The 57671-nt window shown below is 73.6% G+C and carries 46 protein-coding genes (1 of these 46 running past the window's edge); 12 read left to right on the top strand and 34 right to left on the bottom strand.

Features of this window, described 5'->3' with window-relative positions; translation table 11 throughout:
* Positions 1-548, bottom strand: the 5' portion of a protein-coding gene (locus E7Z53_RS09650) for a malate dehydrogenase (protein WP_115162576.1). 505 nt of this gene lie to the left of the window's left edge; 548 of the gene's 1053 nt are visible here — the first part of the coding sequence; the start codon lies at positions 546-548; the stop codon falls past the left edge of the window.
* A 94-nt stretch (positions 549-642) separates the two neighbouring features.
* Entirely contained in the window at positions 643-2751 is a 2109-nt protein-coding gene (locus tag E7Z53_RS09645; RefSeq protein WP_017834165.1) for a DNA gyrase/topoisomerase IV subunit B, read from the bottom strand.
* 266 nt (positions 2752-3017) lie between these two features.
* Between E7Z53_RS09645 and E7Z53_RS09640 the strand changes: the two genes are divergently transcribed.
* Complete coding sequence (locus E7Z53_RS09640; protein WP_017834164.1) at positions 3018-3218, top strand: DUF7455 domain-containing protein; 201 nt, start codon at positions 3018-3020, stop codon at positions 3216-3218.
* A gap of 159 nt (positions 3219-3377) precedes the next feature.
* Here E7Z53_RS09640 and E7Z53_RS09635 read toward each other — a convergent pair whose 3' ends face one another.
* From E7Z53_RS09635 to E7Z53_RS09620, 4 genes are all read right to left on the bottom strand, one after another.
* Positions 3378-4874 carry an RNA polymerase sigma factor gene (locus E7Z53_RS09635; RefSeq protein WP_031283343.1) on the bottom strand — a complete coding sequence of 499 codons (1497 nt, stop codon included), beginning with the start codon at positions 4872-4874 and terminating at the stop codon, positions 3378-3380.
* Between the two features lie 187 nt (positions 4875-5061).
* Positions 5062-6510 (bottom strand): DUF4192 family protein, encoded by a 1449-nt coding sequence (locus tag E7Z53_RS09630; RefSeq protein ID WP_109243802.1) that lies wholly within the window; start codon positions 6508-6510, stop codon positions 5062-5064.
* Positions 6511-6630: 120 nt separating this feature from the next.
* Positions 6631-7926 carry an MFS transporter gene (locus E7Z53_RS09625; RefSeq protein ID WP_017834160.1) on the bottom strand — a complete coding sequence of 432 codons (1296 nt, stop codon included), beginning with the start codon at positions 7924-7926 and terminating at the stop codon, positions 6631-6633.
* 93 nt (positions 7927-8019) lie between these two features.
* Entirely contained in the window at positions 8020-8937 is a 918-nt protein-coding gene (locus E7Z53_RS09620; protein WP_017834159.1) for a proteasome assembly chaperone family protein, read from the bottom strand.
* Between the two features lie 229 nt (positions 8938-9166).
* Here E7Z53_RS09620 and E7Z53_RS09615 point away from each other — a divergent pair, with 229 nt between their 5' ends.
* The 4 genes from E7Z53_RS09615 to E7Z53_RS09600 all read left to right on the top strand — a co-directional run bounded on the left by E7Z53_RS09615 (position 9167) and on the right by E7Z53_RS09600 (position 15145).
* Complete coding sequence (locus E7Z53_RS09615) at positions 9167-10720, top strand: leucyl aminopeptidase (RefSeq protein WP_176337673.1); 1554 nt, start codon at positions 9167-9169, stop codon at positions 10718-10720.
* A 143-nt stretch (positions 10721-10863) separates the two neighbouring features.
* Entirely contained in the window at positions 10864-12231 is a 1368-nt protein-coding gene (gene lpdA, locus E7Z53_RS09610) for a dihydrolipoyl dehydrogenase (RefSeq protein ID WP_017834157.1), read from the top strand.
* A gap of 109 nt (positions 12232-12340) precedes the next feature.
* The gene (gene sucB, locus E7Z53_RS09605; protein WP_176337672.1) at positions 12341-14665 is read left to right on the top strand and encodes a 2-oxoglutarate dehydrogenase, E2 component, dihydrolipoamide succinyltransferase; all 2325 of its coding nucleotides are present in this window, start codon (positions 12341-12343) and stop codon (positions 14663-14665) included.
* A gap of 132 nt (positions 14666-14797) precedes the next feature.
* Positions 14798-15145 carry a hypothetical protein gene (locus E7Z53_RS09600; RefSeq protein ID WP_176337671.1) on the top strand — a complete coding sequence of 116 codons (348 nt, stop codon included), beginning with the start codon at positions 14798-14800 and terminating at the stop codon, positions 15143-15145.
* A gap of 49 nt (positions 15146-15194) precedes the next feature.
* On the opposite strand, the gene E7Z53_RS09595 is transcribed toward E7Z53_RS09600, so the two are convergent.
* On the bottom strand, positions 15195-16835 hold the full coding sequence (locus E7Z53_RS09595; RefSeq protein ID WP_126350078.1) for a hypothetical protein: 1641 nt from the start codon (positions 16833-16835) through the stop codon (positions 15195-15197).
* Between the two features lie 95 nt (positions 16836-16930).
* On the opposite strand from E7Z53_RS09595, the gene lipB reads away from it, so the two are divergent.
* The 3 genes from lipB (at position 16931) to E7Z53_RS09580 (ending at position 19635) form a co-directional block, all read left to right on the top strand.
* Positions 16931-17632 carry a lipoyl(octanoyl) transferase LipB gene (gene lipB / locus E7Z53_RS09590; protein WP_176337670.1) on the top strand — a complete coding sequence of 234 codons (702 nt, stop codon included), beginning with the start codon at positions 16931-16933 and terminating at the stop codon, positions 17630-17632.
* 70 nt (positions 17633-17702) lie between these two features.
* On the top strand, positions 17703-18710 hold the full coding sequence (lipA, locus tag E7Z53_RS09585) for a lipoyl synthase (protein ID WP_176337669.1): 1008 nt from the start codon (positions 17703-17705) through the stop codon (positions 18708-18710).
* A gap of 127 nt (positions 18711-18837) precedes the next feature.
* The gene (locus E7Z53_RS09580; RefSeq protein ID WP_176337668.1) at positions 18838-19635 is read left to right on the top strand and encodes a DUF4191 domain-containing protein; all 798 of its coding nucleotides are present in this window, start codon (positions 18838-18840) and stop codon (positions 19633-19635) included.
* Between the two features lie 108 nt (positions 19636-19743).
* Here the strand turns inward: E7Z53_RS09580 and E7Z53_RS09575 are convergent, their stop codons facing one another.
* The gene (locus tag E7Z53_RS09575; protein ID WP_109268760.1) at positions 19744-20190 is read right to left on the bottom strand and encodes an RDD family protein; all 447 of its coding nucleotides are present in this window, start codon (positions 20188-20190) and stop codon (positions 19744-19746) included.
* Between the two features lie 196 nt (positions 20191-20386).
* On the opposite strand from E7Z53_RS09575, the gene glnA (E7Z53_RS09570) reads away from it, so the two are divergent.
* Positions 20387-21811 carry a type I glutamate--ammonia ligase gene (glnA, locus tag E7Z53_RS09570; RefSeq protein ID WP_017834149.1) on the top strand — a complete coding sequence of 475 codons (1425 nt, stop codon included), beginning with the start codon at positions 20387-20389 and terminating at the stop codon, positions 21809-21811.
* Between the two features lie 120 nt (positions 21812-21931).
* Here glnA (E7Z53_RS09570) and E7Z53_RS09565 read toward each other — a convergent pair whose 3' ends face one another.
* Together E7Z53_RS09565 and glnA (E7Z53_RS09560) are read right to left on the bottom strand one after the other, a co-directional pair.
* Positions 21932-24997 (bottom strand): bifunctional [glutamine synthetase] adenylyltransferase/[glutamine synthetase]-adenylyl-L-tyrosine phosphorylase, encoded by a 3066-nt coding sequence (locus E7Z53_RS09565; RefSeq protein WP_176337667.1) that lies wholly within the window; start codon positions 24995-24997, stop codon positions 21932-21934.
* Positions 24998-25015: 18 nt separating this feature from the next.
* Complete coding sequence (gene glnA / locus E7Z53_RS09560) at positions 25016-26356, bottom strand: type I glutamate--ammonia ligase (protein ID WP_017834147.1); 1341 nt, start codon at positions 26354-26356, stop codon at positions 25016-25018.
* 137 nt (positions 26357-26493) lie between these two features.
* Here glnA (E7Z53_RS09560) and panB point away from each other — a divergent pair, with 137 nt between their 5' ends.
* Entirely contained in the window at positions 26494-27330 is an 837-nt protein-coding gene (gene panB, locus E7Z53_RS09555) for a 3-methyl-2-oxobutanoate hydroxymethyltransferase (protein WP_176337666.1), read from the top strand.
* A 64-nt stretch (positions 27331-27394) separates the two neighbouring features.
* Here panB and E7Z53_RS09550 read toward each other — a convergent pair whose 3' ends face one another.
* Positions 27395-27571 carry an SPOR domain-containing protein gene (locus tag E7Z53_RS09550; protein ID WP_017834145.1) on the bottom strand — a complete coding sequence of 59 codons (177 nt, stop codon included), beginning with the start codon at positions 27569-27571 and terminating at the stop codon, positions 27395-27397.
* Positions 27572-27702: 131 nt separating this feature from the next.
* Here E7Z53_RS09550 and map point away from each other — a divergent pair, with 131 nt between their 5' ends.
* Together map and ppgK are read left to right on the top strand one after the other, a co-directional pair.
* Positions 27703-28602, top strand: coding sequence for a type I methionyl aminopeptidase (map, locus tag E7Z53_RS09545; protein ID WP_017834144.1), 900 nt, complete (start codon positions 27703-27705; stop codon positions 28600-28602).
* 58 nt (positions 28603-28660) lie between these two features.
* Positions 28661-29473 (top strand): polyphosphate--glucose phosphotransferase, encoded by an 813-nt coding sequence (gene ppgK, locus E7Z53_RS09540; RefSeq protein ID WP_017834143.1) that lies wholly within the window; start codon positions 28661-28663, stop codon positions 29471-29473.
* Between the two features lie 237 nt (positions 29474-29710).
* On the opposite strand, the gene nrdR is transcribed toward ppgK, so the two are convergent.
* The 23 genes from nrdR to mraZ form a co-directional block, all read right to left on the bottom strand.
* Positions 29711-30280 (bottom strand): transcriptional regulator NrdR, encoded by a 570-nt coding sequence (gene nrdR / locus E7Z53_RS09535; protein WP_081994156.1) that lies wholly within the window; start codon positions 30278-30280, stop codon positions 29711-29713.
* Between the two features lie 7 nt (positions 30281-30287).
* On the bottom strand, positions 30288-31643 hold the full coding sequence (hisD, locus tag E7Z53_RS09530; RefSeq protein WP_035924045.1) for a histidinol dehydrogenase: 1356 nt from the start codon (positions 31641-31643) through the stop codon (positions 30288-30290).
* Between the two features lie 58 nt (positions 31644-31701).
* Complete coding sequence (gene dnaE / locus E7Z53_RS09525; protein ID WP_017833675.1) at positions 31702-35250, bottom strand: DNA polymerase III subunit alpha; 3549 nt, start codon at positions 35248-35250, stop codon at positions 31702-31704.
* A 91-nt stretch (positions 35251-35341) separates the two neighbouring features.
* A complete protein-coding gene (locus E7Z53_RS09520) occupies positions 35342-36292 on the bottom strand; it encodes an RluA family pseudouridine synthase (protein ID WP_017833676.1) in 951 nt (316 codons plus the stop codon).
* Positions 36285-36875: a signal peptidase II gene (gene lspA / locus E7Z53_RS09515; protein ID WP_176337665.1), complete on the bottom strand. Its 591-nt coding sequence runs from the start codon at positions 36873-36875 to the stop codon at positions 36285-36287. Before lspA ends, E7Z53_RS09520 begins: the two co-directional genes overlap by 8 nt.
* A gap of 202 nt (positions 36876-37077) precedes the next feature.
* Positions 37078-37815, bottom strand: coding sequence for a DivIVA domain-containing protein (locus tag E7Z53_RS09510; RefSeq protein WP_176337664.1), 738 nt, complete (start codon positions 37813-37815; stop codon positions 37078-37080).
* Between the two features lie 153 nt (positions 37816-37968).
* Positions 37969-38259, bottom strand: a complete 291-nt coding sequence (locus E7Z53_RS09505) for a YggT family protein (protein WP_017833679.1) — start codon at positions 38257-38259, stop codon at positions 37969-37971.
* Between the two features lie 9 nt (positions 38260-38268).
* Positions 38269-38790, bottom strand: coding sequence for a cell division protein SepF (locus tag E7Z53_RS09500; RefSeq protein WP_017833680.1), 522 nt, complete (start codon positions 38788-38790; stop codon positions 38269-38271).
* Between the two features lie 128 nt (positions 38791-38918).
* Positions 38919-39698: a YggS family pyridoxal phosphate-dependent enzyme gene (locus E7Z53_RS09495; protein ID WP_176337663.1), complete on the bottom strand. Its 780-nt coding sequence runs from the start codon at positions 39696-39698 to the stop codon at positions 38919-38921.
* Positions 39695-40426 carry a polyphenol oxidase family protein gene (locus tag E7Z53_RS09490; RefSeq protein WP_035924050.1) on the bottom strand — a complete coding sequence of 244 codons (732 nt, stop codon included), beginning with the start codon at positions 40424-40426 and terminating at the stop codon, positions 39695-39697. The genes E7Z53_RS09495 and E7Z53_RS09490 overlap by 4 nt, the downstream gene beginning before the upstream one ends.
* A gap of 119 nt (positions 40427-40545) precedes the next feature.
* Positions 40546-41793, bottom strand: a complete 1248-nt coding sequence (ftsZ, locus tag E7Z53_RS09485; protein ID WP_109243793.1) for a cell division protein FtsZ — start codon at positions 41791-41793, stop codon at positions 40546-40548.
* 249 nt (positions 41794-42042) lie between these two features.
* Positions 42043-43209, bottom strand: a complete 1167-nt coding sequence (locus E7Z53_RS09480) for a cell division protein FtsQ/DivIB (protein WP_095651550.1) — start codon at positions 43207-43209, stop codon at positions 42043-42045.
* On the bottom strand, positions 43209-44612 hold the full coding sequence (gene murC / locus E7Z53_RS09475; protein WP_017833685.1) for a UDP-N-acetylmuramate--L-alanine ligase: 1404 nt from the start codon (positions 44610-44612) through the stop codon (positions 43209-43211). Before murC ends, E7Z53_RS09480 begins: the two co-directional genes overlap by 1 nt.
* Positions 44602-45729 (bottom strand): undecaprenyldiphospho-muramoylpentapeptide beta-N-acetylglucosaminyltransferase, encoded by a 1128-nt coding sequence (murG, locus tag E7Z53_RS09470; protein WP_176337662.1) that lies wholly within the window; start codon positions 45727-45729, stop codon positions 44602-44604. The genes murC and murG overlap by 11 nt, the downstream gene beginning before the upstream one ends.
* Entirely contained in the window at positions 45726-46961 is a 1236-nt protein-coding gene (ftsW, locus tag E7Z53_RS09465; RefSeq protein WP_017833687.1) for a putative lipid II flippase FtsW, read from the bottom strand. The genes murG and ftsW overlap by 4 nt, the downstream gene beginning before the upstream one ends.
* Complete coding sequence (gene murD, locus E7Z53_RS09460; RefSeq protein WP_052132735.1) at positions 46958-48484, bottom strand: UDP-N-acetylmuramoyl-L-alanine--D-glutamate ligase; 1527 nt, start codon at positions 48482-48484, stop codon at positions 46958-46960. The genes ftsW and murD overlap by 4 nt, the downstream gene beginning before the upstream one ends.
* The gene (gene mraY, locus E7Z53_RS09455) at positions 48481-49596 is read right to left on the bottom strand and encodes a phospho-N-acetylmuramoyl-pentapeptide-transferase (protein ID WP_017833689.1); all 1116 of its coding nucleotides are present in this window, start codon (positions 49594-49596) and stop codon (positions 48481-48483) included. The genes murD and mraY overlap by 4 nt, the downstream gene beginning before the upstream one ends.
* Positions 49593-51194 (bottom strand): UDP-N-acetylmuramoyl-tripeptide--D-alanyl-D-alanine ligase, encoded by a 1602-nt coding sequence (locus E7Z53_RS09450; protein ID WP_035924055.1) that lies wholly within the window; start codon positions 51192-51194, stop codon positions 49593-49595. Before E7Z53_RS09450 ends, mraY begins: the two co-directional genes overlap by 4 nt.
* A complete protein-coding gene (locus E7Z53_RS09445; protein ID WP_176337661.1) occupies positions 51191-52840 on the bottom strand; it encodes a UDP-N-acetylmuramoyl-L-alanyl-D-glutamate--2,6-diaminopimelate ligase in 1650 nt (549 codons plus the stop codon). The genes E7Z53_RS09450 and E7Z53_RS09445 overlap by 4 nt, the downstream gene beginning before the upstream one ends.
* 91 nt (positions 52841-52931) lie before the next feature.
* A complete protein-coding gene (locus tag E7Z53_RS09440) occupies positions 52932-54932 on the bottom strand; it encodes a peptidoglycan D,D-transpeptidase FtsI family protein (protein ID WP_109243789.1) in 2001 nt (666 codons plus the stop codon).
* A gap of 78 nt (positions 54933-55010) precedes the next feature.
* Positions 55011-55727 (bottom strand): hypothetical protein, encoded by a 717-nt coding sequence (locus tag E7Z53_RS09435; protein WP_241482804.1) that lies wholly within the window; start codon positions 55725-55727, stop codon positions 55011-55013.
* Positions 55724-56725, bottom strand: coding sequence for a 16S rRNA (cytosine(1402)-N(4))-methyltransferase RsmH (rsmH, locus tag E7Z53_RS09430; RefSeq protein WP_035924058.1), 1002 nt, complete (start codon positions 56723-56725; stop codon positions 55724-55726). The genes E7Z53_RS09435 and rsmH overlap by 4 nt, the downstream gene beginning before the upstream one ends.
* 229 nt (positions 56726-56954) lie before the next feature.
* The gene (gene mraZ, locus E7Z53_RS09425) at positions 56955-57386 is read right to left on the bottom strand and encodes a division/cell wall cluster transcriptional repressor MraZ (RefSeq protein WP_031283112.1); all 432 of its coding nucleotides are present in this window, start codon (positions 57384-57386) and stop codon (positions 56955-56957) included.
* Positions 57387-57671: the final 285 nt, after the last annotated feature.

Genomic DNA, 57671 nt, shown 5'->3' with positions numbered 1-57671 from the left:
GCGGCGAGCTGGGCCAGCGCGCGGTGGTGGTCGAGCCGGGTGAGGGCGGTGAAGCGCTCGCGCGGGACGTCCGGGGCGTGCGAGGCGGCGATGTAGGCGTTGGTGTTGGCGGGGTTGCCGACCACCACGGCCCGGAAGTCCTCGGCGGCGCCGCGGTTGACGGCCCGCCCCTGGACCGAGAAGATCCCGGCGTTGGCCTCGAGCAGGTCGGCCCGCTCCATGCCCTGGGACCGGGGGCGGGCCCCGATGAGCAGCCCCACCGAGGCGCCGTCGAACGCGGCGTCCGCGTCCTCGAAGACCTCCACGCCGTCGAGCAGCGGGAACGCCCCGTCCTGCAGCTCCAGGGCGGTGCCCTCCGCGGCCCGCCGCGCCTGCGGGAGCTCGAGCAGGTGCAGGCGGACGGGGGTGCCGGGGCCGAGGAGGTCGCCCGCCGCGGCCCGGAAGACGGTGGCGTAGCCGATCTGGCCCGCGGCACCGGTCACGGTGACGGTGACCGGCCGGGGCCGGCCGGGTGCGGGGGACGGGGTGTGCGGGCCAGTGGCGGTCATGCGGGGTCCTTCCTCGGGGACGGTCGCTCGTCCCTGCCCAGCGTAGCGGCCGCACCAGGGCACCGGCCCTCGGTGCGCCCGCCGTCCCGCGCGCTCAGGCGTCGATGCGCTCCTGGTCCAGGTGCGTGGCGCCCTCGATGATGAAGTCCTTGCGCGGGGCCACCTCGGAGCCCATGAGCAGGGAGAAGGCGTGCTCGGCGGCCTCGGCGTCCTCCACCCGGATCCGGCGCAGCATCCGGTGCCGGACGTCCATGGTCGTCTCCGCGAGCTGGTCCGCGTCCATCTCGCCCAGGCCCTTGTAGCGCTGGATGGGCTCCTTGTACCGCCGCCCCTCCGCCTCGAGCCGGGCGAGCAGGTCCGTGAGCTCGCGCTCGGAGTACGTGTAGACCATCTCGTTGGCCTTGCCGCCGGCGTTGACGATCTCCACCCGGTGCAGCGGGGGCACCGCCGCGTAGACCCGCCCGGCCTCCACGAGCGGGCGCATGTAGCGGTAGAACAGCGTGAGCAGCAGGGTGCGGATGTGCGCGCCGTCGACGTCGGCGTCCGTCATCATGATGACCTTGCCGTAGCGGGCGGCGGTGAGGTCGAAGGTGCGCCCCGAGCCGGCGCCGATGACCTGGATGAGCGCGGCGCACTCCGTGTTGGCGAGCATGTCCGTGATGGACGCCTTCTGCACGTTGAGGATCTTGCCGCGGATCGGCAGCAGCGCCTGGTAGTTGGAGGACCGGGCCAGCCGCGCCGTGCCGAGCGCGGAGTCGCCCTCCACGATGAACAGCTCGGAGCGCTCCACGTCGTTCGAGCGGCACTCGACGAGCTTGGCCGGCATCGAGGAGGTCTCCAGGGCGTTCTTGCGCCGCTGGGTCTCCTTGTGCACCCGCGCGGAGATGCGGGACTTCATCTCCGCCACGACCTTCTCGAGCAGCTGCCCGGCCTGCTGCTTGTCGTGACGGCCGGTGGCCGTGAGCTTGGCGGTCAGCTCCTTCTCGATCACCCGGCTCACGATCTGGCGCACGGCCGGGGTGCCCAGGACCTCCTTGGTCTGGCCCTCGAACTGCGGCTCGGCCAGCCGCACCGTGAGGACGGCCGTGAGCCCGGCCAGGACGTCGTCCTTCTCGATCTTGTCGCTGCCGGCCTTGAGCTTGCGGGCGTTGGCCTCGATCTGCTTCCGGAACGTCTTCAGCAGGGCCGCCTCGAAGCCGGCCTGGTGGGTGCCGCCCTTGGGGGTCGCGATGATGTTCACGAACGAGCGCAGGGACGTGTCGTAGCCGATGCCCCAGCGCAGGGCGACGTCGACCTCGCACGTGCGGTCCAGCTCCGTGAGCTTGGAGCGGCCGTTCTCGTCCAGGACCGGGACGTTCTCCTTGAACCGGCCCTCGCCCTGGAACCGCCACACGTCGGTGACCGAGCTGTCGGCGGCGAGGTACTCCACGAACTCGGAGATCCCGCCGTCGTGCTGGAACACCTCCTCGTGGGTCCCGAACTCCCCCGGCGTGCCGGGCAGGCCCCGCTGGTCGCGCACGGTGATGCGCAGCCCGGGGATCAGGAACGAGGTCTGGCGGGCGCGCTTGGCGAGCTCCTCGTAGCTGAACCGGGCGTCCGCCGTGAAGATCTGCTCGTCCGCCCAGTACCGGATCCGGGTGCCGGTGACGCCCCGCTTGGCCTTGCCGACGACGTCGAGCACCGACCCCTCCACGAACGGCTCGAACCGGGCGTGCGGGGAGGGCCGGCCCTGGTCCACGAAACGGCCGGGCTCGCCGTGCCGGAAGGACATCTGGTAGGTCCTCCCGCCGCGGTCCACCTGGACGTCCAGGCGGGCGGAGAGCGCGTTGACCACCGAGGCGCCCACGCCGTGCAGGCCGCCGGAGGCGCTGTAGGAGCCGCCGCCGAACTTCCCGCCCGCGTGCAGCTTGGTGAAGACGACCTCCACGCCGGTCAGCCCGGTGCGCGGCTCGAGGTCGATGGGGATGCCGCGGCCGTCGTCGTGGACCTCCACGGCGCCGTCGGCGTGCAGGACCACCGTGATCTGGTGGCCGAAGCCGGCGAGGGCCTCGTCCACGGAGTTGTCGATGATCTCCCACATGCAGTGCATCAGCCCGCGGGAGTCGGTGGAGCCGATGTACATGCCCGGCCGCTTCCGGACGGCCTCGAGGCCCTCGAGGACGGAGAGGTGGCGGGCGTTGTACTCGGAACGGGACGGTGTCACGGGGATACGACTCCTGGGGGACGGCGGGATTCCCCACCACTGTAGTCCCGGCGGCGGACACCGCAGGCCCGGGCGCGGGTCACGCGGACGCGACCCCGGCCGGCACCGTGACCTACGCCCGGGGCGAAAAACGGCCTCCGCCGGAATCGATTGTCCGAGGGTCGTGGTTGTATAGAGCAGTACCCCGACGCGTCCACGAGACCCCGGGTACCCGCACCGGCGGCCCCGTGCCCCGTGCAACGAGTACGACCCAGGAGGAGGATCCCGTGAACGCAACATTGGAGAGCCGAGAGCTCAATGCGACCGACCGCTGCGACGCGTGCGGCGCCCAGGCCTACGTCCGAGTGATCCTCGAGTCGACGGGCGGTGAGCTGCTGTTCTGCGCTCACCACGCGCGCAAGAACGAGCAGAAGCTGCGGCCGCTGGCGGCCACCTGGCAGGACGAGACCGAGCGCATCGGTTCCTGACCGGGCGACCGCCCAGGGCGGTCGACGCAGGAGGGCCCCGACACCTGGTGTCGGGGCCCTCCTGCGTGTCCGGTCCTCGCCCCGGTCACCGGAGCGGTGCGCGGGTCCCGGGCGTGGTCGCCCCGCGCCCGGAGGATCTCCGGGCGCGGGGACGGCCGGTCAGTCGAGGTAGTCGCGCAGCACCTGCGAGCGGGACGGGTGGCGCAGCTTGGACATCGTCTTGGACTCTATCTGCCGGATGCGCTCACGCGTCACGCCGTAGACCTTGCCGATCTCGTCGAGCGTCTTGGGCTGGCCGTCGGTCAGGCCGAAGCGCATCGCCACGACCCCCGCCTCCCGCTCGGAGAGGGTGTCCAGGACCGAGTGCAGCTGCTCCTGCAGGAGCGTGAAGCTCACGGCGTCCGCGGGGACCACGGCCTCGGAGTCCTCGATGAGGTCGCCGAACTCCGAGTCGCCGTCCTCCCCCAGCGGGGTGTGCAGCGAGATCGGCTCACGGCCGTACTTCTGCACCTCGACGACCTTCTCGGGCGTCATGTCGAGCTCGTTCGCCAGCTCCTCCGGGGTGGGCTCCCGGCCGAGGTCCTGCAGCATCTGGCGCTGGACGCGGGCGAGCTTGTTGATGACCTCGACCATGTGCACCGGGATGCGGATGGTGCGGGCCTGGTCGGCCATGGCACGGGTGATGGCCTGGCGGATCCACCAGGTGGCGTACGTGGAGAACTTGAAGCCCTTGGTGTAGTCGAACTTCTCGACCGCGCGGATCAGTCCGAGGTTGCCCTCCTGGATGAGGTCCAGGAACAGCATGCCGCGACCGGTGTAGCGCTTCGCGAGCGAGACGACCAGGCGCAGGTTGGCCTCGAGCAGGTGGTTCTTGGCGCGCTTGCCGTCGTGGATGACCCAGCGCAGCTCCTTGCGGGTCTGCGGGTCGAGGCTGTCCTTCCCGTCCGCGAGCTTGTGCTCCGCGTACAGGCCGGCCTCGATCCGCAGCGCCAGGTCCACCTCCTGCTCGGCGTTCAGCAGCGCGACCTTGCCGATCTGCTTGAGGTAGTCCTTGACCGGGTCGGCGGTGGCGCCGGCGGAGACGACCTGCTGGGCCGGGGCGTCGTCGTCGTCGTTGTTGGTGATGACGAAGCCGGAGGTCTTCTCGTCCTTGGGCGCTGGGACGGCCGGCGCGTCCTCGGGCGCGGCCTCCTCCTCCGCGTCGGCGTCCTCGTCCACGTCGGGCTCGATCACCCCGGCCTCGTCGGTCAGGGCGGTCTCGATGTCGGCGTCGTCGGTGACGACGACGTCCTCCTCGGGCTCCCCGGCGACGGCCAGGGCGTCCTTGTCCGCCGGGGCCGCGGCCTTCTTGCGGCCCGCGGCCTTCGGTGCGGCCGGGGGCTTGCTCGCGGCGGTCCTGGTCGCGGTCGACCGGCCGGCGGTGGACTTCGTCGAGGCGGCCGCGGTGGCGCTCTTGGGAGCGGTGGACTTCGCGGCGGTGGACTTCGCCGCCGTGGTCTTCTTCGCGGCCACGGTCTTCTTGGTCGCGGTCGACTTCGCAGCGGCGGTCTTCGCCCGCGGCGACGTGCCCGTGGTGCCGGACGGCGACCGAGCGTCCCCGGTGCCCGGGGTCTCGGCGGCGGTGTCCGTCGTCTTGTTGCTGGCGGCAGGTGACACTGAGAGCCTTTCGTTGAGCGGTCACGGCGTCCGCCCTCGGGGCAACACGCCTATGACCCTGTCAAGTCCGTGCGCCGGGCAGTGTCCGGCGCGGCGGGCTTGAAGGGTCCTGACAGCCGGAACCACCCGTGGGCGGGATTTGTTCCCGCTCGACCGGACGGACCCGAAAAAGCTCGTCGCACGGGGCTCAGGAGTGCCAGGCGGTGGCACGGTCCCGGGCCCAGAGCGGCACGGGCCGGGCGTCGGCGAGGCGGAGCACGCGCAGCGCGGGCGGGTGTCCGGGGAGCAGCGCCGTGGCCCGGCGCACGAAGTGCGCGGTGTGGGAGCCGCGCGCCCGGAACCGGTTGAGCTGCGCGAGCTCGACCAGCACGCCCGCGAGCACAGCCCGGCCCCGCGCCTCGTCGTCCGTCCGCGCCGCGTCGCCCGTCCCCGCGGAATCCTCGGCCGCTCCGCCGGCCGCCCCCGCACCGGGCTCCGGTCCGGGCCCCGGTCCCAGCCCCGTGGGCTCCAGGAGCCAGCCGAGCACCTGGAGCACCCGGTAGAGGGTGTCGAGCAGCGACCAGTGCGGGGTCTCCGCCCACTCGCCGGAGAGCACGCGGGAGAGCCGGACCAGCTCCCCCGCGTCCGGCACGGGCACCCGGGCGGCGGCCGGGCCGGACGCGGTGCCGCCGCGACCGGCCGCCGGTCGGCGGGGCAGCGGCGGGACGCCCGGAGGGAGGGGCGCCCGGGTCGGCCCGATCGGAACGCCCGGGGCGTCGGGTCCGTCCACCCGGTCGTCGACGTCGTCGCACAGCTCGGCCCACATCGCGGCGGCCGCGAGGACGCCGTCGAGGTCGTCCGTGGCGCAGGCGGCCAGGAGCAGGTCTGCGAGCACGGGGTCGGCCAGGCTCGCGGCCAGGAAGCCGAGCAGGTCGTCGTCGTGGTCCAGCACCGCGGGCACCGCATCCCCCGGCGCGCCCCGGACCGTGGCGAGCACGTCGGTCCAGACGGACAGTGCGGGCCCGAGGCGGTCCAGGTGGTGCCATGCGTCCGCACCGGCCCGTGCCCAGCGGACCGCGGCCTGCCCGGCGGCACGGGCGGTGCCGGCGGGCAGCGCCCCGTACTCCTGGTCCATGGCGAGCCGCGGGGCCGCCGCGTAGGAGCTGCCCGAGGCCACGAGCGCGGCGTTGACGGCGCTGTCCTCGATGTCCGCGACGTCCTGGACGTCGGCCGGGTCCTCGGCCGGCCACCAGCGGTCGCCGGCCACGATCCAGCGCGCCGCCACCGCCCGCCCCGCGCGTCGGGCGGCCTCGTCCACGACGGCGAGCACACCGTCCACCGCGGCGGGTGGCGCCGCGGCCCCGGACGGGTCCCCGGGCGGCGGCGACGTGTACACGATGACGAAGACCCGGTCGCTCAGGGTGTCGTGGGCGACGAGGTCGGCGAGCTCGGCGACGAAGGCCTCCCCGAGGCGTTCGTCGGACGGGCCGGCCGGGAGGTCGACGCGCACGCACGCCCCTGCCGTCCCGCCGCCGGCGGCGAACAGGACGAGGGAGTCGGCGGGCCAGTAGCCGAGCGTGTGCGGCACGACGGCCAGCAGGTCGGCCGCGCACCGGACGACGGGGACGAAGGGGTCTCGGATGGGGTGCTGTCTCATGCGCCCAGCCTGGGCACCGGCCGGTACAGGGGCACGCGCCGGGGCGCGGTCTGTGGACGGCCGGCGGGTCGGGGGCCCGGCGCCCGGCGCGGTGCAGTGCCGACGGGACCGGCCGGCCGGTCAGGCGGCGTCGTGCCCGTGCTGCCGGCGCACCCGCCGGACGGTGGCCAGCACGCCCGCGGCGCCCGCCGCAGCGACCAGGAACTGCGCCGCGATCGCGACCCGGAACGCGTCGGGAGCGTACAGCTCGTCGCGGAAACCCGCGGCGTGGAGCACGTCGAGCACGAAGCCGGTGACGAAGATGGCCAGCACCGAGGCCGTGAAGCCACCGACGTTGACGATGCCCGTGGCGGTGCCCGAGCGGCGGGCCGGGTTGAAGCTGCGGGTGATGTCGAAGGCGATCATGGAGGCCGGCATGCTGATCGCGATGACGCACACGGCGGCCAGCACCACCGGGACGGGGGCCGTCCCGGGCCAGACCAGCAGGACCGTCCACGCCGCGAAGATCACGGCGGTCACCCCCAGCGACAGCCGCACCCGGCGGTGCGGGTGGCGGGCGGAGAGCCCGCCGAGGCCGAGGGCCACGGCCAGGTTGGTCACCACGAAGGAGGTCATCACCAGGGAGATCGTGGTGTCCGACAGGTCCTGGGCGTACTCGAGATAGGGGTAGCCCCACATCAGCACGAACGTGTTGCCCGCGAACTGGGTGGTGAAGTGCACCCAGAAGCCGAGCCGGGTGCCGGGCTCGGCCACGCTCTCTCGGAGCACCCGGCCGGTCCGCCGCAGGCCCAGCGCCGGGTTCAGGACCTCCACCCCGGGGGGCGCATTGCGCAGCAGGGTCGCGGCGAGCACGGCGGCGAGCAGCGCGAGGGAGGCCAGCGCCGCGAAGGACGGGAACCACCCGGTGAGCTCGAGCAGCCACGCGAACGGGATGACGGACACCAGCTGGCCGAGGTTGCCGACCACGCCCAGGAACTGGGTCAGCGGCGGCACGCGCAGCGCGGAGAACCAGGCGGGGATCAGGCGCATCACGCACACGAAGGTGGTCGCGTCGCCCGCGCCCACGAGCACGCGGGCGGCCACGCCCTCGCCGACCGTGTCGGCCAGGGCCAGCTGGACCTGCCCGGCCGTCATGAGCAGCGCCCCGGCTGCGACCATGACGCGGGAGCCGAAGCGGTCCACGAGCACGCCGACGGGGATCTGCAGCGCCGCGTAGACGAGGACCTGCATGAGCGAGAACATCGACAGCGCGGAGGCCGCGGTGCCGAAGCGCTCGGCCGCGTCGACCGACGCCACGCCGAAGCTGGTGCGCTGCGCCACGGCGCTGAAGTAGGCGAAGGTGCCGATCGCGAAGACCAGGTAGGCGCGGCGGGAGTCCTTGCCGGGCTCGTGGGCCCGGTACCGGTCGGACGGCATGCACTTCGCTCTCGGGGGGACGGGGCCGGGCCGGGACCCGGGACGGCGGGGCCGCCCCGGACGGCGCCGGACCGCCCCGCGCGCCGGCCGGGCTCAGTCCTGGTCGTCCTCCTGGGCGGCGAGGAAGGCCTCGGCCGCGGCGCCGATCTCGTCGGCGTCGGGGAGCTCGGACTCGTCCCCCACCAGCAGGGAGCGCGGGACCGAGGCGTCGACGACGTCATCGTAGCGCTGTTCCAGTCCTGCCACGACCGCCTGCACCTCGGGCGAGGCGCCGACCTGCTGGTCGATCTGGCGCTCGATCTCGCGGGCCGCCTCGCGCAGCTCGTCCGAGGGCAGGGTCAGCGAGGTCACGGCGCTGATGTGCTCGAGGGCGGCCACGGCGGCGTGCGGCAGGTGCGCCTCGGCCAGGTACTGCGGGACGTGCACGGTGAAGCCGATGTTGTCGATCCCCGCCTCGCCCAGCCGGATCTCGAGGAGCTGCGCGGCCGACGAGCTCATCTCCACGACCGGCTTCCACGCGTGCTCGGCGGGCAGCAGGTCGGCCCGGTTGCCGTGCACCGAGACGATGAACGGACGGGTGTGCGGGACGGGCATGGGGATTCCCGAGACGATGGCCACGAGGGACACGTCCATCCGCCGGGCCAGGCCCACGACGGCCTCGGTGAACCGGTTCCACTGCAGATCCGGCTCGGGGCCCGTCAGCAGCGCGAAGCTGCGCCCCAGACCGTCCGTGACGAGCCGGAGGGACAGCTCGGGGGTCTGGAAGCCCTCGAAGTGGTCCTCCACGAAGCTCACGTGCGGGCGGCGGGCCCGGTAGTCGTAGAGCTGGTCCAGGTCGAAACGGGCCACGACCTCGTGCGGGAGGGCCTCGGTGATGGTGTGCTCGATCTGCACGGCCACGTGCCCCGCCTCCGCGTAGCCGGACAGGGCGACGATCAGCGGCAGTCCGCGAACCCGGGCGTCCTCGAGCAGAGCGGGGTTGCTCAGGTACAGCGAGGTGGGGTCCAGCACAGCTCTTCCTCCTGGGGTGGGTCGGTTCCGGGCGTCCGTGGGGAGACCGGTGGGAGCACGCCTGCTACGGCGGGCCCGGATCATGTCAACCGTCCGCGGGCACCGCGTTATTCCCCGCCGATCCCGCGGGGCCCGCCCCGTGCGTCCGGGCCCCGGCGGCGCGCCGGCCGAGGATAGGATCGACAGCACGCCTGCTGGGCCGGTCCAGACCTCAGCGAAAGGACGATCCATGCCCGACGTACAGGACCTGCTCGAACCCCGTGGCATCGAGCTCACCGCCACGCACAAGGCCCTGGGCCGGACGCCGGCCCACGCGCTCGTGCTCGGGGTGGCGAAGGGACAGGACGGCGACGGCTCGGGCCGTGTCCTGCTCCCCGCCGGTGAGCAGCGACGGCTCGCCCCCGTGGTGGAGGCCGCGGCGGCGCTGCGCGTGAAGGGTGCCGCCGACGAGGTGACCGTGGTGCCGGCCCCGTCCGGGCTGCCGTTCGCCGTGGTGGTCCTCACCGGGGTCGGCGCCCTGCCCGCCGGGACCGCGGAGCGCGCCGAGGTGCTGCGCCGGGCCGTGGGCGCCGCCGTGCGGCGGCTCGCCGGCACCGACTCCGCGGTGCTCGCCCTGCCCGTGGACTCCGAGCAGGACGCCGCGGCGGTCGCCGAGGGCGCCGCCCTCGGCGCCTTCGCCTTCGCCCACCAGCGCGCGGCGACCGCCGGTGCCGTGCAGGACCCGCTGGCCTCCGCCGTCGTGCACGCCCCGGGCGTGGCGCGCGCCGCGCTGGGCCGGTGCCTCGACCGCGCCGCTGCCCTGGGCCGCGGCGTCCGCGCGGCCCGCACCCTCGTGGACCTCTCCCCCAACGTCATGTACCCGGAGGCCGTGGCGGACTACGCCCGCCGGGCCGCCAGGGGCACCAAGGTCTCCGTGACCGTGCTCGCCGAGAAGGAGCTCGCCAAGGGCGGCTACGGGGGGCTCCTGGGGGTGGGACAGGGCTCCGTGCACGGTCCGCGCCTCGTCAAGCTGGAGTACGCCCCGGCGCGCGCCGCGAAGCACTACGCCTACGTGGGCAAGGGCATCACCTTCGACTCCGGCGGCCTCTCCCTCAAGCCCCCGGCCTCGATGATGACCATGAAGTCGGACATGGCCGGCGCCGCCGCCGTGCTCGCGACCGTCCTCACCGCCGCCGAGCTGGGCCTGCCCGTGAAGGTCACGGGGTGGCTGTGCCTGGCCGAGAACCTGCCCTCGTCGACCGCCACCCGCCCCGGCGACGTCATCACCATCCGCGGCGGCCGCACCGTCGAGGTGCTCAACACCGACGCCGAGGGGCGCCTGGTGCTGGCCGACGGTCTCGTGGCCGCGTGCGAGGAGGCCCCGGACGCCGTCGTCGACATCGCCACGCTGACCGGCGCGCAGATGGTGGCCCTCGGCGCACGGACGTTCGGGATCATGGGCGACGAGGCGGTGCGCACCGCCGTGGCCGAGGCCGCCCGCGCCGCCGGCGAGGACGGCTGGCCCATGCCGCTGCCCGAGCACCTGCGCCCGTCCCTGGACTCCAAGGTGGCCGACCTCAAGAACATCGGGGACAAGAACGGCGGGATGCTCGTCGCCGGGATCTTCCTGCGCGAGTTCGTCGGCGGCGCCGACGGGGCACGGGTGCCCTGGGCGCACGTGGACATCGCCGGCCCCTCCTTCAACGAGGGATCGCCCTACGGCTACACCCCGGTTGAGGGCACGGGCGCGGGCGTGCGGACGCTCGTGCGGCTGCTCGAGGACGCGGTCGCCGACCGCGGCTGAGGTCCCGCGACACCCCTGCGCCGGAGGGAGCGCCCGCCTGGTCGCTCCCTCCGGCGTAGGGCTAAGGTATGTACGAAACGAACCCGTCACGGGACGGGTGCGACCCACCCGGAACGACGTCAACGCGCAAGGGAGCCAAACACGTGGCCGACAACGAATTCGACATCCTCGTCCTCGGCGGAGGGAGTGCCGGCTACGCCGCCGCGCTGCGGGCCGTCCAGCTCGGCTTCACCGTGGCGCTGGTGGAGAAGAACAAGCTCGGGGGCACGTGCCTCCACTGGGGGTGCATCCCGACCAAGGCGTACCTGCACTCCGCCGAGCTGGCCGAGGACGCCCGCGAGAGCTCCAAGTACGGCATCCACACCACGCTGGACTCCATCGACATGGCGGCCGTGCGGGAGTACAAGGACAAGATCGTCGCCGGCAAGTTCAAGGGCCTCACGGGTCTGATGAAGATGCGCAAGATCAAGGTCATCGAGGGCGTCGGCAAGCTCACGGGCGAGAACACCGTCGAGGTCGACGGCACCACCTACACCGGCAAGCACATCGTGCTGGCCTCCGGCTCGATCTCCAAGACCCTGGGCGTCGAGATCGGCGGACGGATCATGACCTCCACCGAGGCGCTGGAGATCGACTTCGTGCCCAAGAGCGCCATCGTCCTCGGCGGCGGCGTGATCGGCTGCGAGTTCGCCTCCATGTGGAAGTCCTTCGGCGTGGACGTCACCGTCATCGAGGGCCTCCCCCACCTGGTCGCCAACGAGGACCCCGCGCTCATCAAGATCCTCGAGCGGGAGTTCAAGAAGCGCGGCATCAAGTCCAGCCTCGGGACCTTCTTCGAGAAGGTCGAGCAGGACGACAACGGGGCGAAGGTCACCCTGGCCGACGGCAAGGTCTTCGAGGCCGACATCGTCCTCGTCGCCGTGGGCCGCGGCCCGAACACCGCCGACATGGGCTACGAGGAGCAGGGCATCCCCATGGACCGCGGCTTCGTCACCCCGAACGAGCGCCTGCACACCGGCGTCGGCAACATCTACGCGATCGGCGACATCGTCCCCGGGGTCCAGCTCGCCCACCGCGGCTACCAGCAGGGGCGGTTCGTGGCCGAGGAGATCGCCGGCCTGAACCCGGCCGTCGTCGACGACGTGAACATCCCCAAGGTCACGTTCACCGAGCCGGAGATCGCCTCGGTCGGCTACACCGAGCCGAAGGCGAAGGAGAAGTTCGGCGAGGACAACGTCGAGGTCGCCGAGTACAACCTCGCCGGCAACGGCAAGAGCTCGATCCTGGGCACCGGCGGCATCATCAAGCTGGTGCGCGAGAAGGACGGGCCGATCATCGGCTTCCACGCCATCGGCAAGCGCATCAGCGAGCAGATCGGCGAGGGCCAGCTCATCGTCAACTGGGAGGCCTACCCCGAGGACGTCGCCGCGTTCGTGCACGCGCACCCCACCCAGAACGAGGCCATCGGCGAGGCCGCCATGGCACTCGCGGGCACGCCGCTGCACGGCTGACCGCGTCGAGGCCCCGCCCCTCCCGGGCGGGGCCTCCCCCACTACCCCGGACCCGGGCCCGGCGCCCGGACCGCACCATCGAAGGCACCGAAAGAGAGACGGTCGGACCATGTCAGAAACCGTAAACCTGCCCGCACTGGGCGAATCCGTGACCGAGGGCACCGTGACCCGGTGGCTCAAGCAGGTCGGTGACGAGGTCGCCGTCGACGAGCCCCTGGTCGAGGTCTCCACCGACAAGGTCGACACCGAGATCCCCTCCCCCGTGGCGGGCGTGATCGAGGAGATCCTCGTCGAGGAGGACGAGGACGTCGAGGTCGGCGCGCCGCTGGTCGTCATCGGTGACGGCTCGGGCTCCGGCGGCGGGTCCGGCCAGGACGGTGCCGCCGCGGACACCTCCGCCCAGGAGGCCGAGGACGCCGCGACCGAGGCCGAGACCCCCGAGGCGACCGACGAGGCCGCCGAGCAGAAGTCCTCCGGCCAGGAGTCCTCCGGCCAGGAGTCCTCCGGCCAGGAGTCCTCCGGTCAGGAGCAGGCCCCGCAGGCCGAGGCCCAGCAGACGGGCGAGGGCAGCGAGATCACCCTGCCCGCCCTGGGCGAGTCCGTGACCGAGGGCACCGTGACCCGGTGGCTCAAGCAGGTCGGTGACGAGGTCGCCGTCGACGAGCCGCTGCTGGAGGTCTCCACCGACAAGGTCGACACCGAGGTCCCCTCCCCCGTGGCCGGGACCCTGCTGGAGATCCGGGTGCAGGAGGACGAGGACGCCGAGGTCGGCCAGGTCCTGGCGGTCATCGGCTCCGGCTCCACCCCGTCCGGGGACAAGCCCGCCGAGAAGCCCGCCGCGGACACCTCCGCCGAGGAGGCCGAGGACGCCGCGACCGAGGCCGAGACCCCCGAGGCGACCGACGAGGCCGCCGAGCAGAAGTCCTCCGGCCAGGAGTCCTCCGGTCAGGAGCAGGCCCCGCAGGCCGAGGCCCAGCAGACGGGCGAGGGCAGCGAGATCACCCTGCCCGCCCTGGGCGAGTCCGTGACCGAGGGCACCGTGACCCGGTGGCTCAAGCAGGTCGGTGACGAGGTCGCCGTCGACGAGCCGCTGCTGGAGGTCTCCACCGACAAGGTCGACACCGAGGTCCCCTCCCCCGTGGCCGGGACCCTGCTGGAGATCCGGGTGCAGGAGGACGAGGACGCCGAGGTCGGCCAGGTCCTGGCGGTCATCGGCTCCGGCTCCGCCCCGTCCGGGGACAAGCCCGCCGAGAAGCCCGCCGCGGACACCTCCGCCGAGGAGAAGCCGGCGAAGCAGTCCTCCGCCGGCGGCGAGGGCTACGAGGGTTCCTCCTCCGGGAAGCAGGAGAAGGCGCCGTCCCGCGACGAGGCCATGGTCGAGACCGACGAGCCCGTGTTGGCCGACACCTCCGGGGACGAGCAGCAGGACGCCGCCCAGCGCGACGGCGCCCGCACCGAGAACGCGGAGGCGCCGACGGGCGACAACTCGTCCTACGTGACCCCGCTGGTGCGCAAGCTCGCCAAGAAGGAGGGCGTGGACCTCTCCGCGCTCACCGGCACCGGTGTGGGCGGCCGGATCCGCAAGCAGGACGTGCTCGCCGCCGCCGAGCAGCAGAAGAGCGCGGCCGCACCGGCCGCCGAGGCCCCGGCCGAGACGGCCGCGGCCGCCCCGGCGAAGGAGGCCGCCCCGGCCGCGCCGAAGGCGGACGCCAAGCGCGGGACCACCGAGAAGGCCCCGCGGATCCGGATGACGATCGCCCAGCGCATGCGCGAGTCGCTGCAGGAGGCCGCTCAGCTGACCCAGGTGACCGAGGTCGACATGACCCGGGTGGCCGTGCTGCGCGGCCGGGCGAAGGCGAAGTTCCAGGAGCGGGAGGGCGCCAAGCTCACCTACCTGCCGTTCTTCGCCAAGGCCGTGGCGGAGGCCCTGCAGGCCCACCCGAAGCTCAACGCCACCTTCAAGGAGGCCGAGAAGGAGATCGTCTACAACGGCTCGGAGAACATCGCCATCGCGGTGGACACCCCGAAGGGCCTGCTGGTGCCGGTCATCAAGAACGCCGGCGACCTCAACCTCGGCGGCCTGGCCAAGCAGATCGCGGACCTCGGCTCCCGGGCCAAGGACGGCAACATCACGCCGGACGACCTCACCGGCGGCACCTTCACGATCACGAACCTCGGGTCGTTCGGAGCCCTGTTCGACACCCCGATCATCAACCAGCCGCAGGTCGCGATCCTCGGCACGGGATCGATCGTGAAGCGCCCCATGGTGGTCTCCGACGCCGACGGCAACGACACCATCGCCATCCGCCAGATGTGCTACCTGTCGCTGACCTACGACCACCGCCTGGTCGACGGCGCGGACGCCGGCCGCTTCCTCCAGGCGCTCAAGGCGCGCCTGGAGGAGGGCCGCTTCGAGTCCGAGGTCGGCCTCTGACCGGCCCCGTGCCGGTCCACGGCCCCCGCTGAGCACCTGCGGAGGGCCGGCGGACGCCGAGAGGGCGTGTTCCTGGTCACAGGGGCACGCCCTCTCGGCGTCCGCCGGCGGCGCTCCGATAGGCTCGACGGCATGACCTTCCTGACCGGACTCCTCGTCTTCCTGCACCTCGTCGGCGCCGCGATCATCGTGGGCACCTGGATCTACACCATGAAGCGACCGACGGTGTCCCCCGGGCAGTTCCACGCCTCGCTGCTGAGCCTGGTGACCGGTCTTCTGCTCGTGGCGGTCCACGAAATGGGCGAGGCTGACGTCAACCACGCCAAGGTCGCCGTGAAGCTGCTGGTCGCCCTCGCCGTGGCGGTCGCCGCCTTCGTGGGCCAGCGGAGGACCAGGCGCGGGGAGACGGTCTCGACCGGTCTCGCCCACGCCGTGGGCGGGCTGGCGGTGATCAACATGGCGGTCGCCACCCTCTGGTGAGCCCCGCCCGCCACCGCACCATCGAGGACCGGACCCCCGGCGCTGCCCGTCAGCCCCGGGGGTCCTGCCGTGCCGGTTCCGATCCGTCCGGCTCCTGCCCGTCCGGCCCCCGTCCGTTCCGCGGCGGCCCGTCCGAGCCGGTTCCCGGCGGGGCCGTCGCCCCCGCCGCAGGTTCCACCTCGGCCAGCCGCCAGCCCTGCTCCCCGTGGACCAGCTCGACGAGGACCGTCTGCACCCATCCGTCCCCGGCCGGCACCACGGACGGGACCGTGCCCGGCCCGCCGCGGTGGCCGTCCACCCGCACCTCGGCCACCAGCACGACCCCGCCCGGCGGCGCGGACCCCGCCGGCCCGTCGCGGACGCTCTCGGCCTCGAGGACGAGGCCGGGAAAACCGCCGTCCGCCCGGGCGATGGTGTCCCGGTCCGCCGCCGCGGCCCGGGCGCCGGGGGCGTACACCTCGTCCAGCAGCCGGGCGTCACCGGTGCGCAGGGCCTCTCCCCGCCGCGCCACCAGCTCTCCCAGCGCCCGCCGGGGGTCCGCGTCCTCGACGGAGTCCTGCGGCGGGTCGACGACGGACCCCGGCGCCACCGGGCCCGACCGCGCCGCAGAGGGGAACCGCGCCGGGGGCGTCGTGGCCGCCGGCGTGTTCGCCGGATCGGCCGCCGGTTCCGGCGACGGGCCGGCCCCGCCCAGGGGGAGCAGGACCGCGCCCCCGGCGGCCAGCAGCAGCGCTGCCCCGACGAGCGCGGCCCGGCGACCGCCGCCCGTCCGCACCGGCTCCGGACGGGCGGCGGCGACCCGCCGCCCGCCGGGGTCCGGCTCCTGGGCCCGCGCGAACCGGTCGGCCAGTTCCGCCGCCGTGGGCCGGGCCGAGGCGTCGGGGTCGAGGGCCGCCTCGACCGCCCGCACGAGGCCGGGCGGGGCGCCGGGGCACAGCAGGGACAGGGGCGCCCGCCGCGCCTCCCGGGCCGGGGCCCGCCCGGTGAGCGCCGCCCACCCGAGGGCCCCGAGAGCGCGGACGTCCTCCTCCGGGCTCCCCGCCGCGGTGCCCGCGCGCACCGCGGCGACGTGCCCCGCGCCGTCCGCGGCCGCCGGGCCCGCAGCCGGGCTCTCCGGAGGGGCCACGGTGCCGCGGAACAGGACCTGCCGGGCGGAGAGCTCCCCGTGGCACCGGCCGAGGGCGTGCAGGGCGGCCAGGCCGGTCGCGGCGTCCCGCAGCACCGCGGCGGCCTCGGCGGGCGTCAGCCGGCCGCGCTCGGCCAGCCGGTCGGCGACGGAGCCGCCCCGCAGGAAGTCCTCGACCAGCCCGGCCGGTGCCGCCGCCGGGCCCAGCAGGCCGCGCACGGCCACGAGACAGGCCTCGTCCCGGCCTGCCAGGGCGACCGCGAGCGACCGGAGCGCGGCCCTCGACCGGTCGCGCTCCGGTCCGGGCTCCTCCGGGCAGGGCCGCAGGACGAAGTGCTCCCCCGACCGGGCCTCCCGCACCAGCCACGATCGGCCGCCCAGGCGGCGCACCGGCTCCAGGCCGTCCTCCGGCGGGAGCCGCGGAGGCGTGTCCTCGATCCGCGTGCCGGGGAGGGGGCCCGCCCCGTCGTCCCGGACGGCCGCGGCGAGCCGCGCCCGGGCGGAGACTGACGGGGCCCGGGAGGGCTCGTGGTGGCCGCCGTGCGCGGCGGGGCGCTGCTCCATGCCCCCAGCATGCCCGCCCGTCGCCCCGGGCCGTGGGCGCCGTCCACAGCCCCCGCCCGGCGCGCGTTGTCCCCGCCGCGCGATAGGCTGGGGACATGTCCATCTGCTTCGAACGGCTCGGCTTCGACCCGCACCTCGTCGACTACCGCTCGGTGCTCGAGCTGCAGAAGAACGTGCACCGGGAGGTCGTCGCGGGCGAGCGGGACAACACCGTGCTGCTGCTGGAGCACCCCCCGGTCTACACGGCCGGACGGCGCGCCGAGCCCCACGAGTACCCCACCGACGGCACCGAGGTCGTGGAGATCGGACGCGGGGGCAAGCTCACCTACCACGGCCCGGGGATGCTCGTGGGCTATCCCGTCGTCCGGCTGACCACGCCCATCGACGTCGTGCGCTTCGTGCGCCTGCTCGAGGAGATCATCATCGCCGTCGTCGCGGACCTCGGGGTGGAGGCCACCACCGTGGCGGGACGCTCCGGGGCCTGGGTGCTCGCGGACGAGCACGGGCCGGACCGCAAGATCGCCGCCATCGGCGTGCAGGTCTCCAAGCGGGTCACCATGCACGGCTTCGCCCTGAACTGCTCCAATGACCTGCGGCCGTTCGGCAGGATCATCCCCTGCGGCATCACCGACGCCTCCGTCACGAGCCTCTCGCAGGAGACGGGCCGGCTCGTGACCCCGGAGACGGTGGTCGCGCGCGTGGAGCAGGAAATATCCGCCCGCCGGGACGAGTTGTGCGAACAGTTCGTCCCGTCAGGGACCCCGGGTCCGCTGCCCTGGCCCACCGCCGTCAGCTGACCTGCGCCGCCCCCGGGACCGCCGGGACCGTGAGCGCACCACCGTCGACATCTCGACAAGGAGACCGACCATGACCGTTGCCCCCGAGGGCCGCCGCCTGCTGCGCGTCGAGGCGCGCAACGCCGAGACGCCGATCGAGAAGAAGCCGTCCTGGCTGAAGAACACCGCACGGAAGGGCCCCGAGTTCCAGGAGCTGAAGTCGCTGGCCCGCGGCAAGGGCCTGCACACCGTGTGCGAGGAGGCGGGCTGTCCCAACATCTACGAGTGCTGGGAGGACCGGGAGGCCACGTTCCTGATCGGCGGATCCAAGTGCACCCGCCGCTGCGACTTCTGCGACATCGCCACCGGCAAGCCGGACCTGCTGGACGTCACCGAGCCCCGCAAGGTGGCCGAGTCCGTCAAGGAGCTGGGCCTGCGCTACGCGACCGTGACGGGCGTGGCCCGTGACGACCTCGACGACGGCGGCGCCTGGCTGTACGCGGAGACGATCCGCGCGATCCACACGCTGAACCCGAACACCGGTGTGGAGATCCTGATCCCCGACTTCCAGGGCAAGCCGGACCGGCTGCAGCAGGTCATCGACGCCGCGCCGGAGGTCTTCGCGCACAACGTCGAGACGGTCCCGCGCATCTTCCGCCAGATCCGGCCCGCGTTCACCTACGAGCGCTCCCTGGACGTCATCACCCAGGGCAAGGACGCCGGGATGATCACCAAGTCCAACCTCATCCTCGGCATGGGCGAGACGAACCAGGAGATCTACGAGGCGCTGTGCGACCTCAACGACGCCGGGTGCGACATCATCACGCTCACCCAGTACCTGCGCCCCTCCCCGCTGTTCCACCCGATCGACCGGTGGGTCAAGCCCGAGGAGTTCGTGGAGCTCTCCGAGATGGCCGAGGAGATCGGCTTCCTGGGCGTCATGGCCGGCCCCATGGTCCGCTCCTCCTACCGCGCCGGCCGGCTGTGGGCCCGCGCCATGGAGAAGTCGGGCCGGGCGATCCCGGAGCACCTGGCGCACATCGAGGACACCGGCAGCGCCTCCCAGGAGGCCTCCTCGCTCGTCCAGCGACTCCGCTGAGGTCCGGCGGGGCGTGGCCCCGCCCACCCGCTAAACTGGAGGACGGACCACGGCCGGGCGCCCTGACGCCCTGACGCCGCTGGTCCCCCCGGAACACCGCCACCGCACCACAGGACGAGGTCTCACCGTGTCACCTTCCCACGCCAAGTGGCGCCCCGCGTCGCGATCCACCTCCCCCGGGAAGCCGGCGGGCAAGCCGTCCGGGAAGCTCACCCGGGCGCAGAAGCGCGAGGCGAAGAAGCAGCGGAAGGCGACCAAGGGGCCCGGGTTCCTCGGCCAGATCAAGCAGGTCTTCAAGATGACCCGCGAGGTCGAGCCCAACATCGGCTGGTGGATGCTGCTGATCGGCCTCGGGGTCCTGCTGGCCTTCCTGCTCATCGGCGTGCTCCTCGGCAACTGGATCACCGGGCTGCTCATCGGCCTGCCGTTCGCCCTGCTGGCCGCCTCCTTCTACCTGTCCCGGCGGGCCGAGCGCGCCGCGTTCGCCCGGATCGAGGACCAGCCCGGGGCCGCCGGCGCCGCGCTGTCCGCGCTGCGCCGCGGCTGGATCGTGGAGGACCAGCCGGCCGCCATGGACCCGCGCACCCGCGACCTCATCTTCCGGGCCATCGGCCGGCCCGGGGTGGTCCTCGTGACCGAGGGCCCCGCGGGGCGGGTCGACAAGCTCGTCGCCAAGGAGCGCCGCCGAATCGGCCCCGTGATCCAGAACGTGCCGATCCACGTCATCAAGACCGGCAAGGGAGAGGGACAGGTCCCGCTGCGGGAGCTGTCCAAGCGGATGAAGAAGCTCGACAAGAAGCTCACCCAGCAGGAGGTGCAGACCGTGCACAAGCGGATCAGCACCCTGGGCAACCGCCTGCCGATCCCCAAGGGCGTGGACCCGATGCGCGCCCGCCCGGACCGCAGGGCCATGCGCGGCCGCTGAGCCGCCGGCCCCACGACACGCACCACGACACGCACGGAGCCCCCCGCCTTCCTCGGAAGGCGGGGGGCTCCGTCGTCGTGGTGCCGGGTGCCGCGCCCGGCGCCGGGCTCAGCGCGTGCGGACGAGGATCGTCTCTGCCGCCCGGTCGTGCAGGCCGCGCTGGTCCGGGTCGAACACGACCGCCGGGATCACGAGGCACAGCAGGAGGGAGCGGACCGCGGCGCGGGCGAACCCCGCCGGGCGACCCGCCAGCGCCTGCACCTGGAGGCCCAGGAGCAGGTGCCCGGGGGTGTGACCGGTCGCGCCGACCAGCAGCACGTTGAGCACGAACAGGAACGCCAGGGTCATCAGGCCCTGCTCGTTCCACCGGGGCACGAGCCACTCGGCGAGGCCCCAGCACAGGAACCAGTCCACCACCAGGGCCACGATCCGCCGCCCCACGCGTCCCACGGAGCCCGGCCCCTGCTCCGGTCGCCCGAGGCGCTGCCCCGGGTACTGCTGCCGGCCGGTCCCCGGCCCCTCGAGCCACGAGCCCACGTCACGTCTGTCGATCATCCCCTCAGGGTATCGGGGCGGGACTCCCCTAGACTGACGGGAGACCGTGGCTCCCCGGCGGTCCTCCGCGTAACACCGAGGAAACAACCGGGACACGGAGCCTTAATGCCCGGTCCGTAGCGTTGTCCCCGGAAACGGACGCCGCACGAGCATTCCCGGCACGGCGGTCCAGCCCACCTAACAAGGAGAACAGCACATGTTCCAGACACCCGAGGAAGTCCTCACGTTCATCAAGGACGAGGAGATCGTCTTCGTCGACGTCCGGTTCACGGACATGCCCGGCGTGCAGCAGCACTTCAACCTCCCCGCCAAGTCCGTGGACGACGACTTCTTCGAGCACGGGCAGCTGTTCGACGGCTCCTCCATCCGGGGCTTCCAGGGCATCGCCGAGTCCGACATGCAGCTCATCCCGGACCCGACGTCGGCCTTCGTGGACCCGTTCCGCGTCGAGAAGACCCTCGTGGTCACCTGCTCGATCGTGAACCCCCGCACCGGGGAGCCCTACCACCGCGACCCCCGCGGCGTCGCCGAGCGCGCCGAGGCGTACATGGCGTCGACCGGCATCGCGGACGTCGCCAACTTCGCCTCCGAGGCCGAGTTCTTCATCTTCGAGGACGTCCGCTACGACATCCAGCCGCAGGGCTCCTTCTACGCCATCGACTCCGACGAGGCCGCCTGGAACACCGGGCGCAAGGAGGAGGGCGGCAACCTGGGCAACAAGACCGCCACCAAGGGCGGCTACTTCCCGGTCTCCCCGGTCGACAAGCAGGCCGACCTGCGCGACGCGATGTGCGTGGCCCTGGACGAGGTGGGCCTCGAGGTCGAGCGCTCCCACCACGAGGTGGGCGCTCCCGGTCAGGCCGAGATCAACTACAAGTTCAGCACGCTCACCCGGGCGGCCGACGACCTGCAGAAGTTCAAGTACGTCATCAAGAACACCGCGGACGCCTTCGGCAAGTCGGCCACGTTCATGCCCAAGCCCGTCTACAACGACAACGGCTCCGGGATGCACTGCCACCAGTCCCTGTGGAAGGGCAGCGAGCCGCTGTTCTACGACGAGAAGGGCTACGCGGGCCTGTCCGACATCGCGCGTTGGTACATCGGCGGCCTCCTGGAGCACTCCTCGGCCGTGCTGGCCTTCACCAATCCGACGGTGAACTCCTACCGTCGCCTGGTCAAGGGCTTCGAGGCGCCGGTCAACATGGTGTACTCGCAGGGCAACCGCTCCGCCGGCATCCGCATCCCGATCACGGGCACCAACCCGAAGGCCAAGCGCCTCGAGTTCCGCGCCCCGGACCCCTCGTGTAACCCGTACCTGGCGTTCGCCGCCCAGCTGATGGCGGGCCTCGACGGCATCCGCAACCGCATCGAGCCGGCCGACCCGATCGACAAGGACCTCTACGAGCTGCCCGCCGAGGAGGCCAAGGACATCAAGAAGGCCCCGGCCTCGCTCGAGGAGGCGCTGCTGGCCCTCGAGGCGGACCACGAGTTCCTGCTCGCCGGTGACGTCTTCACCGAGGACACCATCCAGTCCTGGATCGAGTACAAGCGCGAGTTCGAGCTCAAGCCGCTGTCCGTGGTCCCGCACCCGCTGGAGTTCTCGATGTACTACGGCGTCTGATCCGCACGGATCGGCCACCGCACCGGGAAGGCCCCGGACCCCTAAAGGGGTCCGGGGCCTTTCCCATGCCGCCGGCAGTCCGACGACGACGCCGTCGGTAGCCGCCGACGATGGCCGCCGTCAGTGGCCGTAGAAGAGCCGCTCGAACACGGCGCGGGCCTTGCGGGTGGTGCGCAGGTAGTCCTCCTCGAGCCGGCCGGCGCCACCGTGGGGGTACCCGCACCAGCGGGCCACCGCCTCGAGGTCGGCCCGCTTGGCGGGCAGGGCGTCGGAGCGGCGCCCGGTCCGCAGGACGTTGCCGTTGCGCACGGCCGTGGCCAGCCGCCACGCGGCGGACAGGGCCAGGGCGTCCTCGGCGGTCACGAGACCGGCCTCCTCGGCGGCGTGCAGGGCCCGCAGGGTGCTCGTGGTCCGCAGCCCCTGGACGCGGTGCCCGTGCTGGAGCTGCAGCGTCTGGACGAGCCACTCGACGTCCGAGAGCCCGCCGCGGCCCAGCTTCAGGTGCCGGGCCGGGTCCGCGCCGCGCGGCATCCGCTCGTTCTCCACGCGGGCCTTCATCCGCCGGATCTCCAGCAGCTGGCGCTCCGTGAACTCCGCCGGGTAGCGCAGCGGGTCCACGACCCGCCGGAACGCGTCGGCCAGCTCGTCGCTGCCGGCCAGGGGCAGCGCCCGGGTGAGCGCCTGGAACTCCCAGGTCTGCGCCCACCGGGCGTAGTACTCGGCGTAGGACTCGACGGAGCGCACCATGGGCCCCTGCTTGCCCTCGGGGCGCAGGTCGTTGTCGATCTCCAGCACGCGCTCCGCCACGATGGGCGGCGTGCAGGGCGCCTTGAGCAGCTGCACCATCCGCTGCAGCAGGGTCTCGGCCTGCTCCCGGGCCGCGGCGGGGTCCGCGTCCCCCACCGGGGCGTAGACGTACATGACGTCGGCGTCGGAGCCGTAGCCGATCTCCCGCCCGCCCTGCCGGCCCATCGCGACGACGAGGACGTCGGCGAGCCGGCCGGCGCGGTCGTAGACCTCCCGCTCGGCCACGTGCAGGGCGCCCAGGACGCAGACCCGGTCGATGTCGGACAGCGCCGCCACGACCTGCTCGACGTCGAGCAGCCCGGAGGTGTCCGCGAGCGCCACGCGCAGCTCCTCGCGGCGGCGGATGAGGCGGATCATCCGCACGGCCTCCCCGGGGTCGGGGTGACGGGCCATCTGGGCGCGGATCTCGCTCCACAGCGTCTCGAAGGACACCGGGCACAGCTCGTCGTCCTGGCCGAGCCAGGCGGTCGCCTCCGGAGAGTTCTCCAGCAGGTCGGTGACGTACCGGGAGCTGGAGAGGATCTGGCACAGGCGTTCGGCGGCGGCGTTCGAGTCGCGGAGCAGGCGCAGGAACCAGGGGGTGGTCCCGAGGGACTCGGAGAGCCGCCGGAAGCCCAGCAGCCCCGCGTCGGCGTCGACGCCGTCGGCCAGCCAGGCCAGGAGCACGGGCAGCAGGGTGCGCAGGATCTCGGCCCGCCGGCTGACGCCGCGGGTGAGCGCCTCGATGTGGCGCACGGCGGCCTTCGGGTCCCGGTAGCCGAGCGCGGCGAGCCGGTCCCGCACCGACTCCGCCGAGAGCTGGGTGTCGGTCTCGGGCAGGTGGGCGAGCGCGGCCAGCAGCGGCCGGTAGAAGATCCGCTCGTGCATCCCCCGGACGCTGCGCTTGACCTTGCGCCACTCCTCGAGCAGCGAGTCGCCGGAGGGGCGGGCGGTGTCCGCGGCGCCGCGCAGGGAGCGGGCGATGACCGTGAGCTCCTGCTCGCCCCGCGGCATGAGGTGCGTGCGGCGCAGCCGGAACAGCTGGATGCGGTGCTCCAGGAGGCGCAGCCAGCGGTAGTGGGCGGAGAACTGCTCGCTGTCCCGGCGGCCGATGTACCCGCCCTCGGAGAGCGCGGCCAGGGACTCGGTCGTGGCCTGGGTCCGGACCCGCTCGTCCGTGCGCCCGTGCACCAGCTGGAGGAGCTGGACGGTGAACTCGACGTCGCGCAGCCCGCCGGGGCCCAGCTTGATCTGGCGCTCGCCCTCGGCGGCCGGGATGTTGTCGGTGACCCGCCGGCGCATGGCCTGCACGGACTCGACGAAGCCCTCGCGCCCGGAGCTGCGCCACACGAACGGCTCGATGGCCTTGCGGTAGGCCGCCCCGAGCTCCGGGTCCCCGGCCACGGGCCGGGCCTTGAGCAGGGCCTGGAACTCCCAGGACTCGGCCCACCGCTCGTAGTAGCGCACGTGCGAGTCCAAGGTGCGCACGAGCGGCCCGTCCTTGCCCTCGGGCCGGAGGTTGGCGTCCACCTCCCACAGCGGGGGCTCCGCGCCGCGGGCCATGAGCGCCCGGGCGGTGCCCGTGGCGAGGGCCGTGGCGATGACGGTGGCCTCCGCCCCGTCCAGGGGCTCCGCGCCGTCCGGGTCCTCGACGGCCATGACGTGCACGACGTCGACGTCGGAGATGTAGTTGAGCTCCCGGGCGCCGCACTTGCCCATCCCGATCACGGCGAGCCGCACCCGGTCGACGGTCCCGGGGGCCCAGGTCCCCGCCGCCTCCGCCCGGGAGACGGCGAGCGCCCCCTCGAGGGCCGCAGCGGCCAGGTCGGCGAGCTGGCGGCCCACCGCGGGCATGTGGTCGGCGGGGTAGAGGGCCCCGACGTCCCGGATCGCGATGCGCGTCAGCTCCCGCCGGTAGGCCGCGCGCAGGGCGCTGCAGGCGGCGTCACCGGTCCCGGCGGCCACCGGGGTCCGGGCGGCGGGGTCCGCGCCGACCGCCGTCAGCAGCGCGTCCCGGAACTGCTCGCCGGGGATCTCCGCCGGCTCGGCGGCGGCGGGCTCCGCGAGCAGGTCCAGGTGCTCGGGGCGCCGGAGCAGGAACTCCCCGAGCGCCTCGGAGGAGCCCAGTAGCCGGAACATGGCCTCGGAGGCCTCAGGGCCGGCGTTGATCCGCTCGGCGAGCTCCGGGGAGCCCTCGAGGAGCCGGACGGTGAGCCGCAGGGCGACATCGGGCGAGGCCGCCAGGGCCAGACCCTCCAGCAGCCGGTCGAGGTCGACCTCGGCGAGCTCCGGGAAGCCGAGCCAGCGCTGGGCGTTGCCCGTGTCCGCGAAGCCGACCTTGATGAGACGGCCGGACGGGACGGTGCCCGCCGGGGCCGCGGACTGGGGAGGGTGTGTCATGGGACGGTCCGTCCGGGGTCAGAGGATGCCGAGGTTGTTCTTGAGCTCGAAGTGCGTGACGACCCGGCGGTAGTCGTTCCAGTCGCGGCGCTTGTTGCGCAGGAAGTAGTCGTAGACCTGCTCCCCGAGCAGCTCGGCCATGAACTCCGACTCCTCGGTCTCCCGGATGGCGTCGTACAGGCTCGAGGGCAGCGGGTTGTGGCCGAGGGCGCGGCGCTCCGCGGAGCTCATCGCCGCGACGTCGTCCAGCTCCACGGGCGGGAGCTCGTACTCGTTCTCGATGCCCCGCAGACCCGCGGCCAGCAGCGCGGCGTAGGAGAGGTAGGGGTTCGTGGCGGAGTCGATGCCGCGGTACTCGATGCGTGCGGCCTGCACCTTGTCCGGCTTGGACAGGGGCACCCGCACGAGCGCGGAGCGGTTGTTGTGGCCCCAGGACTGGTAGGAGGGGGCCTCTCCCCCGCCCCACAGCCGCTTGTAGGAGTTGACGAACTGGTTGGTCACCGACGTGAACTCGGGAGCGTGCCGCAGGATGCCGGCGATGAAGTGCCCGGCCGTGCGGGAGAGGCGGAACTCGGACCCGGCCTCGAAGAAGGCGTTGGTGTCCCCCTCGAAGAGCGAGAAGTGGGTGTGCATGCCGGAGCCGGGGTGCTCGGTGAACGGCTTGGGCATGAAGGTCGCGTACAGCCCCTGCGAGAGCGCGACCTCCTTGATGACCGTGCGGAACGTCATGATGTTGTCGGCCGTCTGCAGGGCGTCGGCGTAGCGCAGGTCGATCTCGTTCTGCCCGGGGCCGGCCTCGTGGTGGGAGAACTCGACGGAGATCCCGACGGCCTCCAGCATGTTCACGGCCTTGCGCCGGAAGTCCTGCACCACGCCGCCCGGCACGTGGTCGAAGTACCCCTCGTGGTCCACGGGCGTGGGCCGGCCCTCGGCGTCGAGGTCCGCGGACTTCAGCAGGTAGAACTCGATCTCCGGCGCCGTGTAGCAGGTGAAGCCCATGTCCGAGGCCTTCTCCAGCACCCGCTTGAGCACCCCGCGCGGGTCCGAGGAGGAGGGCTCGCCGTCCGGGGTGAGGATGTTGCAGAACATCCGGGCGGTGGGCTCCGTCTCGCTGCGCCAGGGCAGGATCTGGAACGTGGACGGGTCCGGCTGCAGGAGCATGTCCGCCTCGGAGACCCGCGACAGGCCCTCGATGGAGGAGCCGTCGAAGCCGAGCCCCTCCTCGAAGGCCGCCTCGACCTCGGCGGGGGCCAGGGCCACCGACTTGAGGCTCCCGACGACGTCCGTGAACCACATGCGCACGAAGCGCACGTCGCGCTCCTCGATGGTCCTGAGGACGAACTCCTGCTGACGGTCCATGGTTGTCTTCCTCGTCTTCCTGCCCGGGAGTGCTGTGCCGCCCGGGCACGCCTGCTGTCCCGCCCACTCTAACGCGCTGTCCCGCCGCGCCCGCCGGACCGGACGGCGCGGACGGGCGCGCCCGATAGGGTGGGGCCATGACCCAGGAGACACCCCGTCCGGCACCGGGCGCGCTGGACGTGCGCCGGGTGCGCACGCACCACCTGCGCGAGGCCAAGCGCCGTGACGAGAAGTTCACGATGCTCACGTGCTACGACGCCCTGACGGCGGCGATCTTCGACGCGGCCGGCGTCGACTCGCTGCTGGTCGGGGACTCCGCGGGCAACAACGTCCTGGGCCACTCCAGCACCCTGCCCGTCACCGTGGACGAGCTGCTGCCGATGTGCCGTGCCGTGTCCGGCGCCGTCGAGCGCGCGTTCGTGGTGGTGGACCTGCCCTTCGGCTCCTACGAGGCCTCCCCCGAGCAGGCGGTGGCCACCGCGGTGCGCTTCCTCAAGGAGGGCGGCGCGCACGCGGTGAAGCTCGAGGGCGGGGCGTGGTTCGCCCCCCACGTCCGGGCCATGGTCCAGGCCGGGGTGCCCGTCGTGGCCCACATCGGCTTCACCCCGCAGAGCGAGCACGCCCTGGGCGGGTACCGGGTGCAGGGGCGCGGCGACGCCGCGCGCAAGCTCGCGGAGGACGCCCGCGCCCTCGAGGACGCCGGGGCCTTCTGCCTGGTGATGGAGATGGTCCCGGCGGAGGCCGCCGCGGCCGTGGACGCCGCCCTGGAGATCCCGACCGTGGGCATCGGGGCCGGGCCCGCGACCACCGGCCAGGTGCTCGTGTGGCAGGACATGCTGGGGCTGCGCCGGGGCCGGATGCCGCGCTTCGTCCGGCAGTACGCGGATCTGCACGGGGTGGTCTCCGACGCCGTGGGCCGCTACGTCGAGGACGTGCGCTCGGGGGCCTTCCCGGCCCCGGAGCACGGCTTCTGAGCCACCGCGCCCGGCGCACCGCTCCGGGGCGCCCCGACCCTCGGGGTGCTGCGCCCGCGGCGGATCAGCCCTCCTCGAAGGCGCGGTCCTCCTCGTCCCACTGCCGGGTGCGCTCCGCGGCGAGCTTCAGCGCGTTCTGCGCCTCCTCGCGCGTGGCGTAGGGCCCGAGCAGCTTGCGGTAGTCCGACTGCGGGCCCTCCTCGACCTGGTGGGTGTAGGTGTTGAACCAGTACTCGGCCATGACCTCTCCTCTCGACGGCCGCCGGGCCCCGGTGACCGGACCGGCCCCGTGCCCGGCGCGCTAGGGTAGATCCTAGGCCCGGACCGGCCCGGACGGGGTCGGCCCACCCGATCCAGGAGGTCCAGACCCCCGTGCCCACGCACAACCTCACCGCTCCCGCCCCCGGCGGCACCGCCCCCGTCGGCGCCCTCGCCCCCGGCGCCGTGACCCCCGGCCGGCCCGTGCCGGCGTCCATCCCCCGCCCCGAGTACGTGGGCCGGGCGGAGCCGGACGAGGGCCGCGGCGGCAACGTCTACACCCCGGACGAGATCGAGCTCATCCGCGCGGCGGGCCGGATCGCGGCGCGCGCCCTGCAGGAGGCCGGCCGGGCCGCCGTGCCGGGCACGACCACGGACGAGCTCGACCGGATCGCCCACGAGTACCTGTGCGACCACGGGGCCTACCCCTCCTGCCTGGGGTACCGGGGCTTCCCCAAGTCCATCTGCACGTCCCTCAACGAGGTGATCTGCCACGGCATCCCCGACTCCACGGTGCTGGAGGAGGGCGACATCATCAACCTGGACGTCACGGCCTACAAGGACGGCTTCCACGGCGACACCAACCGGATGTTCCTGGTGGGCGAGGTCGACGAGCAGTCCCGCCTGCTGGTCGAGCGCACCGAGGAGGCCCTGAACCGGGCCGTCAAGGCCGTCCGCCCGGGCCGGGAGATCAATGTCATCGGCCGCGTCATCGAGAAGTACGCCCGGCGCTTCGACTACGGCGTGGTGCGGGACTTCACCGGCCACGGGGTGGGCCGGGAGTTCCACTCCGGGCTGATCGTCCCCCACTACGACGCCGCGCCGTCCTACTCCACCCCGATGGTCCCGGGCATGGTCTTCACGATCGAGCCCATGCTGACCCTGGGCACGATCCAGTGGGAGCAGTGGGACGACGACTGGACCGTGACCACGCGCGACCGGCGGCGCAGCGCGCAGTTCGAGCACACCATGGCCGTCACCGAGGACGGGGCGGACGTCCTCACCCTTCCGTAGGCCCTGCCGTAGACTGCCCACTGATCATCCGACCACGGCCCCACGAGAGGACCGCCCCATGACCACACCAGACCGCGACGTCGCCGCCGTCCCGAACCGCCGCGTCATCGGCATCGACTTCGGCGGCACCGGGACCAAGGGCGGGATCGTGGACCTCGACACGGGCGAGCTCGTCGGCGAGCGCTTCCGGATCGCCACGCCCCGCCCGGCCACCCCCGAGAAGGTCGCGGAGGTGATGCAGCAGATCGTCGCGGAGCTGCAGTCCCGTCCCGAGGCTCCCGCTCCCGACTCGCCCGTGGGCATCGTCTTCCCGGCGATCATCAAGGAGGGCGTGGCCCTGTCCGCGGCGAACATCGACAAGTCCTGGATCGGCACGGACGTCGACGGCCTCATGACCGAACGGCTCGGCCGTCCGGTCGAGGCCCTCAACGACGCCGACGCCGCGGGGCTGGCCGAGGCCGTCTACGGCGCCGGACGGGGCGTCAAGGGTCTGGTCATCGTGATCACCCTGGGCACCGGGATCGGCTCCGCCCTGATCCTCAACGGCAAGCTCGTCCCGAACGCCGAGCTGGGGCACCTGGAGATCGACGGCCACGACGCCGAGACGAAGGCGTCCGCCGCCGCGCGCGAGCGCGAGGACATGCCGTGGAAGAAGTGGGCGACCACCCGCCTGCAGCGCTACTTCAGCCACGTGGAGTTCCTGTTCTCGCCCAACCTGTTCGTGGTCGGCGGCGGGGTGTCGAAGAAGGCGGAGAAGTTCCTCCCCTTCATCGAGCTGCGCACGCCCGTGAAGGTCGCCGAGCTCCGCAACAACGCCGGGATCGTGGGCGCCGCCCTGTGGGCCGGCATCCCGCACGCGCCCGAGAGCTGAGCCCGGTCCGACGACGACGCCCGGTCACCTCCGCGAGGAGGTGACCGGGCGTCGTCGTGACCGGGCGGGAACGATCCGGCCGGGGGCAGAAAAAAACCCGCCGGGGGCCGCGGCTTCCCCTCCGCAGCCCCCGGCGGGAGCTTGTTGTGGACCCCACTCTACGGTCCTCCTCCGGCCTGCGGCAAGGGACACGCCGGGACGTGGCGGCCGGAGCCGGTGCACCGCACGGGCGGGTCGTCAGAGCAGCCTCGGCTGGGACACGCCCTCGAGGCCCTTGCCCCGCGGCCGCCGGCCGCTGCGCTTCCGGGCGGCGCCGATGGGCTCCACGGTGGCGGGGATGGTCTGCTGCCCGGTCTGCTCGGCCTGCTGCCGGCGCAGGAGGTCGATCGCCTCCTCGAAGTCCCCCAGGCCGTCGAAGGCCTGGTAGACGCTGGCGAAGCGCAGGTACGCCACAACGTCCAGCCGGCGGAGCGGGGCCAGGATCGCGAGCCCCACCTCGTGCGCCTCGATCTCCGCGGCGCCCAGCGCCCGGATCGTCTCCTCGACCTCCTGGGCGAGCATCGCGAGGTCGTCCTCGCTCACCGGCCGCCCCTGGCAGGCCTTGCGCACCCCGTTGACGATCTTCTGCCGGTCGAAGGGCTCGGTGACGCCCGAGCGCTTGATGACCGAGATGGTCGTGGTCTCGAGCGTGGTGAAGCGCCGGCCGCACTCGGAGCACTGGCGGCGGCGGCGGATCGCCGTCCCGTCGTCCGTGGTGCGGCTGTCGACGACGCGGGAGTCGGTGTGACGGCAGAACGGGCAGTGCACGGTCGGATCAGCTCCCGGTGCGGATCGTGATGGCCCGGCCGTGCGCGGGCAGGTCCTCGGAGCGCGCGACGGCCACGATGTCCTCCCCGATCACGGCGAGCGCGTCCTGGGTGTACTCGACGATCTGCACCGCCTTCATGAAGGCGGTGGTGGACAGGCCCTGGGCGTGCACCGCCGTCCCGCCCGTGGGCAGCACGTGGTTCGAGCCCGCCGCGTAGTCGCCGAGCGGGACGGGGCTGTAGGGCCCCAGGAAGATCGCCCCCGCGTTGCGCACCCGGGCGGCCACCTCCTGCGGGTCGGCGGTGTGGATCTCGAGGTGCTCGGCGGCGTAGGCGTCGGCCACGCCGATCGAGGAGTCGAGGTCGTCGGTGAGCACGATCCCGGACTGCGGCCCGGACAGGGCGGTGGTGATCCGCTCCCGGTGCTTCGCCTCGGGGACCTGGACGGCGAGCTCCGCGGCGACCCGCTCGGCGAGCTCGGGCGAGTGGGTGATCAGCACCGCGCCGGCGGCGGGGTCGTGCTCGGCCTGGGAGATCAGGTCGGCGGCCACGTAGGCCGGCACGGCGGTGTCGTCGGCCAGCACGGCGATCTCGGTGGTCCCCGCCTCGGCGTCCACGCCGACCACGGAGCGGAGCAGGCGCTTGGCGGTGGCGACGTAGACGTTGCCCGGACCGGTCACGGTGTCGACCGGCTCGAGGACGTCCTCGCCGTCCGTGACCCCGTGGGCCATGGCGGCCAGCGACTGGGCGCCGCCGATGGCCCAGACCTCGTCCACCCCGAGCAGCCCCGCGGCCGCGAGGATCGTGGGGTGCGGCAGCCCCCCGAACTCCTTCTGCGGCGGGCTGCACAGCACCACGGAGCCGACCCCGGCCGCCTGGGCCGGGACGACGTTCATGACCACGGACGAGGGGTAGACGGCCAGCCCGCCGGGCACGTAGAGTCCCGCCCGGCGCAGGGGCGTCCATCGGTGCACGAGCACGGCGCCGGGCGCGACCTCGACGCGGGCGTCGGCCGGGCGCTGCGCCTGCGCGAAGGCCCGGGTGCGCTCGATGGCGGTCTCCAGGCCCCGGCGCACGGCCGGGTCCAGCTCGTCGACCGCCCGCCGGATCTCCGCCGGGTCGACGCGCAGCCGGTCCTGGGCCACGCCGTCGAAGCGCTGCGCGTAGCGGCGCAGGGCGACGGCGCCCTCGGTGCGGACCGCGGCGATGATCTCCTCCACGGCCTGCTGCGCCGAGGCGAGCGACGTGGAGCTCTGCCGGGGCACTGCCGCCCGCAGCTCGGACCAGGACAGGTGCCGGCCGCGCAGGTCGATCGTTCGCAGGACGGGAGTCGTGGTCGTCTCAGCAGTAGTCACGCTCTCCATGGTATTCCACCGCGGCGCCCGGCCGGGTGCCGGGCCTTGCGCTCAGCCGCCCGGTGGGCTACACCTCCAGGCAGGTCGGGCCGAGCAGCACCTTGAGGTCCCCGAACAGCGCCGGTGAGGGGTTCACCCGCAGATCGGGGCCCAGGCGCAGGACCTGCACCTTCTGGCGGGTCTCGAGGTGGATGCGCACCTCGGAGTCCCCGCGGTGGTTGCGCAGCACCGCGCCGATCTCCTTGACCGTCTCCTCCGTGGCGCGGAACTCGGGCAGGGCGATCAGCACGGGGCCGCTGTGCCCGTCCGCCGAGAGCTCCGGCACGGTGAGCTCCTGCGCGGAGATCGTCACCGACCCGTCGTCCCGGCGCTGCAGCCGGCCCTTGATCACGCAGATGAGGTCCTCCGCGAGCACGCCCGCGATGGGGGCGTAGGCCTTGCCGAAGAACATGATCTCGATCGAACCCGTCCGGTCCTCGAGCTCCACCCGCGCGTAGGCGTTGCCCGAGGTCTTGGCGATCCGCCGGGACAGGGAGGTGATCATGCCCGCCACGGTCACCACGGCGCCGTCGGGCCGGCCGTCCTCGCCGAGCAGCGGCTGGATCGAGGTGTCGGCGTACTGCCCGAGCGCCTCGTCGAGGCCGCGCAGCGGGTGGTCGGAGACGTACAGGCCGAGCATCTCGCGCTCGAAGGCCAGCAGGTCCTTGCGCTCCCACTCGGGCACGTCCGGCACCGCGACGGTCAGCGACGTCGAGGGGTCCTCGTCGTCCAGCCCCATGCCCCCGAAGAGGTCGAACTGCCCGGCCGCCTCCTGGCGCTTGACGGCGACCGTGGCGTCCACGGCCTCCTCGTGGCAGAGCACGAGTCCGCGCCGGGTGTGGCCCAGCCGGTCGAAGGCGCCCGCCTTGACCAGGGACTCGATGGTGCGCTTGTTGCACACCACGGCGGGGACCTTCGCGAGGAAGTCGTTGAAGGAGGTGAAGGCGCCGTGCTCCTCCCGGGCCTCGACCATCGCGCTGACCACGTTGGCGCCCACGTTGCGCACCGCGCCCATCCCGAAGCGGATGTCGGTGCCCACCGGGGTGAAGTTCAGCGCGGACTCGTTGACGTCCGGGGGCAGCACGGTGATGCCCATCCGGCGGCACTCGGTGAGGTACAGGGCGAGCTTGTCCTTGTCGTCGCCCACCGAGGTGAGCAGCGCGGCCATGTACTCGGCCGGGTAGTGCGCCTTGAGGTAGGCCGTCCAGTAGGAGACGAGGCCGTAGGCGGCGGAGTGGGCCTTGTTGAACGCGTAGTCCGAGAAGGGCAGGAGGATGTCCCACAGGGCCTTGATCGCGGCCTCGGAGTAGCCGCGCTCCACCATGCCGCCGTGGAAGCCCTCGTACTGCTTGTCCAGCTCCGACTTCTTCTTCTTGCCCATGGCGCGGCGGAGGATGTCCGCCTGGCCGAGCGTGAACCCCGCGACCTTCTGGGCGATCGCCATGACCTGCTCCTGGTAGACGATCAGGCCGTAGGTCGTGTTGAGGATCTCCGCGAGCGGCTCCTCGAGCTCGGGGTGGATCGGGGTGATCTCCTGCTGGCCGGTCTTGCGCAGCGCGTAGTTCGTGTGCGAGTTCGCGCCCATGGGACCCGGGCGGTACAGCGCGATGACCGCGGAGATGTCCTCGAAGTTGTCGGGGCGCATGAGTTTGAGCAGCTGGCGCATGGGCCCGCCGTCGAGCTGGAACACCCCGAGGGTGTCGCCGCGGGCCAGCAGCTCGTAGGACTCGGCGTCGTCGAGCAGGAGGTTCTCCAGGTCGAGGACGAACCCGTCCTGGTTCAGCGTGATGTTCTCGATCGCGTCGGAGATGATCGTGAGGTTGCGCAGCCCCAGGAAGTCCATCTTGATCAGCCCGAGCCCCTCGGAGGTGGGGTAGTCGAACTGGGTGATGACCTGCCCGTCCTGCTCGCGGCGCATGATCGGGATGATGTCGATCAGCGGGTCCGAGGACATGATGACGCCCGCCGCGTGCACCCCCCACTGCCGCTTGAGCCCCTCGAGGCCCTCGGCGGTGTCGAAGATCTTCTTCGCCTCCGGGTCCTGGGCGAGGATCTCGCGCAGCTCGTCGGCCTCCCCGTAGCGCTTGGCGCTCTCGTCGTAGACGTCCTTGAGGGAGATGCCCTTGCCCATGACGTCCGGCGGCATGGCCTTGGTCAGCTTCTCCCCCATCGAGAAGGGGTAGCCGAGCACGCGCGAGGAGTCCTTGAGCGCCTGCTTGGCCTTGATGGTGCCGTAGGTGACGATCATGGCCACGCGCTCGTCGCCGTACTTCTCGGTGACGTAGTGGATCACCTCGGAGCGGCGGCGGTCGTCGAAGTCGACGTCGAAGTCGGGCATGGAGACGCGGTCCGGGTTGAGGAAGCGCTCGAAGATCAGGCCGTGCTCCAGCGGGTTCAGCTCGGTGATGCGCATGGCGTACGCGACCATCGAGCCGGCCCCGGAGCCGCGGCCCGGGCCCACCCGGATCCCGTTGTTCTTGGCCCAGTTGATGAAGTCGGCCACCACCAGGAAGTACCCGGGGAAGCCCATCTGCAGGATGATGCCCTTCTCGTAGTCGGCCTGCCGCTGCACGTCCTCGGGGATCCCGCCGGGGAAGCGGTGGTGCAGGCCCCGCTGCACCTCCTCGACGAACCAGGACTCCTCGTCGTGGCCCTCGGGGGTCGGGAAGCGGGGCATGTAGTTTGCGGAGGTGTCGAACTCGACGTTGCACCGCTCCGCGATCTCCAGGGTGTTGTCGCACGCCTCGGGGAAGTCCCGGAACAGCTCCCGCATCTCCGCCGGGGACTTCAGGTAGAACTCGTCGGCGTCGAACTTGAACCGCTTCGGGTCCGCCAGCGTCGAGCCGGACTGCACGCACAGCAGGGCGGCGTGGGACTTCGCGTCCTCGGCGTGGGTGTAGTGCAGGTCGTTGGTGGCCACGAGCGGCAGCTGCAGGTCCTTGGCGAGCTTGAGCAGGTCGCCGGTGACCCGCTTCTCGATCCCCAGGCCGTGGTCCATGAGCTCGCAGTAGTAGTTCTCGGCGCCGAAGATGTCGCGGAACTCCGCCGCGGCCTGCCGCGCCTCCTGGTACTGGCCCAGGCGCAGGCGGGTCTGCACCTCGCCGGAGGGGCAGCCTGTGGTGGCGATGAGGCCCTTGCCGTAGGTGTTCAGCAGCTCGCGGTCCATGCGCGGCTTGTACAGCTGGCCCTCCAGGGACGCCAGGGACGAGGCGCGGAACAGGTTCTGCATGCCCTGGGTGGTCTCCGCGAGCAGCGTCATGTGCGTGTAGGCGCCGCCGCCCGAGACGTCGTCCCGGCCGCCGTCGGCGAACTTCACGCGGGTGCGGTCGGAGCGGGCGGTGCCCGGCGTCAGGTAGGCCTCCACGCCGATGATGGGCTTGATCCCCGCGTTGCGGGCCTTGTTCCAGAAGTCGAAGGCCCCGAAGACGAAGCCGTGGTCGGTCGTCGCCAGGGAGGACATCCCCAGTTCGTGGCAGGCCTCGAAGAGGTCGTCGAGGCGTGCCGCACCGTCGAGCATCGAGTACTCGGTGTGCACGTGGAGGTGGGTGAAGCTGTTCTTGCCGGTCGCCGTCGTCACCCGACCAGTGTAGTGGTCCGCACCGACCGCTCCGCCCCGCCGGGGCCGTCCCGCGGCGGCCGGCTCCCCCGGCCGGGGCCGCTCCGCCGGGTCAGGCGGGACCGCCGTCGCGCAGCGTCTCGAGGGCGAAGGAGAGGTCCGGCGGGTACGGGCTCTCGTACTCGACGGGCTCGCCCGTGCCGGGGTGCTCGAAGCCCAGGCGCTTGGCGTGCAGCCACTGCCGGGTGAGCCCGAGGCCGGCCGACAGCGCGGGGTCCGCGCCGTAGGTGAGGTCCCCGCAGCACGGGTGGCGCAGCGCGGAGAAGTGCACGCGGATCTGGTGGGTGCGGCCGGTCTCCAGGTGCACCTCCACGAGCGCCGCCCGGCCGAAGGCCTCCAGGACCTCGTAGTGGGTGATCGACGCGCGGCCGCCGTCGACCACGGCGAAGCGCCAGTCGTAGCCGGGGTGGCGCCCGATCGGCGCGTCGATCGTCCCGCGCAGCGGGTCCGGGAGGCCCTGCACCACCGTGTGGTAGACCTTCGTCACCGTCCGGTCCTTGAAGGCGCGCTTGAGCGCGGTGTACGCGCGCTCGGTGCGGGCCACGACCATCAGCCCGGACGTGCCGACGTCGAGCCGGTGCACCACACCGGCCCGTTCGGGGGCGCCGGAGGTGCTCACGGTGACGCCCGCGCCCGCCAGGGCCCCGACCACGGTCGGTCCCTTCCAGCCCGGTGAGGGGTGCGCGGCGACGCCGGGGGGCTTGTCGATCACCACGATGTCGTCGTCCAGGTGCACCACGCGGAAGTCCTCGACCAGCTGGGGCACGATCCGGGCCGGGTCCTCGGGGACGGGCACGTGCACGGTGAGGGTCTGCGAGGCCTCGACCCGGAAGGACTTGGCGACGGGCCGGTCGCGGTGCAGCACGCGGCCCTCGGCGCAGAGCACGGCGGCCGCGGAGCGGGAGAGCCCGGTGAGGGCGGCCACGGCCGCGTCCGCGCGCTGGCCCTCGAGCTCGGGCGGCACGGTGAAGCGCTCCTGCACGTGCTCCTCGGGCTCAGCCACGGGTGCCCTCCTCCTCCGGCGCGGCCTCGACCGGCTGCGCGCCCGGGGCGCCCGCGCCCGTGCGGGTGCCGTCGAGCTCCCGGCCGAGCAGCGTCAGGAGCACCACGAGGGAGACCCCCACGACCACCCCGCAGTCGGCGATGTTGAAGATCGCGAAGCGCGGCACGGCGATGAAGTCCACCACGTGGCCCATCCCGGAGCCGGGCTCCCGCAGGAGCCGGTCGGTCAGGTTGCCGAGGGCGCCGCCGAGGACGAGCCCCAGGGCCAGGGCCCACGCGGCCGAGCGGACGCGGCGGAGGGTGAGCACGATGAGGACGGAGACGACCACCATGACCAGGGTGAAGACCCAGGTGATGTTCTCCCCCAGGGAGAACGCGGCGCCGGGGTTGCGGATGAACTGCCACCACAGCAGTCCCTCGACCACCGGCGTCCGCTGGCCGAGCTCCATGGTCGCGACGACCCACCACTTGGTGAGCTGGTCCGCGGCGTACACCAGCAGCGCGGCGGCCGCGGCGAGGAGGAGGACGCCCCGCGGGGTCCGGCGGTCGGGTGCTCCGGCGGGGACTTCGGGGGACTCGCTCATGCTCTCCTCGGGTGGCGGGGCGGGGATCGGGCCCGCCCCGGGTGGCGGGGCGGCGGGGACGTCGGCCCCGTTCCATGGTGCCACGTCCGCCGGGGAGCCATCCGCCCCGGGGGCGCCCCGCCAGGGCGGCCCGGGGCGGACGACGACGGAGGGACCGGCACGTGGCCGGTCCCTCCGCGGGGTGCGCGTCGCGGCGCGGCGGCTAGGCCTGCTCGGACCGGACCGGGCCGACGGCGCCGTCCGCGGCCTGTGCGGGCTCGAGGGACGGGGTGGTGTCCAGGTCCTGCAGCTGGTCCTGGATGTACGCCTTGAGGTTGGTGCGGTAGTCCTGCTCGAAGGCGCGCAGCCCCGAGACGCGGGCCTGCAGCTCGGCCTGCTCCTCCTGGAGGGCCGTGAGGGTCTCCTCGCGCGTGCGCTGGGCGTCCGTGACGAGCTCCTCGGCCCGCTCGCGGGCCTCGCCGACGATCCGGTCCCGCTCGGCGGTGCCCTCGGCGACGTACTCGTCGTGCAGCTTCTGGGCCATCGCCAGGACTCCGGCCGCGGACTGCGCCGCGCCGGAGGCGGGCGCGGTCTCCGCGGGGACGGTCTCGGCGGCTCCGGTGCCGGCCGCGGCGGGCGAGGTCAGCTCCACCGCCTCCTGCGGCGCGCCGCCGGCGACCGGGGCGGGGGCCTCGACGGTCTCCCCAGCGGTCTCTCCGGCGGTGTCCTCGGCGACCGGGAGGCCGGGCTCGGAGACGGGCGACGGCGCGGAGTCCTTGGGCGCGACGGGCTGCCCGGCGGCCTCGAGCTGCTGCTTGAGGTCGGTGTTCTCCTGGTTCAGGCGGCGCAGCTCCACGACGATCTCGTCGAGGAAGTCGTCGACCTCGTCCTGGTCGTAGCCCTCCCGGAACTTGGTGGGCTGGAACCGCTTGTTGATGACGTCTTCGGGCGTCAGAGCCATGGGTGCATTCCTTCGTGGGCGGAGCGCGGGCGCGGCCCGCGGCGGGGGATCCGTCCGACCGGGGCCGGGGCGGCGCGGTGGCCGGCGCCCGGTGGTCGTGCGGTTACAGCGTACAGGCCGGTCCCCGGCGGGCCGGGTCGGACCGGCACGGCGTCAGACCAGCATCGAGCCGATGATGCCCTGGACGATGCTGACGGCGAAGATGAGGATGAGGAACCCGAGGTCCAGCGACACCCCGCCGAAGCGCAGGGGCGGCACGATCCGCCGGAGCCACCGCATCGGCGGGTCGGTGACGGTGTACACGGCGGAGGCCCCGACGAGGGCGGCTCCGCGGGGCCGCCAGTTGCGGGCGAACATCTGCACCCAGTCGAGCACGAGGCGCGCGAGCAGCGCGACGTACACGAGGTGCAGTGCCAGGTACAGCACGGAGAGCAACAGGTCCATCGGTCCGCCTCAGTCCTCCTGGTGGTCGTCGGTCTCGTCCTCGCCGCCGGCGGGGTGCCCGACGACCTCCACGTAGGACGGGGTGAGCAGGAAGACCTTGCCGGTCACCCGTTCGATGGAGCCGTGCAGGGCGAAGACCAGGCCTGCGGAGAAGTCCACCAGGCGCTTGGCCTCGGCGTCGCCCATGTCGCTGACGTTCATGATGACGGGCGTGCCCTCGCGGAAGGCCTCGCCGATGGACTTCGCGTCGTTGTAGGAGCGGGGGTGGACCGTGGTGATCGTGCGCAAGGTCGAGCTGTCCTCTCGAGAGCTGGAGGGGGCGCGTTTGATGGGGGTGACCGGCGCCCGGTACTCGGCCGACCGGCGCGGCACGGCCACTGCGGTGGACTCGTGGGCGCGGGCCTCGCGCGGCTCCTCGCGGACCGCGGCGGTGGGCTGGTGCTCCTGGCGGGACGGCGTCGGCTCGTCGTAGTCCTCGTCCGTCTCGGCGAGGCCGAGATAGATCATGGTGCGGCGCAACGCTCCGGCCATGGTGCTCTCCTTGACTGTCTGTGCGGATATCGGCGGTGGGGGGAGTTCCGGGATCCTCGGACCGCCCTGCGCCCGTGGTGCTGCCCGGAACGCGGTACGGCCCTGGCCCCGCGGGGCCGTCCTCCAAGCTATCCTACGGGCGCCCGGGGCCCGAGGATATCGGAGCCGACGCGCACGTGCGTGGCTCCCCGAGCGACCGCCTCCTCGAGGTCCTGGCTCATCCCCGCGGACACGGCCGCGGCCTCCGGGAGGGGCCGCCGCAGCCGCTGCGAGAGCTCCTGGAGGCGGTCGAAGGCGGGCCCCGGGGGCGCCCCCAGCGGGGCGACGGCCATGAGGCCCCCGGCCCGCAGGCCCTCGGTGCCGGCGATCTGCTCGGCGAGCCCGACGACGTCCTCGGGGCGGGCGCCGCCGCGGCGCTCCTCGGCGTCCAGGGACACCTGGACGAGGCACGTCAGGTCCTGCTCGGCGCACGGCCCGGGGGCCGCGTCCCCGGCCGCCACGGCCTCCCGGTGCCGCTGCACCGCCTTGCCGAGGGCCGTGACCAGGGAGGCCCGGTCCACGGAGTGCACCCACCCCGCGTAGCGCACCACCGACTTCGCCTTGTTGGACTGGAGCTGGCCCACGAAGTGCCAGGTGAGGGGTCCGTCCACGAGCCCGGCCACCTCCCGCGCCTTGGCGGCGGCCTCCTGGTCCCGGTTCTCCCCCACGTCCCGGACGCCGAGCCGGTGCAGCCGGGCCACGTCCGCGGCCGGGAAGAACTTCGTCACGGCGACCAGCACGGGCTCCTCGGCCGCCCCGCTCCCCCGCGCCGCGGCCGCGATCCGGGCACGCACCCGGTCGAGGGACCGGGCGAGCTCCAGGGTCCGCGGATCGTCGCCGCCGGGGGCGGCGGCCGGGTCGGCGCTCACGCGGCGTCCTCCCCGCGGGGACCCGAGCGCCAGACGAGGCCGACGATGCGGCCGGAGCCGGGGTTCCTGCGGTGCGAGGACAGCCGCTCGTTCTCGAGGGTGCAGGAGGGGCCGGCCCCCGACGGCTCGACGACGCCGACCCCAAGGGCGGTCAGCCGCTCCCGGGCCCCGGCGCGCAGGTCGAGGGCAGGGGTGCCCCAGGACGTCGTGGCGGCCACCGCGGGGATCCGCTCCGCGGACTCCTCGCGCATGGCGGCCGGCACTTCGTAGCAGCTGCCGCAGATCGAGGGGCCGAGCCAGGCCGACAGCCCGCTCGCGCCCCGGGCCCGCAGCTGCTCGACGGCGCGCTCGAGCACGCCCTCGAGCAGGCCGCGGCGCCCGGCGTGCGCCACGCCCGTGAGCGGGCCGCGGGGCCCCTCCCCGACCAGCACGACGGGCACGCAGTCGGCGACCATCACGGCCAGCGGCACGCCCGTCGCCGTGACCGCGGCGTCCGCGGTCGGCACGGCCGGCCGGTCGTGCCGGTCCGCGTCGGCCACGTCGGTGCCGTGCACCTGGTCGAGGAACACCAGGGAGCCCCCGGGCACGCCGATCGACCGCTCGAGCGCGGCCCGGCGGGCCCGCACCGCGTCCGGGTCGTCGCCCGTGTGCAGGGCGAGGTTGCCCGCGCCGCGGTCCGTGAACGCCACCCGGACGCCCTGCCCGACGTCGTCCTGCCACCAGAGCACCGGGTCCTCCTGTCGTTGCTCGTCGTGTCTCGTCGCGCCGCCGGAGGAACCGGCGGCGGGGCTTAACGCGCCCTGGGGGCGGACGCGGGTCCACCGCGTCCGCCCCCAGGGGGCCGGACTCACTTCAGGAAGTCGGGGAAGTCCAGGGAGTCCTTGCGCCCGGAGCCCGCCCCGGCGCCGGCCTCCGCCTCGGCGGGCAGGTCGACGTCGAAGCCGGCGTCGTCGGGCACGTCGTCGTTCTGCACCGGCTGCGCCCACCGCTGCGAGGTGGAGGGCTGGGCGAAGGACGGGGCCCCGCCACGCTGCGGGGCACGGCCCACGCCGGCGGGCTGACCGGCGCCGGACCCGAAGGCCGCGCGCGTGGTCGCCGCCTGCTGGGCGGCCGCGTTGGTGTTGTTCGCGTTGGTCTCCGGGCTCACCGAGTCGAAGCCCGCGGCGATGACCGTGACGCGGGCCTGGTCACCCAGGGCGTCGTCGATGACCGCGCCGAAGATGATGTTCGCCTCGGGGTGGGCGACCTCCTGGACCAGGCGGGCGGCCTCGTTGATCTCGAACAGCCCGAGGTCGGAGCCGCCCTGGATGGACAGGAGCACGCCGTGGGCACCGTCGATCGAGGCCTCGAGCAACGGCGACGCGATCGCGAGCTCGGCCGCCTTCACGGCACGGTCCTCGCCCTGCGCGGCGCCGATGCCCATGAGCGCCGAGCCGGCGCCCTGCATCACGGACTTCACGTCGGCGAAGTCGAGGTTGATCAGGCCCGGGGTGGTGATCAGGTCCGTGATGCCCTGCACGCCGGAGAGCAGCACCTGGTCCGCGGACTTGAAGGCGTCCAGCATGGACACGTTGCGGTCGGAGATGGACAGCAGCCGGTCGTTGGGGATCACGATGAGGGTGTCGACCTCGTCGCGCAGCGTCTCGATCCCGTTCTCCGCCTGGTTGGACCGGCGGCGGCCCTCGAAGGTGAACGGGCGGGTGACGACACCGATGGTCAGGGCGCCCAGGGAGCGGGCGATGCGGGCGACCACGGGGGCGCCGCCGGTGCCGGTGCCGCCGCCCTCGCCGGCGGTCACGAAGACCATGTCGGCCCCCTTGAGGACCTCCTCGATCTCCTCGTGGTGGTCCTCCGCCGCCTGGCGGCCGACATCGGGGTTGGCGCCGGCGCCCAGGCCGCGCGTGAGCTCGCGCCCGACGTCGAGCTTGACGTCGGCGTCGCTCATCAGCAGGGCCTGCGCGTCCGTGTTGATCGCGATGAACTCGACGCCGCGCAGCCCCTCCTCGATCATCCGGTTGACGGCGTTGACGCCGCCGCCGCCGATTCCGACGACCTTGATGACGGCCAAGTAGTTCTGGGGGGTGGAGGAGTCCATGGGTACCTAACTGGAGATGGTTCGGGTCGGGGATGGCGAGCCGTTTCTCAACCTTCTATCGAAGGTCGAATCTCATGCCGTCAGCTGCTCCCCCGGCGGGTTCGATGTCGGGGTCAAGCCTAACAACGACGGGGACCACCTGCACGACAAGCCATACCGCTTTCGACACTTTTCGCCAAAACCGCAGGTCGTGCTGCGTTTCGGCCGCACTCTCGACCTCTGGTGGAACGTGAGGCCCGGTGTCGCCCCTCAGCGCACCACGGGGCGGGTCGGGCTCGACACGTCGTAGGTCTCGACGCCGCTGCCGGCGCCGCGCGCCTCGACGAGCTCCCGGAGGACCTGCGACTTGAGCTCGCTGTCCTCGGCGGTGCCCCAGACGACCGTGCGGCCGTCGGTGAAGGCCAGCTCCACCGAGGACAGCGACTCGGCCGAGGCGGTGCGCAGCTGGGCGAGGACGGACTCCGGGAGGGCGGCCAGCACGTCCGCGATGGCCTCGAACCGTTCGCCCTCGAGCACGTCGCGCCCGCCCGTGACGACGGGGACGCCCGCCTCCTCCGCGGAGCCGGCGGTCATCAGCTCCACCCCTTCCGAGTCGACGACCACGAACTCCCCGTCGTCCTCGATCGCGGCCACGGGCACGCGCTCGCGCAGCGCGACCACGAGGTGGTGCGGGGGCTCGAGCAGGACCTCGATGGAGCGGACCTGCGGGATCCGCCCCACCCGCTCCCGCACCTCGTCCTTGGAGATCCGCGTCAGCGGGACGCCCCGGTAGGCGTCGAGCGCGGACTCGACGCGAGCCGGGTCCGTCAGCTCCGCGCCGCGCACCGTGATGTCCCGCACGGCCAGCGCCGGGGAGAGGAACAGGACGCCGGCGAGCACCGCGAGGGCGGCGAGCACCCCGAGGACCGCGCCGATCCGCCGGCGCCGGCGCCGCGCCCCCGGTGAGGCGGGAAAGGCCACCACCGTGGCTCCCACGGCTGTGGCCCCCACGGCCGTGGAACCGGCCCGCGGGGGCTCCTCCACCGGGGGGAGCCGGGAGGCGGTGAGCGTGCGGGTGGCGGCGCGCTCCTGCCGGTGCCGCCGCCAGGCGCTGAAGCGCCCGCCGGCGGCCGGGACCTCCTCGAGGTCGTCCTCGTCGGCCAGGGGCGTGACCTTGGTCCCGTCGTTCACGCGCACGCGCACGCGCCCGCCCTCCGGCGCGGCCGCGCCGGAGGCGGTGCTCCCTGACCGCGGCGGGCCCCCGGGGCCGGCCGGCGATCCGGGGTCGCGCTCGGGGGCGGCGCCCCGCTCGGGCGCGGGGCCCGCGGTGGTCTCCGGCACGGGCCCGCCGGCGGGCCCGGGAACGCCGGAGTCCCCGGCGGAGTCCCCGGCCGGGTCCCCGAAGCGGGGCTGGTGCGGGCGGCCGTGCCGGCTCATCAGCGGGCTCCGAGGCGGTCCACGAGCCGGGGCCCGAGGGCGGTGACGTCCCCGGCGCCCACCGTGAGCACCAGGTCCCCGGGGCGTGCGGCCGCCGCGGCCTCTGCGACCGCGTCGGCGCCGTCCGGCACGTAGCGGACGTGGGCGGGGGCGCGGTCGGTGACGATCCGGCTCGTGAGGCCGTCGACGGGCTGCTCCCGCGCGGCGAAGATGTCGATGACGAGGGCCTCGTCGGCCAGCGCCAGGGCGTCGGCGAACTCGGCCGCGAACTCGCGCGTGCGGGAGAACAGGTGCGGCTGGAAGATCGCGATCACCCGGTGCCCGGACGCGACCTCCCGCGCGGCCGTGAGCGCCGCGACCACCTCGGTCGGGTGGTGGGCGTAGTCGTCGAAGACCCGGACCCCGTCCACCTCGCCCCGCAGGTCGAAGCGCCGGGCGGAGCCGTGGAAGCCGGCCAGCCCGCGCACCGCATCCGCGGGCGGGACGCCGGCCTCGACGGCCACGCAGAAGGCGGCGGTCGCGTTGAGGACGTTGTGCCGGCCCGGCACCACGAGCTCGAGCCGCTCCTCCCGGCGGTCGGCGCCCTCGCCCAGGAGCAGGGTGCTGGTGGTGCGCAGCCCGTCGGCCTCCCCGGGGAGCACCCGGACGTCGGAGCCCGGGTCCGTGCCGTAGCTGACCACCCGTCCGCCGGCGGACCGGTGGCGCTCCGCGAGCGCCCGGGAGCCGGGGTCGTCCTGGCAGGCCACGAGCAGCCCGTCCGCGGGCAGGGTCGCGGCGAACTCGTCGAAGGCCCGGTAGAAGGCCTCGCGGGAGGCGTAGTAGTCGAGGTGGTCGGGCTCGATGTTCGTGACCACGGCGATCCGCGGACCGTACGCGAGGAAGGAGCCGTCCGACTCGTCGGCCTCGGCCACGAACCACGGACCCGTGCCGAGGGCCGCGTTGGAGCCGAGGTCGGCCACGTGCGCGCCGATGGCCCAGGAGGGCTCCAGCCCGGCAGTGTGCAGCGCGAGCGCGGCCATGGCGCTCGTGGTCGTCTTGCCGTGCGTGCCGGCCACCGCCACGACCGCGCGGCCGTGCATCGCGGCCGCGAGGGCCTCGGAGCGGTGCAGCACGCGCAGCCCCGCGGCCCGGGCGGCGGAGTACTCGGGGTCCTCGGGCGGGATCGCGGTGGACACGACCACGGTCTGCGCCCCGTCCACGTGCTCGGCGCGCTGGCCCACGTGCACGGTGGCGCCCAGGTCCTGGAGCTGGCGCAGCGCCGGGGAGTCCTGGCGGTCGGAGCCGCTGACCGGGACCCCGCGGGCGAGCATCAGCTTGGCGACGGCGGACATCCCCGCGCCGCCCATCCCGATGAAGTGGACCCGGCCCAGCAGCGCGGGGTCGGTCTCGTGCTCAGCGCTCAACGGGGACCTCCTCGAGGATCATCCGTGCCAGCACGGTGTCGGCGTCGCGCACGCCGTGGGCGCGGCTCGCGGCGGCCATCGCGGCGAGGCGGCCGGGGTCGGCCAGCAGGGGGTGCACGTTCCGGCGGTACCAGTCGGGGGTGAACGCGTCGTCGGCGACGAGCTGCGCCGCGCCGGCCGCCACCAGGGAGGCGGCGTTGAGCGCCTGTTCGCCGTTGCCGACGGGCAGCGGGACGAACACGGCGGGCAGGCCGACGGCGGCGACCTCCGAGACGGTCGCGGCGCCGGCGCGGGCCACGAGCAGGTCCGCGGCGGCGTAGACGCGCTCCATGCCGTCCACGTACTCGACCTGCACGTAGCCGGGGGCGCTCAGCGGCACGCCGTCGTCCCGGGTGAGCTGCTTGCCCCGGCCGGTGACGTGGAGGAGCTGGTAGCCGCGCGCGGCGACCTCCCCGACGACGCCGGCCACGGTGCGGTTCATGGCGAGGGCGCCCGAGGAGCCGCCGGTGACCACGACGGTGGGCAGGTCGGGGTCGAGCCCGAAGGACCGGCGGGCCTCGGCGCGCAGCGCCTCCCGGTCCAGGTGGGAGATCTCCCGGCGCATGGGCATGCCGACGGTGACGGCTCCGCGCAGCGGGGTGCCGGGGAACGCGGCGGCCACGGTCCTGGCCCAGCGCGCGCCGACCCGGTTGGCCAGACCGGGGCGGGCGTTGGCCTCGTGCACCACGATGGGCAGCCCGCGCCGGGCGGCGGCGAGGTAGACGGGGGTGCAGACGTAGCCCCCGACGCCCAGCACCACGTCCGGCCGGACGCGGTCGAGGATCTCCCCGGCCTGCCGCACGGCGCCGAGGAGCCGTCCGGGCAGCCGGACGAGGTCCACGGAGGGCCGGCGGGGCAGCGGGACCCGGTCGACGAGCTCGAGCTCGAGCCCGGCCTGCGGGACGAGCCGGGTCTCCATCCCGGACGCGGTGCCCACCGCCCTGAGGCGGGCCGCCGGGGCCTGCTCCCGCAGCGCGGCCGCCACGGCCAGGAGGGGGCTGACGTGCCCGGCGGTGCCCCCGCCGGCCAGCAGGACCGACGGCGCGGGGCCTCCGGTGGTGGGTTCGGACGGTGTCATGCGCGATCCTCGTTCGGGGTGCGGGGGCGGGGGGTGCGGGTGGGGACCTGGATCCGGCGCGGCAGCCGGGTGAAGGACATCACGACGCCGACGGCCGCGAGGCTCATCAGCAGCGACGACCCACCGTAGCTGATGAACGGGAGGGGGACGCCGATCACGGGCAGCACCCCCGTGACCATGCCGATGTTGATGAACGCCTGGCCGACCAGCCAGGTCACGATGCAGGCGGTGGCGATCCGGACGAAGCCGCTGCGGGCGCGCAGGATGACCCGGGCCATCGCCAGGGCCATGACCGCGAAGAGGGCGAGGATCAGCACCGTGCCCAGCAGGCCCAGCTCCTCGCCGATGATCGAGAAGATGTAGTCGTTGTGCGCCTCGGGGACGTAGTTGTACTTGAGCCGGGACTGGCCCAGCCCCACGCCCCACCAGCCGCCCGAGGCGAGGGCGTTGAGCCCCTGCTGGGACTGGTAGCAGGCGTCGGTGGCGCCGCACTCGCCGAACAACCAGCCGGTGATCCGGTCCACGCGGTGGGGCGCGGTGACCACGGCCAGCGTGCCGACCAGCGCGGCCCCGGCGGCCGCGATCGCGAACAGCCGCAGCGGCGCCCCGGCGAAGAACAGGGCGGCCCCGTAGATCAGCACGAAGACGAGGGCCGTGCCGACGTCGTCGCCCAGCACGATCATCGCGGCGGGGATCCCGATGCCCAGCCCGGACGGCCACAGGGCCTGGCGCCAGTCGCGCACGGCGTCGCCCTGCCGGGCCAGGACCATGGCCAGCCAGATCGCCACGGCGAGCTTGGCGGCCTCGGAGGGCTGGAAGGTCTGCCCGCCCACCACGATCCAGTTCCGGTTGCCGTTGATCTCCTGTCCGAGCGGGGTGAAGACGAGCATGAGCAGCAGCACGGCGAGGACCAGCAGTCCGGTGGCGCCCCGGCGGTACCAGGCGGTGGGCACGAAGGACAGCGCGAACATCAGGACCACGCCGATCCCCCCGAAGGTGGCCTGCTTGACGAAGTACGAGTACGCGGACTCCTGCGCCGAGATCGACTCGACCGCCGAGGCGGAGAGGACCATCATGATGCCGATGGCCGTGAGCAGCAGCACGGAGCCGGCCAGCGCGTAGTAGGAGTGGATGAGGGGGCCGTCCACGAGGGCACGCCAGAAGCGGCGCGCCCCGCCCAGGGAGCCGCGGGCCGTCTCCGCGAGCCCCGCCCGGTCCTGCAGCTGCGTCACGAGAGCCGTCCCACGAGGTCCGCGACCTCCCGGACGAACGCGTCACCGCGGTGGGCGTAGGAGCTGAACTGGTCCATCGAGGCGGACGCCGGGGCCATCAGCACCGTGTCGCCCTTCCTGGCGACCTCGTGGGCGAGCCGCACCGCCTCGCCCATCACGGCGTCGCCCGCCGCGGGGCCGGGACGTTCGGCGGTCCGCAGGACGGGGACCTCGGGGGCGTGCGCGGCGAGCGCGGCCAGCAGCGAGTCGTTGTCCGTGCCGATGAGCACCACGGTGCGCAGCCGGCCGGCGTGCCGGGCGACGAGCCGATCGTAGGAGACGCCCTTGGACAGGCCGCCGGCGATCCACACCACGGAGTCGAACGCGGCCAGGGCGGCGTCGGCCGCGTGCGGGTTGGTGGCCTTGGAGTCGTTGATCCACAGCACGCCGTGGGTCGTGGCGACGGCCTGGATGCGGTGGTCGCCGGGCTCCCAGGCGCGCAGCCCCTCCCGCACGGCCTCCGGCGGGGCGCCGGCCGCCCGGGCCAGCGCCGCGGCGGCCAGCGCGTTGGCCACGCCGTGGGGCGTGGGGAGGGGGCCGGTGTCGGTGATGGAGGCGAGCTCGAGGGCGGAGCCCCGGCGGTCGTCGAGGAAGGCGCGGTCCACGAGCAGGTCCTCCACGACGCCGAGCATGCTGACGTCCGGGGTCTCGAGGGTGAAGCCCACGGCGCGGCAGCCCTCCTCGACGTCGGCCTCCTCGACCATGCGCACGGTCTCGGCCTGCTGGGCGTTGTAGACGCACGCCACCCGGGTGTGCTCGTAGATGCGGGACTTGTCCGCCACGTAGTTCTCGTAGCCGCCGTGCCAGTCCACGTGGTCCTCGGCCACGTTGAGCACCACGGACGCCAGCGGCGACATCGAGGACGTCCAGTGCAGCTGGAAGCTGGAGAGCTCCACGGCGAGGACGTCGTGCTCGACCGGCTCGCGCAGCGCGTCCAGGATGGGGGTGCCCACGTTGCCGACGGCGGCCGCGGTGAGCCCGGCGGCCTGCAGCATCGACGCGGTCATCCCGACCGTGGTGGTCTTGCCGTTGGTCCCGGTGATGCACACCCACTCGGCGGTCCTGCGCCCGGCGCGCTCGCGCACCCGCCAGGCGAGCTCCACGTCGCCCCAGATCTGGACGCCCTCGGCGGCCGCGGCGACGAGCAGGGGGTGGTCGGGCCGCAGCCCCGGGGACGTGACGACCAGGTCGGGGCGCTCGCCCTCGACGTCGGGCACGGCCCCCTGGGCCGCCTCCCCCAGCAGGACGTCGGCGGCGCCCACGATCCGCAGGGTGTCGGCCTTCGCCCGGTTCTCCGGGGTGTCCGCCCCGTCGACGACGACGACGCGGGCGCCGAGCTCGATCAGGGTGTCCGCGGCGGCGAAGCCCGACAGGCCGATGCCGGCGACGACCACGCGCAGCCCGGCCCAGTCGGCGTCCCACGTGGTGAGCCCGGCCAGGCGCGGCCGGTCCAGGACGGGGTTGTCGTTGCTCGCGTGGATCATTGGATCATTCCTCCGTGGGAGAGCAGCCAGTCGCCGTAGAAGACGCCGAGCGCGGCCGCGACGAACAGCCCGGCGATGATCCAGAAGCGGACCACGATGGTCACCTCGTTCCAGCCCTTGAGCTCGAAGTGGTGCTGCAGCGGCGCCATCTTGAAGATGCGCTTGCCGCCGGAGAGCTTGAAGTAGCCGACCTGCAGGATGACGGAGACCGTGATGATCACGAACAGCCCGGCGATGAGCACCAGCAGCAGCTCGGTGCGGGTGAGCACCGCGAACGCGGCGAGCGCGCCGCCGAGGCCCAGCGATCCCGTGTCGCCCATGAAGATCTTCGCCGGGGAGGTGTTCCACCACAGGAAGCCCACCAGGGCCCCGACCAGCGCGGCGGCGGTGAGGGCGAGGTCGGCGGCGTCGCGGACCTCGTAGCAGACCCCCTCGGCCACGGCTCCGCACAGGTGGGTGTTCTGCCACATGGCGATCAGCAGGTAGCCGCTGAACACGAGGATGGACGCCCCGGTGGCGAGGCCGTCGAGGCCGTCGGTGAGGTTCACGGCGTTGGTCGTGGCGGTGGCGATCAGGTTCACCCAGATCACGAAGAGGACGGCCCCGACCGCGGTGCCGGCGAAGGCGAGGTCGAGAGCGGTGTCCCGGGTGATGGAGATCGCCGAGGACGCGGGGGTCGTGCCCTGCGGACCGGGCACGAGCAGCACGAGCAGGGCGAAGGCGGTGCCGATGAGGCCCTGCAGGACGATCTTGCCCACGGGGCTGAGCCCGAGGTTCTGCTTCTTGGCGATCTTCTTGTAGTCGTCGATGAACCCGACGAAGCCCATGCCGAGCATCAGCAGCAGCGCGGAGAGCCCGGAGAGGGTGACGCCCCCGTAGGAGGGCCACAGCACCCCGGAGATCAGGTGCGTGAGCGCGTAGGCGACCACCACGGAGCCGAGGATCGCCACGCCGCCCATGGTGGGCGTCCCGCGCTTGGTGTGGTGGCTGGTGGGCCCGTCGTCCCGGATGAACTGGCCGTAGCCGCGCCGGGCGAGGAACTTGATGAAGGCCGGGGTGCCGAAGAGGGACAGGACCAGGGCGAAGCAGGCCGCCATGAGGATCTGGATCATGCCGGCTCGTTCCCGTCCGCGGAGGGGCCCGGGGTGGTGGGCCTCCCGCTCGGGTCGAGGGAGGCGTTGACGAAGGGACCGGCCGAGCGCCAGTGGTCGCCGCGCGCCGGGGCGTCGTTGCCCGGGGCGGGCCCGCCGGCGCCGTCCCCGGCGTCGGCCGCGACCCGGTCCCCCAGCACCCGGAGACCGGCGGCGTTGGAGGACTTGAAGAGCACGATGTCACCGGGAGCGAGCTCCTGGCGCAGGATCTCCTCGGCGTCCTCCGCGGTCGCCGCCCAGGTGGCCTCGTTGCCCCACGAGCCCTCGAGCTGGGCGGCGTCGTAGACCGGGCGGGCGAGGTCGCCCACGGCGATCAGCTTGGAGATGTTGAGCCGGACCACCATGCGGCCCAGGGCGTCGTGCTCCTCGATCGTGCTGTCGCCGAGCTCGAGCATGCCCCCGAGCACCGCCCAGGTGCGGCGGGGCGCGGACCCGGCGGAGCCGCGGCCCAGCTGGGCCAGGGTCTGCAGCGCGGCGCGCATCGACTGCGGGTTGGCGTTGTAGGCGTCGTTGACCACCGTGACGCCGTCGGCCCGCTCGGTGCGCTCCATCCGCCACCGGCTCGCGGCGCCCTGGGCGTTGAGCGAGGCCGCGATCCGCTCCGGGGCGACCCCGGCCACGAAGGCCGCGGAGGCGGCCGCGAGCAGGTTGGAGACGTGGTGCTCCCCGATGAGCCGGGAGACGATCCGGTGCGCGGAGCCGTCCGGGAGGTGCAGGAGGAACTCCGGGCTGCCGCCGGGCCCGAGGCGGATCTCGGAGGCGTGCACCCGGGCGGCCGGGACGTCGGGCAGCGCGTTCGCCGGGGACTCCCCGAAGAACAGCACGGGCGCGGCGGTGCGACGGTGCATCTGGCGGACCAGGGGGTCGTCGTCGTTGAGGACCGCCACGCCGTCGGCCCGCAGGGACTCGACGAGCTCGCCCTTGGCGCGGGCGATGTTGGCGACCCCGCCGAACTCGCCGGCGTGGGCGGAGCCCACGCACAGCACCACCCCGATGTCGGGGCGGACCATCCGGCACAGGTAGTCGATGTTGCCGATCCGGGTGGCGCCCATCTCGATGATGAGGAACCGGGTGTCCGGCTCGGCCTCGAAGACGGTCAGCGGCACGCCGACCTCCCCGTTGTACGAACCGCGGGGCGCGACCGTGGGACCCTCCGCGGCGAAGATGCCCCGCAGGAGGTCCTTGGTGGTCGTCTTGCCGACGGATCCGGTGACGGCGATGACCTTCACCTCGTGGTCGGCGCGCAGCTGGGCCACGACCCAGGCGGCCAGCCGGCCCATCGCCTCCACCACGTCGGGGACCAGCACGCCCGGGTAGGTGACCCCCGCGGCGTCGGAGACCTCGTGCTCGACGAGGGCGAGGACGGCGCCGGCGGCGAAGGCCGCGCCCACGTACTCGTGGCCGTCGGTGACCTCCCCCGGTTTGGCGACGAACAGCGTGCCGGGACGCGCCTCGCGGGAGTCGGTCGCGACGTGGCGGACGACGGGCGCCGCGGCGGCGGCGCCGACGGCGCGCCCGCCGGTGATCTGCGCGAGCTGTGCGGCGGTGAGGTCGATCATCGGTTCTCCCAACGGTCCTGCTGCCCGTCGGCCAGCGCGGCCCGCAGCTCTTCCCTGTCGTCCAGCGGGTGGTCCACGCCCCGGATCTCCTGGACCGTCTCGTGCCCGCGGCCGGCCACGAGCACGGAGTCGGTGCGCCCCGCCATGGCCACCGCGGCGCGGATGGCCACGGTGCGGGGCTCGAGCACGAGCACCTCCTGGGCCCGGGCGCCGGCGTCGCGGGCCGCGAACGCCCCGGCCGCGACCTCGGCGCGGATCGCGCCGGCGTCCTCGTCGTGCGGGTCGTCGTCCGTGATGATCACCACGTCCGCGTGGCGGGCGGCGATCTCCCCCATGACCGGGCGCTTGGAGCGGTCCCGCTCCCCCGTGGCGCCGAAGACCACGATCACGCGGCCCTCCTCGTCCGGCGGTTCGACGGCGGCGAGCGCGCGGCGCAGGGCGTCCGGGTTGTGCGCGAAGTCGACGACGGCGGTGGGCTGCGTGCCGATGAGCTGCATCCGCCCGGGCACATCCGTGGTGAGGGGGTCCGCCTCGTCGAGGACGCGCTGCACGTCGGCGACGTCGACCCCGGAGGCCACGACCATGACCACGGCGAGCGCGGCGTTGGCCACGTTGAAGTCGCCCGGCAGGCCCGTGGACACGCGCAGCGTGCGGCCGTCCCGGTGCCGCAGCGCGAAGGAGTGCCCGATCCCGCGGCGGGTCAGGCTGGTCAGCGTCCAGTCCGCGCCGTGCCGGCCCGGTCCGGCGTCCCGGTCCCCCGGCACGCCGCCGCGCAGGGCGATCGTGTCGACGAGGTCCGGGCCGAGCCGCTCCCGCGCGTGCTCGGCCATCTTCAGGCCCCAGACGTCGTCCTCGTCCTGGACCACGACGACGGCCCGGCGGGTCCGCTCCGGGGTGAGCAGCTGGGCCTTGACCGCGAAGTACTCGTCCATCGACCCGTGCAGGTCGAGGTGGTCCTGGGTCAGGTTGGTGAACCCGGCGACGTCGAAGCGGACGCCGTCCACCCGGTGGAACTGCAGGGCGTGGGAGGAGACCTCCATGGACGCCGCCGTGATGCCGCGCTCGCGCATGAGCGCCAGCAGCGCGTGCACGTGCGGGGCCTCCGGGGTGGTGAGCCGGGAGGGGATCGACTCGTCGCCGGCGAGGATCTCGATGGTCCCGATCAGGCCCGTGCGCCGGCCCAGGGCGCGGAGCACCGAGTTGGTGAAGTAGGTCGTGGTCGTCTTGCCGTTCGTGCCGGTCACCGCGATCAGGGCCGGGGCGGTCCCGTCCTCCGGCCGGGAGCCGTAGACGCGTGCGGCGATCGCCCCCACGGACCGGCGGGGGTCCGGGGCCTCGACCACGGGCAGCCCGATGCCGGCGTCCCGGAGGATCGCGGCGCCCTCGGCGTCGGTGAGCACCGCGGCGGCGCCGGAGCGCTGGGCGGCCGCGCCGAAGCGGGCGCCGTGGGTGCGGGCGCCGGGCAGCGCCGCATAGAGGTCCCCGGGGCGCAGCTCCCGGGAGTCCAGGGCGATGCCGGTGACCTCCACCGCGCGGGACGGCGCCGTCCCGCCCGCGAGCCGGGCGGTCTCCGCGAGGCTCAGCGGCCGGGGGCGGGCGGGGCGCATCGTCTGCGCGTCGTGTCCCTGCTGGGCTGTCGCGTCCATCAACGTCCTTCGTGGTCTGGGCGGCGGGTGGGTGGTCCGCCGGGAGCGGGGGGCGGGCCCGGGGGGTGGCCGGGCACGGCGATATGGAAGTCTAGTCGCCCTCGTCGGCCCGCCGGGACGCCTCCGGGGCGGTCCCGCCGGTCCCGGCGGCCCCGGTCCCGGCCGCGGCGTCGGCCCCTGAACCGGCCTCGGTGCCGGCGGCGGGCCCCTCCTCGGCGTCGGCCGGGGCGTCCGCCCCGGTGCTGCCGTCCTCGGGTGCCTCGACGCCCGGCGGGGTGTCCACCGGCGCCGTCTGCTCGCTCTCGTCCTCCTCCGGATCGTCCGTGCGCAGCGGGATCCGCACGGGCTCGGTGGTGGAGGGCGGGACGTCGTAGTGGCGCAGCACCTGGCCCATGATCTTGCTGAAGGTGGGGGTGGTGCCGATCGCGCGGACGTCACCCTGGGGGCGCTGGAGCGTGACCGCCACGAGGTACTGGGGGTCCTCGACGGGGGCGACGCCCACGAAGGAGGTGGTGTACCCGTCGTAGCCGCCCTCCGGGCTGGGGGCCTCGGCGGTGCCGGTCTTGCCGCCCACCCGGTAGCCCTCCACGGCGGCCTCCTTGGCGCCGCCCTGGGTGACGGTGACCTCCATCATGTCGAGCACCTGCTCGGCCGTCTCCTCGGAGACGACCCGCTCGCCCTCGGGCCGCTCGACCGGGGTGCTGGTGCCGTCGGGGGCGACGACGGACTCGACGACCCGGGGCTCCACCTGGACCCCGCCGTTGCCGATGGCCTGGAAGATCGTCGCCGTGCGCAGCGGGGTCTGGGCGACGCCCTGGCCGAAGAGCACGGTGTACTGCTGGCGCACGTCCCACTGGTCCGCGCTCGTGAGGATGCCGGGCGACTCACCGGGCAGCTCGATGCCCGTGGTCTCGCCGACGCCGAAGCGCTGCATCCACTCGTGGCGCTGCTCCGGGGCGAGCTTGCCGCCGACCAGGACGGTGCCGGTGTTCATCGAGTCGGCGATGATCCCGGTGAACGTGCGCCGCTGCTCGCCGTGGTCGAAGGCGTCGGTGATCTTCTGCCCGTCGATCTCCAGGAACGGGGGCACGGTGATCTCCGTGCGGGGCGTGGCCACGCCCTCCTCCACGGCGGCCGCCGCGGTGAGGATCTTCTGGGTGGAGCCGGGTTCCACGGCCTGGGTGACGGCCCGCGCCCCCAGGTCCTCCGCCTCGGCGGAGCCGATGTCGTTGGGGTCCACGGTCGAGGAGTCGGCCAGCGCGAGCACCGCACCGTCCTCGATCCGCATGACCACGGCCGTGCCCCACTCGGCGTCCAGCTCCTCGGCGCGCTCGGTGACGGCCTGCTGGGCGAAGAACTGGACGTCGCTGTCGATCGACAGCTGCACCGAGGAGCCGTCCTCCACCGGGCTCTCCTCCTGGGGCGCCACCGGGATCCGCACGCCGTCGGCGCTGATCTCGAAGGTCCGGCTCCCGTCGGTGCCGCGCAGCAGCTCGTCCTGGGTCTGCTCGATCCCGCCGAGCGCCTCGTCGTCCCCGCCCATGAAGCCGACCACGCTGCCGCCCACCGGGCCGTTGGGGTAGATGCGGTCGGAGGACGGCTGCCCGTACACGTAGGGCAGGCCGAGCTCGCGCACGGTGTTCCACTGCTCGGGCGTGACCCCGCGGGCCACGTACTCGAACTGCTTGTCGCCGTCGAGGGCGTCCTTGACCTCGGTGTCCTCGAGCTCGAGGGCGTCGGCGAGCTGGTACACCGCCTGCGTGGGGGTCACGGTCTCGGTGGTGCCGTCGGCCAGGGGACGCTCGAACTCGCGCACCAGGGACTGGTCGACCGTGACGTCGTAGCGCTGGAGCGTGCGGGCCAGGACGTTGCCGTGGGTGTCGCGGATCTCACCGCGCAGCGCGGGCACCACCTCCGTTCGGGACCGCTCGCCGGCGGCGGCCTCGGCCCGGCCGGCGACGTCGAAGCCCTGCACCCACACGAGCCGGATCCCGAGGACCACGAGCAGGCCGAGCACGAGGACCACTCCGATGTGGCTGCGTCCGATGCCGCGGGCGCGGGGGGCGTCGGACGTCGAGCGTGCGCGTGCCACGTGTCTGCCTCGTTCCTGGTTGCGACTGGGAGATGTCCGGGGGGCTGCTGCCGGCGGGGGCGGGGGCCGGTGGCCCGGTCACTCCCCGGGCGTGCGCTGCGGCGGGGCCGCGAGGGAGCCGCCCTCCGCGTCCGCGGCGCCGGCCGGCGCGGCGTCCTCGCGGGCGCTGCGCTCGGCGTCCTCCCGCTCCTGCGCCGCCTTCTCCCGCTCGCGGTCCTCGGCGCGCTGGGCGGCACGGTCCGCGGCCTCGGAGCCGGTCTGGTGGGCGTGGTCGACCAGGATCTCGTGGTTCTCCTGGGGCTGCGCGGGCATGGGGTCGCCCTCGACGGTCCCGTTCGTGACGTCGACCGTGCCCGAGTCCTGCGCGGGGACCATGCCGAGGTCCGTCGCCATCACCGCAAGGTTCTGCGGGGCGTTGTAGAACTCGAGGTCCTGGGTGAGCGCCTCGTTCTGCTGGCTGAGGGCCTGCTCCTGGGCGCGCAGCTCCACGAGCCGGTACTGGCCCCCGGAGATCTGGATGTTCAGCACCAGGATCGAGGCCAGCGCCACCACGAGCGCCACCAGGCTGAGCACCACGGTGGAGAACCGCTGCCGGCGTGCCCGGCCCGGGACCACGGACAGCGGGGCCCGGGTCGACCCGGCCCGCTCCTCGGCGGGCGGCGCCGGGTCGCTCAGCTGGCGGGCGGAGGTGCCCTCCACCGGCGGACGCTGCCCGCGCCGCCCGGCCCAGGCGCCGATGCCCGTGCGCTGGGAGGTCGGGCGGACGGGGCGTCGCTGGAGTCCGGTTCCGCTCATGCCGTGTACCTCTGCGCGTTCTGTGCTGTGGGGGGGACGTGCTCTCGGATGCGCTCCACCGCGCGCAGGCGCGCGGAGGCGGCACGGGGGTTCTCGTCGATCTCCCGGGGGGTGGGGGTCTCCGTCCCGCGGGTCAGGACCCGCAGGGTGGGCTTGTGCTGGTCGAGCTCCACGGGGAAGCCCTTCGGCGCCGTCGAGGCGGCTCCGCGGGCGAAGGCCTGCTTGACGATCCGGTCCTCGAGGGAGTGGTAGCTCATGGCCACCACGCGCCCGCCCACGGGCACTGCGTCCAGTGCGGCGGGGATCGCCCGGCGCAGCACGTCGAGCTCCTCGTTGACCTCGATCCGCAGCGCCTGGAAGGTCTGCTTCGCGGGGTGGCCCTTGCGGTGCTGGGCACCCTGCGGCACGGCCCCGCGGACGACCTCGACGAGCTCGCCCGTGGTCCGCAGCGGGGTCCTGGCCCGCTGCGCCACGATCGCGCGGGCGATCCGACCGGCGAAGCGCTCCTCGCCCCAGTCCCGCAGGATCCGGCGCAGGTCCTCTTCGCTGTAGTCGTTGACCACGTCCTGGGCCGTGACGGGCGCGGTGGAGTCCATGCGCATGTCCAGGGGCGCGTCGTAGGAGTAGGCGAAGCCGCGCTCGCGCTCGTCGAGCTGCAACGAGGAGACCCCGAGGTCGAAGAGCACCGCGTCCGCGTGGTCGAACCCGTGCCGGCCGAGGGCCTCCGGGATCCGGTCGTAGGTCGTGTGCACGGGGTGGAACCGGTCGCCGAACGGGGCGAGCCGCGCGCCGGCCAGTGCGTGGGCCTGCGGGTCCCGGTCGATCGCCACCAGCTGCAGGCCGGGGAAGCGCCGCAGCAGCGCCTCGGAGTGACCGCCCATGCCCATCGTCGCGTCCACCGCCACGGCGCCGTCCTCGCCGAGCGCGGGAGCCATCAGGTCCAGGCACCGTTCGAGCAGCACGGGAACGTGGAGCTGCTCGGCTGGGCGTTGCGCCATGGGCCCTCTCTTCGGCGGTCGACGGTGGATCGGTCTTCGGTGGCCGGCGCCGGGTCGACGCCGTGGTGCGGCGGCGGGCCTTCCAGGATCAGAACCCCATCCGCTGGCCGTCCCTCGAATCCGGCCTGGCTCAGGGGAAGGTGAGTCAGGACGGTGACGGCTGTGCGGCTGGAGATCTCATCCGGGAAGCGGCTCCGCGTGCTCCGCGGTGGTCTCGGCGGCCCTGCGCTCAGAAGAGCCCGGGCACCACTTCCTCCTCGGTCTCGGAGAAGACGGCCTCCTTCTCGTTCAGGTAGTCGTTCCACGCCTGGGCGTCCCAGATCTCCGCCCGGGTGCCCGCGCCGATGACGGCGAGCTCCCGGCCCAGCCCGGCGTAGTCCCGCAACGGCGGCGGTATGGTGACTCGGCCCTGCTTGTCCGGGACCTCGTCCGAGGCGCCCGAGAGAAAGACCCGGATGTAGTCCCTGGCCTGCTTCGAGGACAGCGGTGCCGCCCTCAGCTGCTCGTGGACCCGCTCGAACTCGCGGACGCTGAACACGTAGAGGCACCGTTCCTGACCGCGGGTCAGCACGAGTCCCTCCGCCAGTTCCTCCCGGTACTTCGCCGGCAGGATCAGGCGGCCCTTCTCGTCGAGACGGGGTGAGTACGTTCCGAGAAACATGCTCACCGCCTCTCCAGCCCGAGAGTTCTCTCAGATCCATCTCTTCGCCCCACTTTACTCCACTTCACTCCCCGGTCAACGAACGCAGGGGCCGGGCGCCGCGGCGTGGCGCGGCGCCCGGGCGCCGCGACGGGCGTCGCCCCAGGTGGGCACGATGGCGCCGCGGCGGAGGGCGGCGGGGAGGAGCGTGGAGGACACCCCGGGCCCGCGGTGCGGGGCGCCGGCACCGGGCGTCGGGGAGCGCGGTGGAGGACGCCGCGGCCCGCGGCACCGGGCGCCGGCGGA

This window comes from Kocuria salina, assembly GCF_013368965.1.
GTDB classification, from domain to species: Bacteria; Actinomycetota; Actinomycetes; order Actinomycetales; family Micrococcaceae; genus Kocuria; species Kocuria rosea.
This window is presented reverse-complemented; position numbering and strand designations above follow the sequence as displayed.

Excerpts from the sequence above, each read along its gene's own strand:
- glnA (WP_017834147.1), bottom strand. The coding sequence starts at position 26,356 with ATGGACCGTCAGCAGGAGTTCGTCCTCAGGACCATCGAGGAGCGCGAC.
- E7Z53_RS09445 (WP_176337661.1), bottom strand. The coding sequence starts at position 52,840 with ATGGACGCGACAGCCCAGCAGGGACACGACGCGCAGACGATGCGCCCC.
- E7Z53_RS09595 (WP_126350078.1), bottom strand. The coding sequence starts at position 16,835 with ATGGAGCAGCGCCCCGCCGCGCACGGCGGCCACCACGAGCCCTCCCGG.
- lspA (WP_176337665.1), bottom strand. The coding sequence starts at position 36,875 with ATGAGCGAGTCCCCCGAAGTCCCCGCCGGAGCACCCGACCGCCGGACC.
- murD (WP_052132735.1), bottom strand. The coding sequence starts at position 48,484 with ATGATCCACGCGAGCAACGACAACCCCGTCCTGGACCGGCCGCGCCTG.
- E7Z53_RS09630 (WP_109243802.1), bottom strand. The coding sequence starts at position 6,510 with ATGAGACAGCACCCCATCCGAGACCCCTTCGTCCCCGTCGTCCGGTGC.
- E7Z53_RS09550 (WP_017834145.1), bottom strand. The coding sequence starts at position 27,571 with ATGGCCGAGTACTGGTTCAACACCTACACCCACCAGGTCGAGGAGGGC.
- E7Z53_RS09450 (WP_035924055.1), bottom strand. The coding sequence starts at position 51,194 with ATGATCGACCTCACCGCCGCACAGCTCGCGCAGATCACCGGCGGGCGC.
- E7Z53_RS09505 (WP_017833679.1), bottom strand. The coding sequence starts at position 38,259 with ATGGACCTGTTGCTCTCCGTGCTGTACCTGGCACTGCACCTCGTGTAC.
- E7Z53_RS09565 (WP_176337667.1), bottom strand. The coding sequence starts at position 24,997 with ATGACACACCCTCCCCAGTCCGCGGCCCCGGCGGGCACCGTCCCGTCC.
- E7Z53_RS09575 (WP_109268760.1), bottom strand. The coding sequence starts at position 20,190 with ATGATCGACAGACGTGACGTGGGCTCGTGGCTCGAGGGGCCGGGGACC.
- rsmH (WP_035924058.1), bottom strand. The coding sequence starts at position 56,725 with ATGGCGCAACGCCCAGCCGAGCAGCTCCACGTTCCCGTGCTGCTCGAA.
- E7Z53_RS09600 (WP_176337671.1), top strand. The coding sequence starts at position 14,798 with ATGACCTTCCTGACCGGACTCCTCGTCTTCCTGCACCTCGTCGGCGCC.
- lipB (WP_176337670.1), top strand. The coding sequence starts at position 16,931 with ATGTCCATCTGCTTCGAACGGCTCGGCTTCGACCCGCACCTCGTCGAC.
- ftsZ (WP_109243793.1), bottom strand. The coding sequence starts at position 41,793 with ATGGACTCCTCCACCCCCCAGAACTACTTGGCCGTCATCAAGGTCGTC.
- murG (WP_176337662.1), bottom strand. The coding sequence starts at position 45,729 with ATGACACCGTCCGAACCCACCACCGGAGGCCCCGCGCCGTCGGTCCTG.
- E7Z53_RS09625 (WP_017834160.1), bottom strand. The coding sequence starts at position 7,926 with ATGCCGTCCGACCGGTACCGGGCCCACGAGCCCGGCAAGGACTCCCGC.
- mraZ (WP_031283112.1), bottom strand. The coding sequence starts at position 57,386 with ATGTTTCTCGGAACGTACTCACCCCGTCTCGACGAGAAGGGCCGCCTG.
- lipA (WP_176337669.1), top strand. The coding sequence starts at position 17,703 with ATGACCGTTGCCCCCGAGGGCCGCCGCCTGCTGCGCGTCGAGGCGCGC.
- panB (WP_176337666.1), top strand. The coding sequence starts at position 26,494 with ATGACCCAGGAGACACCCCGTCCGGCACCGGGCGCGCTGGACGTGCGC.
- E7Z53_RS09510 (WP_176337664.1), bottom strand. The coding sequence starts at position 37,815 with ATGGCTCTGACGCCCGAAGACGTCATCAACAAGCGGTTCCAGCCCACC.
- sucB (WP_176337672.1), top strand. The coding sequence starts at position 12,341 with ATGTCAGAAACCGTAAACCTGCCCGCACTGGGCGAATCCGTGACCGAG.
- E7Z53_RS09500 (WP_017833680.1), bottom strand. The coding sequence starts at position 38,790 with ATGGCCGGAGCGTTGCGCCGCACCATGATCTATCTCGGCCTCGCCGAG.
- E7Z53_RS09615 (WP_176337673.1), top strand. The coding sequence starts at position 9,167 with ATGCCCGACGTACAGGACCTGCTCGAACCCCGTGGCATCGAGCTCACC.
- E7Z53_RS09480 (WP_095651550.1), bottom strand. The coding sequence starts at position 43,209 with ATGAGCCGGCACGGCCGCCCGCACCAGCCCCGCTTCGGGGACCCGGCC.
- E7Z53_RS09435 (WP_241482804.1), bottom strand. The coding sequence starts at position 55,727 with ATGAGCGGAACCGGACTCCAGCGACGCCCCGTCCGCCCGACCTCCCAG.
- hisD (WP_035924045.1), bottom strand. The coding sequence starts at position 31,643 with ATGGAGAGCGTGACTACTGCTGAGACGACCACGACTCCCGTCCTGCGA.
- mraY (WP_017833689.1), bottom strand. The coding sequence starts at position 49,596 with ATGATCCAGATCCTCATGGCGGCCTGCTTCGCCCTGGTCCTGTCCCTC.
- ppgK (WP_017834143.1), top strand. The coding sequence starts at position 28,661 with ATGACCACACCAGACCGCGACGTCGCCGCCGTCCCGAACCGCCGCGTC.
- glnA (WP_017834149.1), top strand. The coding sequence starts at position 20,387 with ATGTTCCAGACACCCGAGGAAGTCCTCACGTTCATCAAGGACGAGGAG.